44 protein-coding genes and 1 pseudogene are annotated in these 46738 nt (G+C 74.9%); 22 read left to right on the top strand and 23 right to left on the bottom strand.

Annotation, left to right across the window (positions count from 1 at the left end; translation table 11 throughout):
• The coding region (locus FHL80_RS12850) for a diguanylate cyclase domain-containing protein (protein WP_138733806.1) at positions 1–2659 on the top strand (2659 nt) is incomplete at its 5' end.
• Here the strand turns inward: FHL80_RS12850 and FHL80_RS12845 are convergent.
• Positions 2656–3258: a class I SAM-dependent methyltransferase gene (locus tag FHL80_RS12845; protein WP_138733805.1), complete on the bottom strand. Its 603-nt coding sequence runs from the start codon at positions 3256–3258 to the stop codon at positions 2656–2658. The genes FHL80_RS12850 and FHL80_RS12845 overlap by 4 nt on opposite strands.
• A gap of 17 nt (positions 3259–3275) precedes the next feature.
• Here FHL80_RS12845 and larC point away from each other — a divergent pair, with 17 nt between their 5' ends.
• The 4 genes and pseudogenes from larC (at position 3276) to FHL80_RS12825 (ending at position 7462) form a co-directional block, all read left to right on the top strand.
• The gene (larC, locus tag FHL80_RS12840) at positions 3276–4481 is read left to right on the top strand and encodes a nickel pincer cofactor biosynthesis protein LarC (RefSeq protein ID WP_138733804.1); all 1206 of its coding nucleotides are present in this window, start codon (positions 3276–3278) and stop codon (positions 4479–4481) included.
• A 167-nt stretch (positions 4482–4648) separates the two neighbouring features.
• Positions 4649–5248: a TMEM165/GDT1 family protein gene (locus FHL80_RS12835; RefSeq protein ID WP_138733803.1), complete on the top strand. Its 600-nt coding sequence runs from the start codon at positions 4649–4651 to the stop codon at positions 5246–5248.
• A 258-nt stretch (positions 5249–5506) separates the two neighbouring features.
• Positions 5507–6859: pseudogene (locus FHL80_RS12830) on the top strand (diguanylate cyclase domain-containing protein); the annotation flags it as partial.
• A 15-nt stretch (positions 6860–6874) separates the two neighbouring features.
• Positions 6875–7462 (top strand): GGDEF domain-containing protein, encoded by a 588-nt coding sequence (locus FHL80_RS12825; RefSeq protein ID WP_138733801.1) that lies wholly within the window; start codon positions 6875–6877, stop codon positions 7460–7462.
• Positions 7463–7479: 17 nt separating this feature from the next.
• Here FHL80_RS12825 and FHL80_RS12820 read toward each other — a convergent pair whose 3' ends face one another.
• Positions 7480–8373 carry a haloalkane dehalogenase gene (locus FHL80_RS12820; protein ID WP_138733800.1) on the bottom strand — a complete coding sequence of 298 codons (894 nt, stop codon included), beginning with the start codon at positions 8371–8373 and terminating at the stop codon, positions 7480–7482.
• Positions 8374–8471: 98 nt separating this feature from the next.
• On the opposite strand from FHL80_RS12820, the gene FHL80_RS12815 reads away from it, so the two are divergent.
• From FHL80_RS12815 to FHL80_RS12800, 4 genes are read left to right on the top strand one after another with little or no spacing between them, the layout of a single operon-like run.
• Complete coding sequence (locus FHL80_RS12815) at positions 8472–9230, top strand: MerR family transcriptional regulator (RefSeq protein ID WP_138733799.1); 759 nt, start codon at positions 8472–8474, stop codon at positions 9228–9230.
• Positions 9231–9276: 46 nt separating this feature from the next.
• The gene (locus tag FHL80_RS12810) at positions 9277–10362 is read left to right on the top strand and encodes an FUSC family protein (RefSeq protein ID WP_138733798.1); all 1086 of its coding nucleotides are present in this window, start codon (positions 9277–9279) and stop codon (positions 10360–10362) included.
• Between the two features lie 38 nt (positions 10363–10400).
• A complete protein-coding gene (locus FHL80_RS12805) occupies positions 10401–11669 on the top strand; it encodes an MFS transporter (RefSeq protein ID WP_138733797.1) in 1269 nt (422 codons plus the stop codon).
• Entirely contained in the window at positions 11666–11998 is a 333-nt protein-coding gene (locus tag FHL80_RS12800) for a TfoX/Sxy family protein (RefSeq protein ID WP_138733796.1), read from the top strand. Before FHL80_RS12805 ends, FHL80_RS12800 begins: the two co-directional genes overlap by 4 nt.
• A gap of 73 nt (positions 11999–12071) precedes the next feature.
• Here the strand turns inward: FHL80_RS12800 and FHL80_RS26725 are convergent, their stop codons facing one another.
• From FHL80_RS26725 to FHL80_RS12785, 3 genes are all read right to left on the bottom strand, one after another.
• Positions 12072–12869 carry a methyltransferase domain-containing protein gene (locus FHL80_RS26725; RefSeq protein ID WP_216870688.1) on the bottom strand — a complete coding sequence of 266 codons (798 nt, stop codon included), beginning with the start codon at positions 12867–12869 and terminating at the stop codon, positions 12072–12074.
• 37 nt (positions 12870–12906) lie between these two features.
• On the bottom strand, positions 12907–13557 hold the full coding sequence (locus FHL80_RS12790; protein ID WP_138733794.1) for a hypothetical protein: 651 nt from the start codon (positions 13555–13557) through the stop codon (positions 12907–12909).
• 87 nt (positions 13558–13644) lie between these two features.
• Positions 13645–15180 carry a glycerol-3-phosphate dehydrogenase/oxidase gene (locus FHL80_RS12785; protein ID WP_246078648.1) on the bottom strand — a complete coding sequence of 512 codons (1536 nt, stop codon included), beginning with the start codon at positions 15178–15180 and terminating at the stop codon, positions 13645–13647.
• A 15-nt stretch (positions 15181–15195) separates the two neighbouring features.
• On the opposite strand from FHL80_RS12785, the gene FHL80_RS12780 reads away from it, so the two are divergent.
• A complete protein-coding gene (locus FHL80_RS12780) occupies positions 15196–16902 on the top strand; it encodes an FAD-binding oxidoreductase (RefSeq protein WP_138733793.1) in 1707 nt (568 codons plus the stop codon).
• A gap of 34 nt (positions 16903–16936) precedes the next feature.
• On the top strand, positions 16937–17278 hold the full coding sequence (locus tag FHL80_RS12775; protein ID WP_138733792.1) for an STAS domain-containing protein: 342 nt from the start codon (positions 16937–16939) through the stop codon (positions 17276–17278).
• Positions 17279–17299: 21 nt separating this feature from the next.
• Here the strand turns inward: FHL80_RS12775 and FHL80_RS26720 are convergent, their stop codons facing one another.
• Positions 17300–17431: a hypothetical protein gene (locus FHL80_RS26720; RefSeq protein WP_281283476.1), complete on the bottom strand. Its 132-nt coding sequence runs from the start codon at positions 17429–17431 to the stop codon at positions 17300–17302.
• 66 nt (positions 17432–17497) lie between these two features.
• Between FHL80_RS26720 and FHL80_RS12770 the strand changes: the two genes are divergently transcribed.
• Positions 17498–18733: an arginine deiminase gene (locus FHL80_RS12770; protein WP_138733791.1), complete on the top strand. Its 1236-nt coding sequence runs from the start codon at positions 17498–17500 to the stop codon at positions 18731–18733.
• 9 nt (positions 18734–18742) lie between these two features.
• Here the strand turns inward: FHL80_RS12770 and FHL80_RS12765 are convergent, their stop codons facing one another.
• A complete protein-coding gene (locus FHL80_RS12765; RefSeq protein ID WP_138733790.1) occupies positions 18743–19489 on the bottom strand; it encodes a zf-HC2 domain-containing protein in 747 nt (248 codons plus the stop codon).
• Positions 19490–19535: 46 nt separating this feature from the next.
• Here FHL80_RS12765 and FHL80_RS12760 point away from each other — a divergent pair, with 46 nt between their 5' ends.
• The gene (locus FHL80_RS12760; protein ID WP_138733789.1) at positions 19536–20090 is read left to right on the top strand and encodes a sigma-70 family RNA polymerase sigma factor; all 555 of its coding nucleotides are present in this window, start codon (positions 19536–19538) and stop codon (positions 20088–20090) included.
• Between the two features lie 36 nt (positions 20091–20126).
• Here the strand turns inward: FHL80_RS12760 and FHL80_RS12755 are convergent, their stop codons facing one another.
• Positions 20127–21116: a cytochrome c oxidase assembly protein gene (locus FHL80_RS12755; RefSeq protein WP_138733788.1), complete on the bottom strand. Its 990-nt coding sequence runs from the start codon at positions 21114–21116 to the stop codon at positions 20127–20129.
• 49 nt (positions 21117–21165) lie between these two features.
• Positions 21166–22098, bottom strand: a complete 933-nt coding sequence (locus FHL80_RS12750) for a DUF5926 family protein (protein ID WP_138733787.1) — start codon at positions 22096–22098, stop codon at positions 21166–21168.
• Between the two features lie 109 nt (positions 22099–22207).
• On the opposite strand from FHL80_RS12750, the gene FHL80_RS12745 reads away from it, so the two are divergent.
• Positions 22208–23419, top strand: a complete 1212-nt coding sequence (locus FHL80_RS12745) for a cytochrome P450 (RefSeq protein WP_138733786.1) — start codon at positions 22208–22210, stop codon at positions 23417–23419.
• Between the two features lie 70 nt (positions 23420–23489).
• Here FHL80_RS12745 and araA read toward each other — a convergent pair whose 3' ends face one another.
• The 7 genes from araA to chvE form a co-directional block, all read right to left on the bottom strand.
• Positions 23490–24992, bottom strand: a complete 1503-nt coding sequence (gene araA / locus FHL80_RS12740; RefSeq protein WP_138733785.1) for an L-arabinose isomerase — start codon at positions 24990–24992, stop codon at positions 23490–23492.
• Between the two features lie 17 nt (positions 24993–25009).
• Complete coding sequence (locus FHL80_RS12735) at positions 25010–25693, bottom strand: L-ribulose-5-phosphate 4-epimerase (protein WP_138733784.1); 684 nt, start codon at positions 25691–25693, stop codon at positions 25010–25012.
• On the bottom strand, positions 25690–27345 hold the full coding sequence (locus tag FHL80_RS12730; RefSeq protein WP_138733783.1) for a xylulokinase: 1656 nt from the start codon (positions 27343–27345) through the stop codon (positions 25690–25692). Before FHL80_RS12730 ends, FHL80_RS12735 begins: the two co-directional genes overlap by 4 nt.
• A 106-nt stretch (positions 27346–27451) precedes the next feature.
• The gene (locus FHL80_RS12725; RefSeq protein WP_138733782.1) at positions 27452–28486 is read right to left on the bottom strand and encodes a LacI family DNA-binding transcriptional regulator; all 1035 of its coding nucleotides are present in this window, start codon (positions 28484–28486) and stop codon (positions 27452–27454) included.
• Between the two features lie 45 nt (positions 28487–28531).
• Positions 28532–29800, bottom strand: a complete 1269-nt coding sequence (gene mmsB / locus FHL80_RS12720; RefSeq protein WP_138733781.1) for a multiple monosaccharide ABC transporter permease — start codon at positions 29798–29800, stop codon at positions 28532–28534.
• A complete protein-coding gene (mmsA, locus tag FHL80_RS12715; RefSeq protein WP_138733780.1) occupies positions 29797–31335 on the bottom strand; it encodes a multiple monosaccharide ABC transporter ATP-binding protein in 1539 nt (512 codons plus the stop codon). The genes mmsB and mmsA overlap by 4 nt, the downstream gene beginning before the upstream one ends.
• A gap of 178 nt (positions 31336–31513) precedes the next feature.
• Positions 31514–32668, bottom strand: a complete 1155-nt coding sequence (gene chvE / locus FHL80_RS12710) for a multiple monosaccharide ABC transporter substrate-binding protein (RefSeq protein WP_216870687.1) — start codon at positions 32666–32668, stop codon at positions 31514–31516.
• 292 nt (positions 32669–32960) lie between these two features.
• Between chvE and FHL80_RS12705 the strand changes: the two genes are divergently transcribed.
• Positions 32961–34577, top strand: a complete 1617-nt coding sequence (locus FHL80_RS12705) for a long-chain fatty acid--CoA ligase (protein ID WP_138733779.1) — start codon at positions 32961–32963, stop codon at positions 34575–34577.
• Here the strand turns inward: FHL80_RS12705 and FHL80_RS12700 are convergent.
• A complete protein-coding gene (locus tag FHL80_RS12700) occupies positions 34574–34906 on the bottom strand; it encodes a rhodanese-like domain-containing protein (RefSeq protein WP_026847178.1) in 333 nt (110 codons plus the stop codon). The two genes, FHL80_RS12705 and FHL80_RS12700, sit on opposite strands and share 4 nt — an antisense overlap.
• 57 nt (positions 34907–34963) lie before the next feature.
• Here FHL80_RS12700 and FHL80_RS12695 point away from each other — a divergent pair, with 57 nt between their 5' ends.
• Genes FHL80_RS12695 through FHL80_RS12685 form a run of 3 tightly spaced genes read left to right on the top strand, consistent with a single transcriptional unit; the run spans position 34964 to position 37586 of the window.
• The gene (locus FHL80_RS12695) at positions 34964–35473 is read left to right on the top strand and encodes a PH domain-containing protein (RefSeq protein ID WP_138733778.1); all 510 of its coding nucleotides are present in this window, start codon (positions 34964–34966) and stop codon (positions 35471–35473) included.
• Entirely contained in the window at positions 35470–36939 is a 1470-nt protein-coding gene (locus FHL80_RS12690) for a PH domain-containing protein (protein WP_138733777.1), read from the top strand. Before FHL80_RS12695 ends, FHL80_RS12690 begins: the two co-directional genes overlap by 4 nt.
• Positions 36940–36944: 5 nt before the next feature.
• Positions 36945–37586 (top strand): pentapeptide repeat-containing protein, encoded by a 642-nt coding sequence (locus FHL80_RS12685; RefSeq protein WP_216870686.1) that lies wholly within the window; start codon positions 36945–36947, stop codon positions 37584–37586.
• Here the strand turns inward: FHL80_RS12685 and FHL80_RS12680 are convergent.
• The 3 genes from FHL80_RS12680 to FHL80_RS12670 all read right to left on the bottom strand — a co-directional run bounded on the left by FHL80_RS12680 (position 37579) and on the right by FHL80_RS12670 (position 40742).
• Positions 37579–38883, bottom strand: a complete 1305-nt coding sequence (locus tag FHL80_RS12680; protein ID WP_138733775.1) for a glutamate mutase L — start codon at positions 38881–38883, stop codon at positions 37579–37581. The two genes, FHL80_RS12685 and FHL80_RS12680, sit on opposite strands and share 8 nt — an antisense overlap.
• Positions 38880–39986, bottom strand: coding sequence for a saccharopine dehydrogenase family protein (locus FHL80_RS12675; RefSeq protein WP_138733774.1), 1107 nt, complete (start codon positions 39984–39986; stop codon positions 38880–38882). Before FHL80_RS12675 ends, FHL80_RS12680 begins: the two co-directional genes overlap by 4 nt.
• A gap of 111 nt (positions 39987–40097) precedes the next feature.
• Entirely contained in the window at positions 40098–40742 is a 645-nt protein-coding gene (locus FHL80_RS12670) for a response regulator (RefSeq protein ID WP_246078647.1), read from the bottom strand.
• 100 nt (positions 40743–40842) lie between these two features.
• Here FHL80_RS12670 and FHL80_RS12665 point away from each other — a divergent pair, with 100 nt between their 5' ends.
• Positions 40843–41556, top strand: coding sequence for a sensor histidine kinase (locus tag FHL80_RS12665; RefSeq protein WP_138733772.1), 714 nt, complete (start codon positions 40843–40845; stop codon positions 41554–41556).
• 10 nt (positions 41557–41566) lie between these two features.
• Here FHL80_RS12665 and FHL80_RS12660 read toward each other — a convergent pair whose 3' ends face one another.
• The gene (locus tag FHL80_RS12660) at positions 41567–42484 is read right to left on the bottom strand and encodes an EamA family transporter (RefSeq protein ID WP_138733771.1); all 918 of its coding nucleotides are present in this window, start codon (positions 42482–42484) and stop codon (positions 41567–41569) included.
• A gap of 264 nt (positions 42485–42748) precedes the next feature.
• Here FHL80_RS12660 and FHL80_RS12655 point away from each other — a divergent pair, with 264 nt between their 5' ends.
• Both FHL80_RS12655 and FHL80_RS12650 read left to right on the top strand, forming a co-directional pair.
• Positions 42749–43612: a manganese catalase gene (locus tag FHL80_RS12655; protein WP_138733770.1), complete on the top strand. Its 864-nt coding sequence runs from the start codon at positions 42749–42751 to the stop codon at positions 43610–43612.
• Between the two features lie 136 nt (positions 43613–43748).
• Positions 43749–44051 carry a hypothetical protein gene (locus FHL80_RS12650; RefSeq protein WP_246078646.1) on the top strand — a complete coding sequence of 101 codons (303 nt, stop codon included), beginning with the start codon at positions 43749–43751 and terminating at the stop codon, positions 44049–44051.
• A gap of 68 nt (positions 44052–44119) precedes the next feature.
• Here FHL80_RS12650 and FHL80_RS12645 read toward each other — a convergent pair whose 3' ends face one another.
• Positions 44120–45763 (bottom strand): monocarboxylic acid transporter, encoded by a 1644-nt coding sequence (locus FHL80_RS12645; RefSeq protein ID WP_138733769.1) that lies wholly within the window; start codon positions 45761–45763, stop codon positions 44120–44122.
• Positions 45756–46130 carry a DUF485 domain-containing protein gene (locus FHL80_RS12640; RefSeq protein WP_138733768.1) on the bottom strand — a complete coding sequence of 125 codons (375 nt, stop codon included), beginning with the start codon at positions 46128–46130 and terminating at the stop codon, positions 45756–45758. The genes FHL80_RS12645 and FHL80_RS12640 overlap by 8 nt, the downstream gene beginning before the upstream one ends.
• A 168-nt stretch (positions 46131–46298) precedes the next feature.
• Here FHL80_RS12640 and FHL80_RS12635 point away from each other — a divergent pair.
• The coding region (locus tag FHL80_RS12635; protein WP_138733767.1) for a Rieske 2Fe-2S domain-containing protein at positions 46299–46738 on the top strand (440 nt) is incomplete at its 3' end.

Raw genomic sequence — 46738 nt, 5'->3', positions numbered from 1 at the left:
GGCCGACACGCTGCGCGCCGAGCTGCTCGTCCGCCGGCTCCGGCTGGCCGGCTACTCGCTGCTCGGTGAGCCGCTGGTCGAGGGCGGCCCGGAGCAGGACGGTCCGCTGGACCTGCACGTCGGGGGCCGCGACGCCGCGATCCCGCCCGAGCCGCTGGACCGCGACAGCCGCTCGGAGTCCGCGACCCACGCCGCGCTGGCGATCGCCCTGGTCCGTTCCGCCCGGGCCGCCTTCGACGCCCAGGACGACGACCTGCAGCGCGCCGCCGGCCTGGTCCGGCACGCCCGCATCGAACTGCTCTCCCGGCGCGTCGACGCCGCGATGGACGAGGCGGTCGAGTCGGCCAGCCTGCTGGACCCCGCCCTGCCCGTCACCCCGCTGCTGGTGCACACGCTCAGCTCGCTGGCCGCGGTGCTCGCCGACCTCGAGCTCATGCCGCTCGCCCTGGACTACCAGTCCCGCGCCGCCGAGGCCGCCGCGTCGATGGCCGACCGTCCCGGCGACCGGGCCGGCGAGGTCGAGCGGCAGGCCGCGACCGTGCTCGCCGCCGAGGCGGCCACCCGGCTGGCCGCGCTGTGCACCGAGGTGGGCGAGAGCCTGCTGGACGACGGCAGCGTCGACGCCGCCGCGCCGCACTTCGGCCAGGCGCGGGCACTCGCCGAACGGGCGCTGGACCAGCTGCCGGCCGGCGACCCGGCGGTGCTCGACGCGCAGGTGGTCCGCGGCTGGGCGCTGGTGGGCGGCGGTGAGCACGCCGCTGCCACGGCCCTGCTGCGCGGTGTCGTCGGTGCGGCCGCGGCGTCCGCGGACCGGGCGCTGCTGTCCTCCGCCGAGCTCGGGCTGGGCCGGGCGCTGCGCCGCTCCGGCGAACCCCGCGCCGCCGACGACCACCTCGCGTCGGCGCTGGCCCTCGCCACCGAGCACGGCCTGCCCCGGCTGCGCCGGGCCGCGCTGCGCGAGCTGTGCACGCTGCACGCCGAGCTCGACGACGCCGCCCGCGCGCTGCCCTACCTGCAGGCCTACCTGGCCGACGAGCTGGACCGGGTCGACGAGCGGCGGACCCGCTGGGTCGAGCTCTTCGGCCGGCGCAAGAGCCTGCTGGAGACCGAGCGGGCCGCCGGGCAGCTGCGCCGGCAGGCCTACGAGGACGCGCTCACCCACCTGCCCAACCGCCGGTACGCCGAGGCGCGGCTGGACGGGCTGCTCTCCTCCGGGGCGGTGCCCGCCCTGGCCGTCGTCGACATCGACCGGTTCAAGGCGATCAACGACGCCGCCGGGCACCCCGGTGGCGACGCCGTCCTGCGCGCGGTCGGCCAGCTGCTGGTCGACGGCTGCCGGGACACCGACGAGGTCTGCCGCTGGGCCGGCGACGAGTTCGTCATCCTGCTGCCCGAGACGACCGCCGAGCAGGCCGAACGGGCGATGGAGCGGATCCGGCGCTCGATCGCGGCGCACGACTGGTCGGCGCTCGGGGTCGAGGTGCCGGTGCGGATCAGCGTCGGCATCGCCCAGGCCGCCCGCGGCGACGACCGGCGCACCCTGTTCGCCGCCGCCGACGGCGTCCTCTACGACGCCAAGCGGGCCGGCCGGGACCGCGTGGTCCGGCTGTCCGGGGTCACCCAGACCCGGGAGGTGGCGACGCTGGAGGCCGAACCGCTCGACACGGTGGCCCCGCCACCGACGAGGGTCCCGGACGCCCCTCCCCCGGCCGTCATCATGGAGACCATGAGCACCTCCCCGCTGGACGACCTGACCGACGACCGGGCGGCCGACCCGGCCGACGCGGCCGGCGGGTTCGCCCCTCTGCTCGTCGAGCCGGCCGGGGCGCCCATCGCCGTCGCCCCGGGTGCCGCCCCGGACGCCGAGGAGGCCCCGGTCCGGCCGCGGACGCCGCTCGACGAGCTCTTCGGCGGCCCGGCGGCACGCCCGGCCGGCCGGCGGATCGAGCCGGTGGCTCCGGAGCCCGCGCCCCGGGTGGCCGCCGCGGTCTCCCCGCCGGCCGCCCCGGCCCCGGTGACCCGGGAGCCGGTCCTGGCGACCGGCCCGGACGTCATCTGGGGCACCGGCCGGAGCACCGAGCAGGTGCTGGCGCTGGTCCGCGAGGCGCGCCGCGACCACCCCGACCACCCGGCGGTCGTCGTCCGGGCCGGCGCGGACACCCTGGTGGCCCTGGCCAGCGAGCACGACGCCTACACGACCATGGACCACGCCGCGATGTCCGCCGCCGTCGGGCCGGTGCCCGAGCCGGTCGGCCGGGTCGGCGTGCTGTGCGCGAGCAGCGGGGACACCCCGATCGCCGCGGAGGCCGCCTTCGTCGCCCGGGTCACCGGCACCGACGTCGTCCGGGTGGACGACGTCGGCGGCAGCCGGATCCGTCCGCTGCTGACCGACCGCTCGCTGCTCACCGACGTCGACTGCCTGGTCGTCGTCGCCGGCCTCGACGCGGCGCTGGCCAGCGTGGTCAGCGGCCTGACCGAGGTGCCGGTGGTCGCCGTCCCGACGTCGGCCGGCCAGGGCGCCGGCTCCTTCGGCGGGTTCAGCGCGCTGCTCACCATGCTGAACTCGGCCGCGCCCGGCGTGGTCGTCAGCAACATCGACAACGGCTGGTCGGCCGGCGTCTTCGCCGCCCGCATCGCCCGCCGCACCGCCCGGCACTAGTCCGGCCGGCGGCGTCCCACCACCGAGTGGACGTGCCAGTGCACCGGCCGGCCCGACGCCGTCCCGTCGACCTCCTGCTCCTCGCGGTGGACGACGTCCAGCCGGTCGACGAACCGGTCGACGTCGGCGGCGCTGAGCCGGGCCACGTCCGCGGCGTCCGCCGTCGCCCGGGTGCCGAACAGGTGGCAGGCCAGCCAGCCGCCCGGGACGAGGGCGGACAGCAGCAGCTCCCACAGCCGTTCCAGGTGCACCCCGGCGTAGGGCAGCGACCAGGCCGCGTGCACCAGGTCGACCGCCGGCAGCGCGTCGAGGTCGGCGAAGGCGGTGGTCCGGGTCGTCAGCCGCTCCGCCTGCTCCGGCGGCAGCCGCTCCCGGAGCAGGTCCGCGGCCGCCGGGTCGCCGTCTACCGCGAGCACCCGCCAGCCGTGGTCGAGCAGCAGCGCCGACTCCACCCCGGCGCCGGACCCCAGGTCGAGCGCGAGCCGGCCCGCGCCCTCCCCGGCGTGCGCCAGCAGGGTCAGGGCGAGCGGGCGCGGCGGCCGGTCCCGTTGCGTCGCGTTGTACCTGCCCCACGCCCCCGGTTCGTCGAACTCCCGCATGCCCGCATGATGTCCCGGTGACGATCGGGTGGCTGGACCTCTCCGCCGGGGCCAGCGGGGACATGCTGCTCGGCGCGCTGGTCGACGCCGGGGTGCCGCTGGCGGTGCTCACCGCCGCGGTCGCCGCGCTGCCGGTCGAGCCGGTGACCCTGACCCCCGAACCGGTCACCCGGCACGGTCTCGGGGCCACCCGGGTGCACGTGCACGCGCCGCCCAGCGACGTGCACCGCACCTGGGCCGACGTGCGCGGCATCCTCGCCGCCGCGGCCCTCGACCCCGTCGTCCGGGACGGCGCGCTGGCGGTGTTCGAGCGGCTCGCGGTCGCCGAGGGGCGGGTGCACCGGGTGCCGGCCGACGAGGTGCACTTCCACGAGGTCGGCGCGCTGGACGCCCTCGCCGACGTGGTGGGCGTCGTCGCCGGGTTCGCCTCCCTCGCGCTGGACCGGCTGGCCGCCTCCCCGGTCGCGCTGGGCAGCGGGTCGGCGCGCGGCGCGCACGGCGTCGTCCCGGTGCCCGGGCCCGCCGTCCTGGAGCTGCTGGCCGGCCTGCCGGTCGTCGCCGGGCCCGTGCCCGCGGAGACGTGCACGCCCACCGGCGCCGCACTGCTGGCCGCGCACGTCCAGGAGTGGACGACGCTGCCCGCCATGCGGGTCCGGCGGGTCGGCAGCGGTGCGGGCGGCCGGGACCCGGTGGAGCACCCCAACGTCGTCCGGCTGGTGCTCGGCGACCCGGGAGAGGACCCACCCGCGGCCGGGCTGCTGCTGGAGACCAACGTCGACGACCTGGACCCGCGGTTGTGGCCGGGCGTGCTGGCCGACCTGCTGGCCGCCGGGGCGTCGGACGCCTGGCTGACCCCGATCCTGATGAAGAAGGGCCGGCCCGCGCACACCCTGTCGGTGCTGTGCCGGCCCGCCGTCCGCTCCGCCGTCGCCGACGTGGTGGTCGCGGCGACCTCGACCATCGGGATGCGGGTGCAGCCGGTGCAGAAGGTCGCCCTCGACCGCGTGCAGGACACCGTCCCGGTGCTCGGCGGCCGGGTGGGGGTGAAGGTGGCCCGGTCGGCCGGCCGGGTGGTCAACGTCAGCGTCGAGTTCGAGGACGTCGTGGCCCTGGCCGGGGAGCTGCAGCTGCCGGTCAAGGAGGTGCTGCGCGCCGCCACGGCCGCGGCGCACCGGGCCCATCCGGGGGCATCGGCTAGGCTCCTGGACCGAGAAGGGGAGTAGCCCCCCGACCGCTGGTCGACATGCTGGCGCGCACGCGCGCCCGGTCAGCGGGCCCGCGCCGCCGCGGGTGGGCGAGACCTTCCGCCCTGCAGTCCACCCCGTTGGTGCGCTGCCGGTCGGAGGCGCCCCCCGCTCCCGCCCGGTGGCGCGAGTGAGAAAGAGATCTCGTGGTCCTCTCCGTCATCCTGGCCGCCTTCGTGCTGATCCTGCCCGTCGAACTGCCGGACAAGACCCTGTTCGCCACCCTCGTGCTGGCGACCCGCTTCCCGCCGCTGCCGGTGTTCGTCGGCGTCGGCGCCGCCTTCGGGCTGCAGGTGGCCATCGCGGTCACCGCGGGCTCGCTGCTCTCGCTGCTGCCCGAGGCGCTGGTCAGCGCCGTCGTCGCCGTGCTGTTCCTGATCGGTGCCGTGCTGCTGTGGCGGGAGGCCCGCAAGGGCGGCGAGGACGAGGAGGCGGCCGTCGAGGCGCGGGAGAACACCTCGTTCGTCCGGGCCGCCGCCATCTCCTTCGGCGTGCTGTTCGCCGCCGAGTGGGGCGACCTCTCGCAGCTGGCCACCGCCGGTCTGGCGGCCCGCTACGCCGAGCCGCTGTCGGTCTTCGTGGGCTCCTGGGCGGCGCTGCTGGTGATCTCCGGGCTCGCCGCCTTCCTCGGCCGCAAGCTCGCCGACCGGCTGCCGGTCGCCCTGCTGCACCGGATCGCCGCCGGCCTGTTCCTGGTCTTCGCCGTCGTCGCCGTCGTCGAGACCGTCCGCGCGCTGGCCGGCTGAGCCCCTCCGCGGGCTGACTCCTCGGGGTGAGGCGGAACGGGACCGGTCAAGGTCGTTCCCGGCCGGGCCGTTGCGCACCAGGACGGGCCCGGACCACCGGGCCGGCGAGCGGGGGACGGGGACGGGGACGACGAGATGACGGCGCCGACAGACCGGGTACGGACGAGTTCGCCGCGGGCCTCCGTCTGCACTCCGGAACCGGCCCCGCCGGTCCTCCCCGACCTGCGCTCCGCGCCGGCGACCGACGCCGAGCTCGAGGCGGTCGTGCGGGTGGCCGCTGCCGTCACGGGCATGCCGATGGCGACCGTCAACCTGCTCGACGACACCGCGCAGTTCCAGCTGGCGACCCTGGGGTTCCCGCAGCTGGTGACCCCACGGGCCGAGTCGCTGTGCGACCGGGCGCTGCGGGTCGGCGGGGTCTTCGCCTCCTCCGACCTGCGCGCCGACCCCCGCTTCGCGGCCAGCCCCTGGGTCGACGGCCGCCGGGACCGGGTGCGCGGCTACGCGATGGTGCCGCTCCCCCTCGACGGCGTGGTCGTGGGCACCCTGTGCGTCCAGTCCCGGGAGGTGCACGCCCTGGACCAGGACCAGCTGGACCGGCTGGCGGACCTCGGCGCGGTCGTGTGCGCGCTGCTGCAGCGGCACCGGGACAGCCAGGCGACCGCCGAGCTGGCCCGGGCGAGCGAGGCCGCGCGGGCCGAGCTGGCCGCGGCCCACGCCGAGCTCAGCGCCGCGCGCGCCTTCGACACCGCGCTGCTGGACTCGCTGCCCGTGGCGGTCGCCGCGGTGGACGCCGAGGGCCGGATCACCGCCTTCAACCGGGTCAGCCGGCTCTGGCACGGCAGCGACGGCGACCCGACGCTCACGCCGCAGGACCTGCCCCAGCGCTACGACCTGCGGACCGTCGACGGCGACCCGCTGCCGCCCGACCAGGTGCCGCTGATCCGGCTGCTCCGCGAGGGCCGGCTGGAGGACGTGCCGATCACCATCGCTCCGGACGGGCTGCCGTCCCGGCTGGTGTCCTGCAACGGTGACGCGGTGCGCGACCCCGCGGGCCGGCTGCTCGGCGCGGTGGTCACCATGGTCGACGTCACCGCCCAGCGGGAGCTGGAGGCCCAGCTGCGCACCGCCGCGCTGCACGACCCGCTCACCGGCCTGCCGAACCGCAGCCTGCTGGTGGACCGCCTGCAGCTGGGCCTGGCGGGGGCGGCCCGCAGCGGCAGCCCGCTCGCCGTCCTCTACTGCGACCTGGACGGCTTCAAGGCCGTCAACGACGGCTGGGGGCACTCCGCCGGGGACGCCGTCCTGGTCGAGGCCGCCGGGCGGCTCTCCGCGGCCGTGCGTCCCGGCGACACCGTCGCCCGCATCGGTGGCGACGAGTTCGTGCTGGTGTGCCCGGACGTCGACGGGCCGGTCGCGGCCGAGGTGCTGGCCGCCCGGGTCACCGACGCGCTGTCCGAGCCGCTGCGCTCGGGCCCGGCGACGATGCACGCCGTGGGCATCAGCGTCGGCTTCGCGCTGTCCGCGCCCGGCGCCACCCCCGAGACCCTGCTGACCGCCGCCGACGAGGCGATGTACCGGGTCAAGCAGGGGCGGCGCCACCCCCGCTGAGGTCAGGAGACAGACATGGACACCGTCAGGCTCGAGGAGTCCCAGGACGTCCTGGTGCAGACCGCGGCGGTCGTCGCCGCGCAGCGCCAGTTCGCCCAGCGGCTGCGTCAGCGGACGGTGCCGGACCCGCTGACCGGCCTCCCGGTGCGCAGCCTGCTCATCGACCGGCTGGAGCTGGCCCTCACGGCCGCCGGCCCGGAGAGTGGGCGGCTCGCCGTCCTCTGCTGCACCCTCGACGGCATCACCGCGCTGGAGGACCGGCACGGCGCGGCCGTCGCCGACGCGGCGCGCGCCGAGGCCGCCGGCCGGCTGGTCGCCGCGGTGCGCCAGGGCGACGTCGTCGCCCGGATCAGCGCGCAGACCTTCGTCCTGCTGTGCCCTGGCATCGGGGAGGCCACCGACGCCCAGCGCATCGCCGAGCGCGTCTCGCTGGCCTTCGACGAGCCGCTGCAGGCGGTCCCCGGGGTCGGCGCCCTGGTGCAGCTGAGCGCCGGGGTGGCGCTGTCCGGCCGGGCGTCGTCCCCGGAGTCGCTGATCGCGGCGGCCGACGAGGCGATGACCTCCCTCCGGCACGAGCGGCAGGGCACCGGCCGCCACGGCTGACCCGCCGGTCCACTTCCTCAGGCCAGCGTCGGGATCCAGTCGGCCAGGGCGCGCCCGATCTCGTCGGGTGCGTCCTCGGGCACGAAGTGCGCCGCCGGCACCGTGACCTCGGTCAGCGCCGGCCAGCGCCGGACCACCGTCCGCTGCCGGCCGACCAGGATCGACCCCGGGTCGGCGTTGACGAACAGCTTCGGGACGTCGGAGTGCGCGAGCCACTGGCCGTAGCGGTCGACGACGTCGTGCACGTCCGGCGGCTCGTGCTGGATGGGGATCTGCCGCGGCCACTCCAGCGTCGGCCAGCGGTCCTCCCGCGTCCGGAACGGTGCCCGGTACCGGTCGTGCGCCTCGGCGGACAGCCCGCGCAGCACCGACGCCGGCAGCACCTTCTCCACGAACACGTTCTCGTCGAGCACCTTCCGCTCGCCGTCGGGCCCCCGCATCGCCTGGAAGACCCGCTTGGCGTCCCGCGGCCAGTCTGCCCAGATCAGCGGGTTGACGATCGCCTCGGTGAAGGCGATGCCCCGCACCGCGGTCGGGTGGTGGGCCGCCCAGTCGAAGCCCAGGGCCGACCCCCAGTCGTGCAGCACGAACGTCACCCGCTCGGTCGCCTCGACGTGCTCGAGGAACTGCGCGAGGTACCCGGCGTGCCGGGCGAAGGAGTAGGTGCCCGGCGCCGGGTCGGCCAGCTTGCTGGACTCCCCCATCCCGATCAGGTCCGGGGCGAGGCAGCGTCCCAGGTGCTGCACGTGCGGGATGACGTTGCGCCACAGGTAGGACGACGTCGGGTTGCCGTGCAGGAAGACGATCGGGTCGCCGGTCCCCACGTCGACGTAGGCCATCTCCTGCTCCCCGAGCCGGACGCGCGATCGGGGGAAGGGGTCCTCGGCGGGTACGGGCGAGCGGTCGGCCATGCCCGGGCAGTGCCCGGACAGGTCGTCGTCCGAAACCGGGCTTGACCCTGACCCGACGTCAGGCTGTTCCGTGGTCCCCGTGGAGGAGAGGAGGGGCGATGAGCTGGACGGTGGGTGAGCTGGCCCGGCTGGCCGGGATCACGGTGCGCACGCTGCACCACTACGACCGGATCGGGCTGGTCCGGCCCAGCGCGCGCACGTCGGCGGGCTACCGCAGCTACGACGGGCGCGACCTGGACCGGCTGCAGCAGGTGCTGGTCTACCGCGAACTCGGCTTCCCCCTGGAGGAGGTCGGGACCCTGCTGGACGACCCCGACGCCGACCCCGCGGCGCACCTGCGCCGGCAGCACCGGCTGCTGCGGGACCGGCTCGAGCGCACCCAGGCGATGGTCGCCGCCGTGGAGAAGGAGATGGAGGCACGGACGATGGGGATCTCCCTGACCCCGGAGGAACGGTTCGAGCTGTTCGGCAACGGCTTCAGCGACGAGTACCAGGCCGAGGCCGAGGAGCGCTGGGGCGACACGGACGCGTGGGCGCAGTCGCAGCGCCGTACGTCGGCCTACACCAAGGAGGACTGGGTCCGGGTCAAGACGGAGGCCCACGACGTGCAGCACCGGTTCGCCGAGGTGATGCGGTCCGGCGCGACCGCCGACTCGGCTGCGGCGATGGACGTCGCGGAGGAGCACCGGCAGCACATCAGCCGGTGGTTCTACGACTGCCCGCCGGAGATGCACGCCGGGCTCGGCCGGATGTACGTGGAGGACGAGCGGTTCGCGGCCACCTACGAGCAGGTCGCCCCGGGGCTGGCGCAGTACGTGAGCACCGCCGTCCAGGCCAACGCCGGCCGGCAGGGCTGACCGACCCGGGTGCGGGCTCCGGCACCGGAGCCCGCATCCTGGCGGGGTGAGGCCGGCGATCGAACTGCTGCGGCAACCGTGGGTGCAGCGCGCGGTGCGGGCGGCGCTGGCCGCCGGGCTGGCCTGGCAGGTGGCGGTGCTCGTCCCGGCGTTCGCCGGCTACGCCTACTACGCCCCGCTGGGTGCGGTGATCGCCGTCCACCCGACCGTCGTCGACTCGGCCTCCGCCGCCTGGCGCACGGTGCTGGCGATGCTGGCCGGGTTCGGGCTCGCGGTGGTCGTCTCCGAGTTGACCCGGCAGGTGCCCGACGCCCTCACGATCGCGCTGATCGTCGCCCTGGCCATCGCCGTCGAGCAGTGGCAGCTCTGGCGGGAGGCGGCCAGCTGGGTCAGCTTCGCCGCGGTGCTCATGCTGACCGTCGGGGCGAGCGACCCGGCGGCCTACGCGGTCCGGTACGCCGGGCTCACCCTGCTCGGCGCCGCGATCGGCGTGCTGGTGACGACGCTGCTCTTCCCGCCCATGCAGCTCACCGTCGCCGTCCGGCAGGTCGACGCGGTCCGGGGGCTGCTCGCCGAGCACCTGGACCGGATCGCCACGGGGCTGCGCCGGAGCGAGCTGCCGGAGCCCGGCGAGTGGGAGCTGGCAGCCCACGACCTCGGTCTCGCGCTGGAGCGCATGCGGGCCGCGGAGTCCGTGGTCGAGCGGGCCCGCCGGGCCAACCCGCGCGCCCGCCGCTGGCACGGGACGGCGGACAGCATCCGCGAGCAGTCCCGGGCGCTGGACCGGGTCGCGGTGCTGGTCGACGACCTCACCACGCTGGTCGTGCAGTTCCAGCCGCACCGCCACGGGCTCGACCGGGTGGACGGCGCCACCGGCTGGGTGCTCGCCGACGCGCTGGAGGGGCTGGCCGGCGTCGTCCGCGTCCCCTACCACGCCACCGACACCGAGCCGGACGACCGCGACGCCGCCATCGACACCGCGGTCGAGGCGCTGGGCCGGCTGACGACGCTGCTGCGCAGCTCGGACATCGCCGACGACGAGGGCTTCTTCGCCCTCGGCGCGGTGACCGTCGGGATGCAGCGGTCGCTGCAGGCGCTGGAGGCCCGCGTGCGGTTCCCCCAGCCCGCCTGACCGCGGCATCCGCTGAGCCCGGCTAAGGTCTGCTCCTCGTGAGCCGCATCGGTGAGGTCCTCGCGCCGGTCCGGCTCGGCACCGGCTTCCGCTGGCTGCTGGCGTCGTCCTGGACGTCGAACCTGGGCGACGGGATCGCCCTGGCGGCCGGGCCGCTGCTGGTCGCCTCGCTGACCGGGGACGCGTTCCTGGTCGCCCTGGCCGCGACGGTGCAGTGGCTGCCGCCGCTGCTGTTCGGGCTGCTCGCCGGCGCGCTGACCGACCGGCTGGACCGCCGGCTCATCGTGGCGACCGTCGACGTGTGCCGGGCCGTCGTCCTGACCGTCCTGACCCTCGCGGTGGCGACCGACAGCGTCTCCGTCGTCGCGGTGCTCGCGGCGCTGTTCGTGCTGGCCACCGCGGAGGTCTTCGCCGACAACAGCTCGCAGACGCTGCTGCCCATGCTGGTCGCGCGCGAGGACCTCGCGGTGGCGAACTCCCGGCTGCAGACCGGCTTCGTCACGGTCAACCAGCTCGCCGGCCCGCCGCTGGGCGCTGCCCTGTTCACCGTCGGCGCGGCCTGGGCGCTGGGCGTCCAGGCGCTGGTCGTCCTGCTCGGGGCGGTGCTGGTGACCCGGGTCGTGCTCCCGCCGCGCGAACCCGACGACGGGCCGCGGCGGGCGCTGCGGCACGACATCACCGAGGGCCTGCGCTGGGTGCGGCACCACGCCGCGGTCCGGACCCTCGTGCTGACGATCACCATCTTCAACGTCACCTTCGGTGCCGCGTGGTCGGTGCTGGTCCTCTACGCCACCGAGCGGCTCGGCCTCGGCGAGGTCGGCTTCGGGCTGCTGACCACGGTCAGCGCCGCCGGCGGGGTGGCCGGGACGGCGGCGTACGGCTGGATCACCCGGCGGGTCAGCCTCGGCGACCTGATGCGGGTCGGCCTGGTCATCGAGACGCTGACCCACCTGGCGCTGGCGCTGACCTCCAGCCCCTGGGTGGCGCTGCCGGTGTTCTTCGTCTTCGGCGCGCACGCCTTCGTCTGGGGGACGACGTCGATCACCGTCCGGCAGCGCGCCGTGCCCCAGGCGCTGCAGGGCCGGGTGGGCAGCGTGAACCTGGTCGGCGTCTTCGGGGGCCTGGTCGTCGGCTCCGGGATCGGCGGGGTGCTCGCCCAGCACGGCGGGGTCACCGCCCCGTTCTGGTTCGCCTTCGCCGGCTCGGCGGTGTTCGTCGTGCTCATCTGGCGCTCGCTGCGGCACGTCGCGCACGCCGACGAGAGCCCCTTGCCGTCAGGGGCCGGCAGCGGGACCCTCCCGGCATGACCTACGACCGGGAGCTCGCCGACCGGATCCGCGCCGCGCTCTCCACCGAGCCGGGCGTGACGGAGAAGGCGATGTTCGGTGGGCTGGCGTTCCTGGTCGACGGGTCGCTCGCCGTGGCCGCCAGCGGGAAGGGCGGCCTGATGGTGCGCTGCGACCCCGCCCGGGCCGACGAGCTCACCGCCGCCGAGGGTGTGGCGCGCATGGTCATGCAGGGCCGCGAGATGGACGGCTGGCTGCGGGTGGCGGCCGACGTGGTGGACGACGAGGACGCCCTCCGCCGCTGGGTGGCCACCGGCCGGGACGTCGCCCGCCGGGTGTCCGTCGAGTGACAGCTGACGAAGGACCCCCTCGCCCCCCGTCCTTCGCGAGCTCAGGGCGGGACCCTGCGAGGGGGCCGTTCCATCACGTCACCTGGATGAGCAGCTCGCCGTGCAGCATGCCGAGCCAGCCGTCGTCGGCGGCCGCCCACTCGAGCCAGGCGGCGGCGATCGCGTCCAGCTCACCGGCGGACGCCAGGCCGTAGGCCACGGCCTGCTCGGCGAAGGACGACGCGGTCGCCCGTCCGGCCCAGGAGCTCCCCCACCACCTGCGCTCGGCCGGGGTGGCGTAGCACCAGGCCGACGTCGTGGCGGTCACCTCGCGCAGGCCGGCCGCGTGCGCCCAGGCGAGCAGCCGGCGCCCGGTGTCCGGCTCGGCGTCGTTGCGGCGAGCCACCTGCCCGTACAGCGCCAGCCAGCGGTCCAGCCCCGGGTTGGCCGGGAACCAGGTGGTGGCCGCGTAGTCGACGTCCCGGACGGCGACCAGCCCGCCGGGCCGGCAGACCCGGGCCATCTCCCGCAGCGCGGCGACCGGGTCGGTCAGGTGCTGCAGCACCTGGTGGGCGTGCACGACGTCGACGGAGTCGTCGGCCGCCGCGAGGGCGTAGACGTCGCCGACGGCGAACTCGACGGCCACCCCGGCCCGGTCGGCGGCCGCCCGCGCCTCGTCCAGCGGGGCCGCCGAGACGTCGAGCCCGACGACCCGCCCCGGCGCCACCCGCGCGGCCAGGTCGACGGTGATCGTGCCGGGGCCGCAGCCCACGTCGAGGACGTCCAGCCCGGCGCGCAGGTGCGGCGCGAGGTACCCGGCGGAGTTCTCCACCGTGCGCCAGCGGTGGGACTGCAGGACCGGGTCGGCGTGCCCGTGGGTGTAGGTGTCCACCGGGCGATCCTCGCGCATCGGTCCATTCAGTGGGAAGTCATTCCCATTCAGTGAGACCAGGCGGCGAGCCGGCGGCCCGCACGACGTGGCCGGACGCCTCGCCGAACGGCTCCAGCTCGAAGCCGAAGGCGGCCAGCACTCCGGCGATCGCGTGGTTCATGACCTCCTGCGCCGCGAGGTCGGCGGCGTGCCCGCGGACCCGGCCCAGCGCCATCCGGTCGTGCTGGGTCCAGGAGACGAGCACCCCGTGCTGACCCGGCGCGGGCGTCAGGCAGACCCCGCCCAGCTGCCGGCTGTCCGTGCGACCGGCGCAGTCGTGCAGCGGCAGCCCGGCCTCGGCCACCGCGGCGGCCACCTCGCAGACCAGCCCGGTCAGCGGGTCGGCGTCGTCGATGAGGGCGTCCCAGTCGTCGGCGAGCCGGTCGAGCTGGTCGGACAGGTGCGCGAGCCAGGCCCGGTCGTCCGGGGAGAACCGCGAGACCAGCATGCCGTCCTCGCGGCGGATGCCGTGCGCCGGGTACAGCGGCGCCACCTCGACGCCCGGCGAGGAGAGCTCGGCCAGCGCGGCGTCCAGCCGGCTGCTGAACGGCCCGGCGAGGACCCGCTGGTCCGCGTCGACCAACCACCAGGCCGACGGCACCGCAGTACCCGCCACCGGACCCGCACCGTGCCCACTCGACAGGCTCACGTCGCCACCCCCGTCCTGCAGTGACGCCCGTTCGTCCCCCTGCAGGACTGTCATCGGCACCACACCGCCGGGGTTGACCCGGACCGGTCACGCTTCGGAGCGGATCACCGCCGCGGCGACCTCCGCCGCCGCCGCCCGCTCGGCCCCCACCAGGCCGATCCTGGTCCGGCGGTCGAGCAGGTCGGCCACGGAGCGTGCACCTTCGGCGCGTACCGCGAACCTCAGCTCCCCCACCGTCTCCGGACGCCCCTCGACCACCGGTTCTCCCCCGAGCCCCCCGACCAGCGGCGCCTCGGTGCCGTACCGGCGCACCAGCCGCGCGGGAGCGCCCACCCGGGCCAGCGCCGGAGCCGGCGCGGCACCGACCAGCGGCAGCCGGGCGGTCGGTGACCGGCGGGCGCCCCGGCCCAGCCGGGCGACGACGGCGTCCACGGCGTCGGCCGCCATCGCGCGGTAGGTGGTCAGCTTCCCGCCGACCACGGTGAGCACCGGGCCGTCCCAGCTCAGCAGGTGCCGGCGGGACAGGTCGGCCGTCGCGTCACCGCGCCCGGCTCCCGCGGACGCGGGCAGCACGAGCGGGCGCAGTCCCGCGTAGGCGCCGACCACGTCGCGGTGCGTCAGCGGCACGTCCAGCACCTGGTTGACCGTGGCGAGCAGCTGCTGCACCTCCGCCGGCCCGGGCACCGGGTCGTCGTCGGGCACCGGCCCGGTGACCGGCTCGTCGGTGGTGCCGAGGTAGACCAGCCCGCGCTCCTGCGGCAGGGCGAACACGTAGCGGGACCGGGAGCCGGGCAGCGGCACGGTCAGCGCAGCCGTCGGCGAGCCCAGCAGCCCGGCCGGCAGCACCAGGTGCGAGCCCCGCGAGGGAACCAGCCGGACGCCGGGCGCCAGCCGCTGCGCCCACACCCCCGCCGCGTTCACCACCACCCGGGCGCGCACGGTCGTCGCGGCGCCGTCCACGGCGAGCTGCACCCGGTCCCCGTCGACCCCGGTGACCGTCGCCCCGGTGAGGACCCGCGCCCCGTACGCCGCGGCGGTCCGCGCCAGCGCGACCACCAGCCGGGCGTCGTCGGTGAGCTGGCCGTCCCAGAGGACCACGCCGCCGCGGCCCGCCCGCACGCCGGGCACCAGCCGGGCGACGGTCGCGGCGGGGACGCGCGACGTGCCGTGCAACGACCGGCGTCCGCCCGGCACCGACACCCGCACCGCGTCGCCCAGCCGGCCGCCGAGGGCCGCGAGCGCGGTGACGTCCCGCCCGGCGACGTCCGGCACGAGGAACGGCAGCCGCCGCACCAGGTGCGGCGCGGTCACGCCCATCAGGACGGCGCGCTCGCGGGCGCTCTCCCGGGCCAGTCCGAGCTCGCCGTGCGCCAGGTACCGCAGGCCGCCGTGCACCAGCTTGGACGACCAGCGGCTGGTCCCCGCCGCCAGGTCGGTGCGCTCGCACAGCGCCACGGTGAGCCCCCGGGCGGCGGCGTCCAGGGCCACGCCGGCCCCGGTGACACCCCCGCCGACGACCAGCACGTCGACGCCCGAGCAGGACAGGGCGGCCAGGTCCCGCTCGCGCTGCCGGGCGTCGAGCACCCCGGGCAGGTGGAGGTCCGTCGAGCGGCGCCCGGGCACCGGCAGACTGTAGCCGTGGCTGACCTCCCCGAACTCACCGTCCAGGGCTGGGGCCCCTCGGGCCACCGCGTCGCGACGGTGGCCGCCCGGGAGGGCGCCGTCTCCCCCGACGACGGCGTGCTGGAGCTCGCCCCGGACACCGGCGACAAGCTGCCCCGGGCCGCGCGCAAGCTGCTGGCCAAGGAACTGGGCTGGACGCCGCGGCCGACGCCGCCGGTGCCGGTGCGGGAGATCCGGCTGGCCCCCTCGCGGCTGCCCGCGGACGCCCGCGCCCGGTTCGTCGCGCTGCTGGGCGAGGACGCAGTGCTCGACGACCGGCCCTCCCGGCTCGGCCACGCCGGCGGCAAGAGCTACCTGGACCTGCTGCGCCGGCGGGAGGGGGACGCCAGCGACGCCCCGGACGCCGTCCTGCTGCCCGACGGCACGGAGCAGGTCGCCGCGCTGCTGCGGACCTGCGGTGACCTCGGCGTGGTCGTCGTCCCCTTCGGCGGCGGCACCAGCGTGGTCGGCGGCCTGGCCGGCACCGACGCCGACGACCGGCCGGTGGTCGCGGTCGACCTGCGCCGGATGGCCGGCGTGCGGGCGCTGGACGTGCCCTCCGCGCTGGTCACCGTCGGGCCGGGGATGCGCGGGCCGGCGCTGGAGGAGGCGCTGGCGCCGGAGGGCCTGACCCTCGGCCACCTGCCGCAGAGCTGGGAGTTCGCGACCCTCGGCGGGTACGCGGCGACCCGGTCGGCCGGGCAGTCCTCCACCGGGGTGGGCCGCTTCGACGACCTGGTCGCCGGGCTGACCCTGGCCACCCCCTCCGGGGTCCTCGAGCTGGGGACGCCCCCGGCGTCGGCGGCCGGCCCCGACCTGCTCGCCCTCGCGCTGGGGTCGGAGGGGACGCTCGGCGTCATCACCGAGCTGCGGCTCCGGGTGCGGCCGAGGCCACGGAGCTCGCACCACGAGGGCTGGTCGTTCCGCAGCTGGGCCGCGGGGCTGGCGGCGCTGCAGCGGCTTGCCCGGCACGACCTGCTGCCCGACGTCGTCCGGCTGTCCGACCCCGACGAGACCCGGGTCTCGCTCCGCCAGTCCGGCGGCCTGGGCGCCCGCGCGCTCCGCGGCACGCTGCGCGCCCGGCGGCGCGGCGACGGCTGCCTGCTGGTGGTCGGCTGGGAGGGGCTGCCGACGATCGTCCGCGCACGCCGGTCCGCGGCCTCCTCGGTGCTGCGGGACGGCGGTGCGGTGCGGCTGGGGAGCCGGGTCGGGAGGTCGTGGGTGCGGCACCGGTTCGCCGCCCCCTACCTGCGGGACCGGCTGCTGGACAGCGGGCTGCTGGTCGAGACGCTGGAGACGGCGGCCACCTGGAGCGCCCTGCCCGGGGTCTACGACGCCGTCCGCCGGGCGTTGCGGGGTGCGCTGACCGGCTCGGGCCGCCGTCCGCTGGTGATGACGCACGTGTCCCACGGCTACCCGACCGGCGCCTCGCTGTACCTGACGGTGCTCGCCGACCGGGACGACGACCTGCCGATCCAGCAGTGGCTCACCGCCAAGCGCGCGGCCACCGACGCCCTGCTGGCCGCTGGGGGCACCCTCACCCACCACCACGGCGTCGGCGTCGACCACCGGCCGTGGCTCGCGCAGGAGATCGGGCCGCTGGGCGTGGACGTGCTGCGCGCGGTCAAGCGGCGGCTGGACCCGCAGGGCATCTGCAACCCGGGCGTGCTGCTGCCCGACTGACGTTTCGGCACCTCCGGCGGGGTACCGGACCGACATGGCGCCGGACACCGAACCACGTCCGGACGGCGAGGTCGCCTGGGCCGAGGACGCGACCGGGCCGCTGCTGCGGTTCAGCGGCTCCATCGACCGCGAGGCCGTGCGCCGGTTCCGCCTGGCGGTGCCCCCCGCCTCCTGGCCGGCCCGCGCCGACCTGGGCGCGGTGACCACGCTCAGCGCGGCCGGGCTCGAGCTGCTGGTGCACCTGGCCCGCAAGCCGCGCCGGCGCGGTGGGGAGCTCGAGCTGACCGCGGTGCCCGAGCACCTGCGGCCGGTGCTGGCCCAGGCCGGGCTCTCCCGGCTGCTGCCCCGGACGAACGGCACCCCGACCACCGCCTGAGCGCCCGCCGCCCCGGCTGTCTCAGCTCCGCGGCGGACGGCGGACCGGGGGCAGCCGCAGGGCGAGCAGCCGCGACGTGCCGGCCGCGAGCAGCACCAGCAGCCACCGCGGCGGGCCGGCCGGGGTGCCGCGGCGCGGGTCGGGGCGGTCCACCGTCGTAGTGGACCACGGCCCCCGTCCGCGCTGGCCGACGAGCCCATGATCGACCAGGCTCGGGGTATGACCACTCTCGCCGCTCGCTCGGGCGTGACCAGCGAGGTGGGGCGGCTGCGCACCGTGCTGCTGCACCGCCCCGGAGCCGAGCTGCGGCGCCTCACCCCGCGCAACAACGACCAGCTGCTCTTCGACGGCGTGCCCTGGGTCGCCCGCGCGCAGGAGGAGCACGACGCGTTCGCAGCCGCGCTCACCGGCCGGGGCGTGGAGGTGCTGCACCTGGACCGGTTGCTGGCCGAGGTGATGAGCGTGCCCGCGGCCCGGGCGGAGGTGATCGCCGCCGCGGTCGACGACCCGCGGCTGGGCGCCACCCTCCGGCACGCGACCACCGCCCACCTGGCGGGCCTGGCGCCCGAGGACCTCGCCACCGCGCTGATCACCGGGGTCGCCCACGACGAGCTGCGCGGCGGCCGCGGCCTGGCCTACCAGCTGATGAGCCGGGGGGAGTTCGTCGTCCCGCCGCTGCCCAACCTGATGTTCACCCGCGACTCGTCGGTCTGGGTGGGCAGCCAGGTCGCGGTGACCTCGCTGGCCATGCCCGCCCGCGACCGGGAGAGCGCGCTGACCGCCGCGCTCTACGCCCACCACCCCCGCTTCGCCGGGGTCGGCCAGCTCTACGGGCCCCAGCTGGAGCACCTGGAGGGCGGGGACGTGCTGCTGCTGTCCCCCGGCGTGCTGGCCGTCGGCGTGGGCGAGCGGACGACGGCCGGGGGCGCCGAGCGGCTGGCCCGCCGGGTGTTCGCCCGGGGGCTGGCGCACACGGTCCTCGTCGTCCCGATCGCCCAGGAGCGGGCGACGATGCACCTGGACACCATCTGCACGATGGTCGACGTCGACGCGATGGTCATGTACCCGGCCGTCGCCGACTCGCTGCAGGCCTGGACGGTCACCGCCGGGGGCGAGCCGCCCGACGACGCGGACACCTCCGAGCTGTCCGTGGAGGGCCCGCAGCCCTTCCTGGTCGCCGCGGCCACCGCGATGGGCATCGACCGGCTGCGGGTGATCGACACCGGCCTGGACCCGGTGACCGCCGAGCGCGAGCAGTGGGACGACGGCAACAACACCCTCGCCCTCGCCCCCCGGCTGGCCGTCGCCTACGAGCGCAACACCGTCACCAACGCCGCCCTGGAGGCGGCCGGGATCGAGGTCGTCGCCATCTCCGGCTCCGAGCTGGGCAGTGGCCGCGGCGGCCCGCGGTGCATGTCGTGCCCGGTGCTGCGGGAGCCGCTGCCGGCCGGGTGACCCGGCCGGTCAGGCGGCGCGGCGCTCCCCCGCGGTCGCGGTGGCGTCCCGCGGCCAGTCGGCCGTGACGCCGACCGGCCCGGCCGCCGTCCCGGCCGGGTCGGGGCGCCGCCACGCGGTCAGCCGGTCCGGCCACGGCCGGGACGCCCGGGCCGGACCGCCGCGCGGCGCCCGGTGGCGCAGCGCCAGCGCGCTGACCAGGACGGCGCCGCCGAGCAGCAGCAGGTGCGCCACGGCGCGGTCGGAGTGCACGTGCCCGGCGCGCAGGTCGCCGAGGGTGACCCAGCTGAGCACGGCGGTGAAGGGCAGCAGGAACGGCAGCGCGCCCGCGGCCAGCCGGGGCAGGACGGCGACGACGAGGAAGCAGGCGGCCAGCCCGAGGTTCCACGCGCCGGTCTCGTGCGCGAGGTGCACCGGGGCGGCCATGCCGGTCATCCTCCCGGACAGCGCCGGGACGCTGACCGCGAGCTGCCCGGCACCGACGGCGAGCAGGACGAGCCGCAGCCCGGCGTCCCAGCCGTGCCGGCGGCGGCGGGCCGGGGCGACCGGCAGCCGCGCCAGCACGGCGGCGGTCACGTCCGGCACCGGTTCCGCCGGGACCAGCCGGGCCCGCCGGGTCACCGCGGCGGCGGCGTCGGCCCAGCCGCGGCAGGCCGCACACCCGTCGAGGTGCTCGTCGACCCAGCGCTGCGGCACGCCCGGCGACTCGCCGTCCAGCGTCGCCGAGACGGCCTCACGACATGTTGCACAGCCCACGCTGGCACAGTCGCCGCCGACGGACGCGGAGTTCCCGGAGGGTGACGTGGAACAGCTGGAACGTCTCGCGGCTCGGGCGGCCGGCGGGGACACGGCGGCACAGGCCGCGCTGATCAGGGAGACGCAGGCCGACGTGTGGCGGCTGTGCGCCCACCTCGCCGACCGCCAGGTGGCCGAGGACCTCACCCAGGAGACCTACCTGCGCGCGCTGCCGGCGCTCGTCCGGTTCGAGGGCCGGTCCTCGCTGCGCACCTGGCTGCTCTCCATCGCCCGCCGGGTCTGCGCCGACCACCTGCGCGCGAAGAAGCGGCGGGGGCTGGTGCTGGTCGGCGAGGACACCGACCTGGCCGCGCTCGACCGCGACACGCCTCCCGACGAGGTCGCCGGCACGGTCGCCGCCCAGGACGTCCTCGACCGGCTGGAGCCCGAGCGCCGGGAGGCCTTCGTGCTCACCCAGCTGATCGGGCTGCCCTACGCCGAGGCCGCCGAGGTGGTGGGCTGCCCGATCGGGACCATCCGGTCCCGGGTCGCGCGGGCCCGCGCCGACCTGGTGCAGGCGCTGGTCACTGCCGACCACCCCCGCAGCCGCCGCCCGTCCTGACCTGCAGGGCCGTGTTGGCCAACAAGGCCCCTCGGGTCAGGGGTTCGGGGCGGCCAGCCGGCGGAGGCGCTCGTTGTAGGCGGTCAGCGCCGGGTCCTCGCCGCTCTCCCCGCGGGCGACCGCCCGGTCGTGGGCGCGGTCGGCGGCCCGGTTGGCGCGCTCCTCGCTGCGGGTCCAGGAGAAGAAGACCACCGCGAGCACGAGCACCGTCGGGAACTCACCGAAGGACCAGGCGATGCCGCCGGCCGCGCCCTGGTCGTAGAGCGGGTCGATGCCCCAGGACGCCGGCGGGTTCGCGTAGCTGGACAGCAGCAGCGTGTTGCTCATGATCACGATGACGCCGAAGAAGGCGTGGAACGGCGCCGGCAGCAGCAGCTCCAGCATCCGGCCGCCATGGCTGGAACGCCGCGGCCACGGGTCGACCGCCAGGATCGGCCCGAAGAACAGCAGCCCGGTCATCAGGAAGTGCAGCAGCATGAACGTGTGCCCGGGCGTCGACGCCATCAGGTCGTCGAAGACCGGGGTGAAGTAGACGCCGTAGAGGCTGGCGATGAACAGCGGCACGGTGAACAGCGGCGAGGCGACCGCCTGCGCCGGCCGGCTGTGCAGGCAGCTCAGCAGCACCCGGCGCGGCATGCCCGCCGGCCCCGGGACGGCGGGGAGCCCGCGCAGCGCCAGAGTGACGGGCGCGCCCATCAGCAGGAACAGCGGCGCGAGCATGGTCAGCACCATGTGCTGCACCATGTGCAGGCTGAACATGCCCATGCTGTAGGTCTGCAGGCCGCTCGCGGTCACGTAGGACAGCGACGCGCAGCCGACCAGCCAGGCGGCGGTCCGCCCGACCGGCCACGGCACGCCGCGCCGCTGCAGCCGCCACAGGCCCAGGCCGTAGCCGACCGCCAGCAGCACCCCGAGCCACGCGACGGGCGAGGCGGACCCGAGGTCCAGGCCCAGGACCCGCCCCGCGGTCGGCGGCAGCTCCGGCAGGTGCATGCCCCCCATGCCGCCCATGCCGTCGTGGTCCACCCGTCGTCCCTCCCTCAGCCCTGCGGTACGGCCCCCACGGTAGGCCGCTTCAGCGCAGTGTGACCTGCCGGGACAGCAGCCCGGCGCGGGCCCGGCGCTGGTCGGCGGTCAGCGGGTCGGTCACGGCCAGAGCGGCCTCCAGCCGCGACTGCAGCCCGGCCGACGGGCCGGCCCACTCCGCGCCCGGGACGTCGGCGGGCACGTCCCAGACCGGGACGACGAGACCGTGCGCGCGGAACGCCCCGGCGTAGCGGGTGCCCTCCCCCAGGGTCAGCTGCTCGGCGGCGGAGAGCCGGGCGAGCGCGTCCAGCAGCGGCTCCTCCGGCTCCGGGCGGACCCAGCGGACGTGCGCCCGCTCGTCACCGGGGCGGCACCAGTACGCGGCCTCCAGCCCCTCCAGCCGCACGGTCGGCATGACCATCTCGTTGGCGTGCGCCAGCCCGGCCTGGGCGGCGGGGTCGACGGTGGCGCCCTCCAGCCAGAAGCCGAAGTCCTCGTGCACGGTGACGTCGAAGGGAGCGCTGGGGTCCAGCAGCTCCTGCAGCCGGGGCCCGGCGGAGCCGGCGGCGCCGATCGGGCCCGGGTCGACCGGGGCGCCGGCGGGGGCCTCGAGCGCGGCGGCGAGCGACGTCCCCAGGTCGCGGCTGATGTCGTCGGAGGAGGTGGCCAGCTGCAGGCCCAGCAGGATCTGGCCGTTGGCCCGGACCAGCGCCGGCGTGCCGCCGGGGAGCACGCTGGCGAGCAGGACGTCGGTGCCGTCGGTGGTGCGCAGCGTCGCGGTCGCCGCCGGGACCAGCTCGCGCAGCGCCACCCAGTCGGGCTCACCGGTCAGGCCCTCGAACGGCCGGCGCACGGGCGGGGCGTAGCCGGAGCCGTGGCAGTGCTTGTACCGGCGGCCGGAGCCGCACGGGCAGGGGGCCTTCGGGTTGACCTCCCCGGCGGCGGGAGCGGCAGCGGGGCGGCGGGTCGTGGTGCGGGCCATGGGGTCAGGGTAGACAGAGGACCCTCTCGCCCCCCGCCCCTCGCGAGCTCCCGGCGGGCCCCTGCGAGAGGGCCGGGAGCGCGGGGATCCGCCGCATAAGCTCCGCGAGGTGACGCCGGCTGCTGCGCCTCTCGACCTGACCGACCCCGCCGTCATCGCCGACCCGTACCCGGCGTTCGCCGCCGCCCGCGCCCGGGCCGCCGTCCAGTGGCACGAGGGGCTGGGCATGTGGCTGGCCCTCGGCCACCCGGAGGTCAACGCGGTGCTGCGGGACCGCCGGCTCGGCCGCATCTGGTCGGACAAGGCGCCGGCGGAGCGGTTCGAGAGCTTCAACCTCATCCACCGCAACGCGATCCTGGAGATGGAGCCGCCGACGCACACCCGGCTGCGCCGGCTGATCAGCGCGGCGTTCGCCCGCGGTCACGTCGAGCGGTTGCGGCCCTGGGTGCAGGAGCTGGCCGACTCGCTGGTCGACGAGCTGGCCGAGCGCTCGGCCGGGCGGACCCCGGTGGACGTGCTGTCCGGGATGAGCGAGGAGCTGCCGGTCGCCGTCATCGCCGAGCTCCTCGGGGTGCCCGAGGCCGACCGCCCGCTGCTGCGGCCCTGGTCGAACGCGATCGTGAAGATGTACGAGTACGGCCGGACGACGCAGATCGAGGACGACGCCGAGCGGGCCGCTGACGCGTTCGTCCGGTACCTGCGGGCGCTGGCGGCCGAGCGGCGGCAGGCGCCCGGGGAGGACCTGCTGACCCACCTCGTCACCGTCCGCGACGCGCAGGGCGACCGGCTCACCGAGGACGAGCTGGTGACCACCTGCATCCTGCTGCTCAACGCCGGCCACGAGGCGACGGTCAACGTCAGCGGCAACGGCCTGCTCGCCCTGCTGGAGCACCCCGCCGAGCTCGAGCGGCTGCGCGCCGACCCGGGGCTGCTGCCCACGGCGATCGAGGAGCTGATGCGCTTCGACTCGCCGCTGCAGCTCTTCGAGCGGACGGCCACCGAGGACGTCGAGGTCGGCGGCGCCACCGTCGCGCGGGGCCAGAAGATCGCCGCCCTGCTGGGCAGCGCGAACCGGGACCCGGCGGTGTTCGCCGACGCCGACACCCTGGACGTCGGCCGCGCGGACAACCCGCACATCTCCTTCGGCGCCGGCGTGCACTTCTGCATCGGGGCGCCGCTGGCCCGGGTCGAGCTGCAGGCCTCCTTCGGCGCGCTGCTGCGCCGGACGACCCGGCTCGAGCTCGGCGCCCCCGCCCGGCGACGTCCGGAGTTCGTGATCCGCGGCCTGCAGGAACTACCGGTCGTCCTCACCGCCAGCTGAAGCGCCTTTCGGCCCCCTCGCAGGGCCCCGCCGCGAGCTTGCGAGTGGTGGGGAGCGAGGGGGTCCTTCGTCAGAGGCGCTGGGCGAGGCGGTGGTAGGCCGCGCTCCAGCGAAGCTCCTTGGCCAGGCTGCGCCGGGTGGTGTCGTCGTCGATGAGCACCAGCTCGGTGTCGAAGACCTCGGCCAGGTCGGTGAGCTCCTCCGCGCCGAGCTGGGTGGACAGCACCGTGTGGTGCGGGCCGCCGGCGGTGAGCCAGCCCTCGGTCGCCGTCTCGAAGTCCGGCCGGGGCTCCCACACCGCGCGGGCGACCGGCAGGTTCGGCAGCGGCTCGGACGGCTCGACCACGTCGATCACGTTGGAGACCCAGCGGAACCGGTCGCCCAGGTCGCACCAGCCGAGCGTGATGCCCGCATCGGGCGCGGCGTCGAAGACCAGGCGGGCCGGGTCCTCGCGGCCGCCGATGCCCAGCGGGTGCACCTCGAGGCGGGGCTTCTCCCCGGCGATCGACGGGCACACCTCGAGCATGTGCGCCCCGAGGATCTTCGGGGTGTCCGAGGCCAGGTCGTAGGTGTAGTCCTCCATGAAGGAGGTGCCGCCCGGCAGGCCCTGGGCGGCCGTCTTGAGCACGTGCAGCAGCGCCGACGTCTTCCAGTCGCCCTCACCGCCGAAGCCGTACCCGTCGGCCATCAGCCGCTGGACGGCGAGACCGGGCAGCTGGCGCAGCCCGCCGAGGTCCTCGAAGTTCGTGGTGAACGCGCCGAACCCGCCGTCGGTGAGGAACTGCCGCAGCGCCACCTCGATCCGGGCCTGGTAGCGGACGCTCTCGTGCCGCTCGCCGCCCGGCCGGAGGTCGGCCTCGATCTCGTAGAGGTCGCCGTACTCGGCCACCACCACGTCCACCTCGGCGTCGGGCACCTGGTCGACGACGGCGACGAGGTCGTTGACCCCCCAGGTGTTCACCGACATGCCGAAGCGGATCTCGGCCTCGACCTTGTCGCCCTCGGTCACCGCGACGTCCCGCATGTTGTCGCCGAACCGGGCCAGCTTCAGCCCGCGGGCGGCCGCGGCACCGGCGGCGGCGCGTGCCCAGGACCCGACGCGGGCCTGCACCCGCGGGTTGGCGGCGTGCCCGGCGACCGTGGTCCGGGGCGTGCGCAGCCGGGTGAGGATGAACCCGTGCTCCCGGTCGCCGTGCGCAGCCTGGTTGAGGTTCATGAAGTCCATGTCGATCGTCGCCCACGGGAGGGCGGCGTCGGCCTGGGTGTGCAGGTGCAGCAGCGGCTTGCGCAGCGCGTCGATCCCGGAGATCCACATCTTCGCCGGGGAGAAGGTGTGCATCCAGGTGATCACGCCCAGGCAGGCCGGGTCCTCGTTGGCCTCGCCCATGATGCGGCGGATCGCCCCGGCGTCGGTGAGCACCGGCTTCCACACCACCCGCACCGGCACGTCCGCGGCGCCGTCGAGCGTGGCCGCGACCCGCTGGGACTGCTCGGCGACCTGCTGGAGGGTCTCCTCGCCGTACAGCCCCTGGCTGCCGGTGAGGAACCAGATCTCAAGACCATCGAATGCCACGTGCTGCTCCTCAGTGCTCAACGTTGTCCGTAGACGTTCTGGTAACGCGCGTACAGCGAGTCGATGTCGGCCGGCGCGATGGGGACGGGCTCGCCCAGCTGGCGGGACAGGTGCACTGTCCGGGCGACGTCCTCGGTCATGACGGCGGCCTTGACCGCGGCCTTGGCCGAGGGCCCGATGGTGAAGACGCCGTGGTTCTTCATCAGCACGGCCGGGGAGCGGTGCCCCTGGAGCGTCCCGACGATGCCCTGGCCGATGGAGTCGTCACCGATCAGGGCGAACGGCCCCACCGGGATCGGCCCGCCGAACTCGTCGGCCATCGCCGTGAGCACGCAGGGGATCTCCTCGTGCCGGGCCGCCCAGGCCGCGGCGTAGGTGCTGTGCGTGTGCACCTGCCCGTTGACCTCGGGCATGTTGCGGTAGACGTAGGCGTGCGCGGCGGTGTCGCTGGAGGGCGCCCGGACGCCGTCGACCGCGTTGCCGTCCAGGTCGCAGACGGTGATGCCCTCCCAGGTCAGCTGGTCGTACTCGACCCCGCTGCCCTTGATGACGAACAGGTCCTCGCCGGGCACCCGCTCGGACACGTTGCCCGAGGTCCAGGTGACCAGCTCGTAGCGGGTCAGGTGGGCGTGCAGCGCCGCGACGTGCTCGCGCTGCTCGCGGTGGGTGCCCTGCTCGGTGCGGGTCGTGGTGGCGGTCATGCCGGCTGCTCCTCGGTCACGTCGGTTGTGGTCGTGTCGGTTCGCCGGGAACCGATCCCCACGTGCTCCACGGCGGCCCGCTCGACCGGGAGCGCGGCGACCCAGCGCTCCATGAACGCGTCGAAGCCCGCGACGTCGGTGGGGTCGGGCTCGGTGGTCTTCAGGCTCGTGCCGGTGAAGACCGTGCCGTCCAGGTAGTCCGCCAGGCCCTGCTCCGGCGAGCGCCCGGCGGCGAAGGCAGCCAGGACGGCGATCCCCCACGCACCGCCCTCCGCCGCGACGTCGCCGACGGAGACCGGGGTGTCGATCGCGGCGGCCAGGAAGCGCTGCGCCACACCCTCGGTCTTGAACAGGCCCCCGTGCGCGAACATCCGGTCCAGCCGCACGCCCTCGCTCTTCTGCAGGACGTCCATGCCGATCCGGAGCGTGGCCAGGGACGAGAACAGGTGCGTCCGCATGAAGCTGCCGAGGTCGAGCCGGCTGTCCGGGGACCGCAGGAACAGCGGCCGACCCTCCTCGAACTCGGTGATCGGCTCCCCGGAGAGGTAGTTGTAGGCGAGCATCCCGCCGCCGTCGCCGGCACCGCCGAGCGCGGCGGTGAACAGGGTCTGGAAGACCTGCGACGTGCCGACCTCGACCCCCAGCGCCCGGGCGAACTCGGCGAACAGCCCGGCCCAGGCGTCCAGCTCGCTGGCCCCGTTGTTGCAGTGCACCATCGCCACCGGGTCGCCGGCCGGGGTGGTCACCAGGTCCAGCTCCCGGTGCGCCCGGGAGAGCTCCCGCTCGAGCACGACCATGGCGAAGATCGACGTCCCGGCGGAGACGTTGCCGGTGCGCGGGGCGACCGAGTTGGTGGCGACCATGCCGGTGCCCGCGTCGCCCTCGGGGGGGCACAGCGGGACGCCGGGGCGCAGCCGCCCGGCCGGGTCCAGCAGCCGCGCGCCGGCCTCGGTCAGCGTGCCGGCCGGATCACCGGCGACGGCGACGGCCGGCAGCAGCGCGGCAAGGTCGAGCTCGACGCCGGCCTCGGTGGCCAGCTGGTCGAACCGGGCCAGCATCGCGGTGTCGTACCCGCCGGTGCCGGCGGCGATCGGGAACATGCCGCTGGCGTCCCCGATGCCGAGGACCTTCTCGCCGGTGAGCTGCCAGTGCACGTAGCCGGCCAGGGTCGTCAGGTGGTCCAGCCGGCCGACGTGCTCCTCGCGGTCCAGCACCGCCTGGTAGAGGTGCGCGACGCTCCACCGGTGCGGGATGTTGCAGCCGAACTCCGCGCTGAGCCGCTCGGCGGCCCGCCCGGTGTTCGTGTTGCGCCAGGTGCGGAACGGCGTCAGCAGCTCGCCGTCGGCGTCGAACGCGAGGTAGCCGTGCATCATCGCGGACACGCCGAGCGCGCCGACCTCGGCGAGCTCGACACCGTGGCGACGCTGCACGTCCTCGGCCAGGGCCGCGACGCTCTGCTGCACCCCCGACCAGACGGCGTCCAGCGAGTAGGTCCACAGCCGGTCCACGAACTGGTTCTCCCAGTCGTGGCTGCCGACGGCGAGCGGGGCGTGGTCGGGCCCGATCAGCACCGCCTTGATCCGGGTCGATCCGAGCTCGATCCCCAGGGCCGTGCGACCCGAGCTGATCACTGCGCCGGCATCCGTCGTCATGTCAGGAGCTCCTTCCCCGCCCACCACCGAGGGGCTGGCCCCAGCGGTCCGGTCGACCGGAGGACATGGCGGGAGTGATGATTGTTAGCGTTAACAACAGCAGTGGTCAAACCGGGCCGGTGGAGCGTCGGACGATCAGCTGGGGCACCACGGGCTCGGGCTGCAGGTCCTGGCCGTGCAGCCGGCACAGCACGAGCTGGACCCCGCGCCGGCCCAGCTCGGCGAAGTCCTGCCGGACCGTGGTGAGCGGCGGGGAGTAGTACGCGGCCTCCGGGACGTCGTCGAAGCCGACGACGCTGATGTCACCCGGCACCGAGACGCCTTCCTCGGTCAGCGCGTTCAGCAGCCCGAGGGCCATCTGGTCGTTGGCGCAGAAGACCGCGGTGACGTCCTCGCCCTGCCGGCGGAGCTCGGCGAGGCGGCGGCCGGCGGCGTGCCCCGCCGAGGCCATCCAGTCGCCCTCGAGCGGCTCGGGCACCGGCGCCCCGGCCCCGATCAGCTCGCGTCGCCAGCCACGCACCCGGCCGCGCGCCTCGAGCGAGTCCACCGGGCCGGTGACGTGGTGGACGGTGCGGTGCCCGAGGTCGAGCAGGTGCCGGACCGCCAGTGCGGCACCCAGCTCCTGGTCGACCCAGACGGTCGGGTGCTGCTCACCGCGGCCCACCTGGACCGCGATCAGCGGCACCGGGGCGGTGAACCGGCGCAGCGCGTCGACCGCCTGGCCGTAGGTGGACAGCGCCACCACCGCGTCGACCGACTGGGCGACGAACCGGTCGACGGCCTCGCGCATCGCCCGCTCGCTGTCGTCGTCGAGGATCGCGACGCTCAGCGAGTACCCCGCCGCCCGGGCGGCCTGCTCCAGCCCGAGCAGGGTCTGCGCCGGCCCGTACTGGTTGATGTGCGACGTGACCAGACCGATCGTCCGCGACGACCCGGTGACCAGCGCCCGGGCGGCCGCGTTGGGCCGGTAGCCCAGCTCGGCGATGGCCCGGAGGACCCGTTCCCTGGTGGTCGGTGCGACGTTCGGGTGGCCGTTGACCACCCGGGACACCGTCTGGTGCGAGACGCCGGCCCGAGCCGCGACGTCCGACATGCCCAACGCTCGCGGCGCCCCCTCGGGCAGCACGGTCGCCTCCTTCATGGGGGCGGCCTCATTGCCGCCCCCCGTCGGTGGTCCTGCGGACCGTCAGCGGGAGGAGCCGGCCCGCCGCTTGTTGTAGACGTCGAAGGCGACGGCGAGGAGCAGGATGAGTCCCTTGATGACCGACTGGATCGACTGGTCCACGCCCTGGAGCTGCATGCCGTTGCTCAGGACCGCGACGAGCAGACCACCGACCATTGCGCCGGCCACCGTGCCGACACCGCCGGTGACGGCGGCGCCACCGATGAAGGCCGCCGCGATGGCGTCGAGCTCGAAGTTCTGCCCGGCGGCCGGCTGTGCACCGTTGGACCGCGAGGAGTAGATGATCCCCGCGACCGCGGCCAGGAAGCCCATGTTGACGAAGATCCAGAAGTTGACCATCCGGACCTTGACACCGGACAGCGTCGCCGCCGCCAGGTTGCCGCCGATGGCGTACACCTGACGCCCGAAGACCGAGCGCTTGGTGATCATGCCGTAGACGGTGATCAGCACGCCCAGGATGATCAGCACGATCGGCAGGCCGCGGGCGTGGGCCAGCTGCCAGGCGAAGTACATGACCACGGCGGCGACGACGACCACCCGGGCGACGAAGAGCGGGAAGCTCTCGACCGGCTGCTTGTAGCGGATCCGCGCCACCCGGGTGCGGAAGCCGCTGACCGCGTACCCGGCCACCGCGAGCGCGCCGATGAGCAGGGTGAAGGCGTCGTACCCGTTGCCACCGAGCAGGCCGTTGAGGAAGCCGCTGGACACCTTCTGGTACTGCGGGGTGAAGGGCGACAGCGAGATGTTGTCCAGCACCTGCAGGGTCAGCCCACGGAAGATGAGCATGCCGGCCAGGGTCACGATGAACGCCGGGATCCCGACGTAGGCGACCCAGAAGCCCTGCCAGACGCCGACCAGGAGTCCGACGGCGATGGCGGCGAGCATGCCGACCCACCACGGGGCGCCGTGCCGGATGACCAGCACCGCGGACGTGGCACCGGTCAGCGCGACGACCGAGCCGACCGACAGGTCGATGTGGCCGGCGATGATCACGATGACCATGCCGATGGCCAGCACCAGCACGTAGGAGTACTGCAGGACGATGTTGGTGATGTTGCCCGGGCTGAGCGACGTGCCGCCGGTCAGGATGGCGAAGAGCACCACCACGACGAAGAAGGCGACGTAGATGCCGCTCTGCCGCAGGTTGCGGGTGAGCAGCTCGCGGATGTCGCTGGTCCCGACCTTGGTGGCCTTGGCCTGCGCGTCGGCGACCTCCGCCGGGGTCTGGTTGGTCTCGGTCTCCCCGGGCTGGGGCCCCACGGTCCTGGTCATGCTGCGAGCTCCCTCTCCTTGGTCATCAGCTTCATGAGGCTCTCCTGCGTGGCCTCACGAACCGGCTGCTCGCCGGTGATGCGCCCGGCCGAGAGCGTGTAGATGCGGTCACAGATGCCGAGCAGCTCAGGCAGCTCGGACGAGATGACGATGACGGCCTTGCCGGCCGCCACCAGCTTGTTGATGATCGTGTAGATCTCGTACTTGGCCCCGACGTCGATGCCGCGGGTCGGCTCGTCGAGGATCAGCACGTCCGGGTCGGTGAACAGCCACTTGGACAGCACGACCTTCTGCTGGTTGCCGCCCGAGAGCTTGCCGACGATCGAGGAGACGCTCGGCGCCTTGATGTTCATGTCCCGCCGGCTGTCCTCGGCGACCTTGGTCTCCTCGTTGCCGTTGACCCAGCCCCGGGTGGCGAGCTTGCTCAACGCGGCCGCGGAGACGTTGCGCCGGATGTCCTCGATGAGATTCAGGCCGTACTTCTTGCGGTCCTCGGTGGCGTAGGCGATGCCGTGGTCGATGGCCTCGGAGACGCTGCGGGCCTTCACCTCGTTGCCGTGCACGAAGATCCGGCCCTCGACGAACCGGCCGTAGGAACGGCCGAAGATGCTCATCGCCAGCTCGGTGCGCCCAGCGCCCATGAGGCCGGCGATGCCGATGACCTCACCGGCGCGGACGTCGAAGTCGGCGTGGTCGACGACGAGCCGGTCCTGGGTGGGGTGCTTGACCGTCCAGCCCTCCACGCGCAGCACCTCCTCGCCGGGGTGCGACTCGCGGTCGGGGTAGTAGGACTCCAGGTCGCGGCCGACCATCCCGCGGATGATCCGGTCGGTGTCGACGTCCGGGGCGCTCATGTCCAGCGTCTCGACGGTCTTCCCGTCCCGGATGATCGTGGTGTGCTGGGCGATCGCGACGATCTCGTTCAGCTTGTGCGAGATGATGATCGAGGTGATGCCCCGGTCGCGGAGCCGCCGCAGCAGGTCCAGCAGGTGCGCGGAGTCGTTGTCGTTCAGCGCGGCGGTGGGCTCGTCGAGGATCAGCAGCTTCACGTCCTTGGAGATGGCCTTGGCGATCTCGACCAGCTGCTGCTTGCCCACGCCGAGGGTGCCGACCGGGGTGACCGGGTTCTCCACGAGACCGACCTCGTGCAGCAGGGCGGCGGCGTCGGCGTTGGCCTTGTTCCAGTCGATCAGGCCGCTGCGGCCCTTGCGCTCGTTGCCCAGGAACAGGTTCTCCGCGATGGACAGGTAGGGCACCAGCGCGAGCTCCTGGTGGATGATCACGATGCCCTTGTGCTCGCTGTCGCGGATGCCGCCGAACTTCTGCACCTCGCCGTCGTAGACGATCTCGCCGTCGTAGGTGCCGGCCGGGTAGACGCCGGACAGGACCTTCATCAGCGTCGACTTCCCGGCGCCGTTCTCACCGCAGATGGCGTGGACGTCGCCGCGCCGCACCGCGAGTGACACGTCCGACAGCGCCTTCACGCCGGGGAACGTCTTGGTGATGGAGCGCATCTCCAGGATGTAGTCGTCCATGGACGCCGTCGTCCTTGCCTCTCTGGGGGATGTCGGACCGAGTGTGCGCCACCCGGCCCTTTTTCGGGTGCCCGGCTCCCGGGCTGTCCCGACCTGTCCGGAGAACGGGTCGGGAGGTGGTACCGGCCGGGCCCGGCAGTCGTGCTGCCGAGCCCGGCCGGGACTGTGGGGCGGTGGGTCAGCCGGCCTGGCCCTTGGCGACCTCGTCGGCCGTCCAGTAACCCGAGTCGATCAGGACCGACTGGATGTCGTCCTTGTAGACCGTCTCGATGGGCAGCAGGTACGAGGGGACGACCTTGACACCGTTGTCGTAGGTCTTGGTGTCGTTGGCCTCGGGCTCGTTGCCCTCGAGGAACGCCTCGGACGCGGTGACGGCCTGGGCGGCGAGGGTGCGGGTGTCCTTGAAGATCGTGGAGCTCTGGACACCGTCGTTGATCAGCTTGACCGAGGCGATCTCGGCGTCCTGACCGGTGACGACCGGCAGCGGGGTCGGGGTCGAGGTCAGGTTCGGGCCGTAGCCGGCGTTCTGCAGGGCGGTGATGATGCCGCGCGAGATGCCGTCGTAGGGCGAGAGCACGCCGTTGACCTTGGTGCCGTCGTTGTAGCTGCCGGTGAGGAGGTCCTCCATCCGCTTCTGGGCGGTCTCCTGCGCCCAGCGCAGGGTGGCGGCCTGCTCGATGCTCGTCTGGCCGGACTTCACGACCAGCGTGCCGTCGTCGATGAACGGCTTGAGGGTGTCGAACGCGCCGTTGAAGAAGAAGGCGGCGTTGTTGTCGTCCAGCGAGCCGGCGAACAGCTCGATGTTGAACGGACCCTTGGTGCCGGTCGGCTTGCCGTCCTTGTCGGTGACACCCAGACCAGCCAGCAGGGCGGTGCCCTGCGCGACGCCGACCTTGTAGTTGTCGAAGCTGACGTAGAAGTCGACGTTCTCGGTGTCGCGGATCAGGCGGTCGTAGCTGATGACCGGGATGTCCGCGTCGGCGGCGGCCTGCAGCTGGCTGCTCAGCGCGGTGCCGTCGATGGCGGCGACGACCAGGAGGTCGGCGCCCTCGGTGATCATCTGGTCGATCTGCTGACCCTGGGTCGGGATGTCGTCGTTGGCGTACTGGAGGTCGACCTTGTACTTGGCGTCCTCCAGCTGCGACTTGACGGCGTTGCCGTCCGCGATCCAGCGCTCGGAGGTCTGCGTCGGCATCGAGACGCCGATCGTCAGGTCCGAGGGGTCGCTGCTCGCGGTGTCGTTCGAGTTGCCGCCGGCGCCACTGCCACCACAGGCCGTGAGGCCGACTGCCAGCGCGGCGCCCAGGGCGGTGAGCCCCAGCTTCTTGTTCACTGCCACATCTCTCCTTCGAGACATCTGCCGCCAGAGGGCGCAGGCCCGCATCTGTGCGAGCGACACAGTGTGAACGTTAACAACGGGGTGACGTCAACCCCTGGAGCCGAGATTGATCGTCACGGTCGCGTAACGGCCCGTTCATCGGGTGGGGAGGTCGGCCCAGATGGGTCGCGCACCACCCGATGGGGTGAGGTCGTCGACCGGGACCGGTGGCACCACCGGACCGAGCCGGCCGGGGACGACGCGACGACGGGTGGATCGTGAGCTCGGTCACTGGCACCATGCGGCCATGCGCGGGCTCATGCAGGACGTCCCCCTGACCATCGACACGATCTTCCGGCACGCCGAGCAGCACCACGGGGACGTCGCGATCGTCACCGACGGCCCGGGCGGGCGGACCCGGTCCACCTACGCGGAGTGGGCCCGGCGGACCCGCCGGCTCGGTGGCGTCTTCGACACCCTGGGCATCAGCGCCGACGGCCGGATCGGCACCTTCGGCTGGAACAGCCAGCGGCACCTGGAGCTGTACTTCGCCGGTCCGTGCAGCGGCCGGGTGGTGCACACGCTGAACATCCGGCTGTTCCCCGAGCAGCTGACCTACATCGCCAACCACGCCGAGGACGAGGTCGTCTTCGTCGACCGCACCGTCCTGCCGCTGCTGTGGCCGCTGATCGACACCATGAAGACCGTCCAGCACGTGGTGGTGATGGACGACGGCGGGGACAACGAGGTCCCCGACGACCCGCGGGTGCTCGACTACGAGACGCTGCTGGCCGACGCCCAGCCGGTCGACTTCCACGTCACCGACGAGGGCTCCGCCGCCTACATGTGCTACACGAGCGGCACCACGGGCAACCCCAAGGGCGTCGTCTACTCACACCGCTCGACCTACCTGCACACCATGGGCGTCATCTCGCCCAACGCCTTCGGCCTCGGTGTCCGGGACGCGGCGATGCCGGTCGTGCCGATGTTCCACGCCAACGCCTGGGGCATCGCCCACGCCGGTCCGGCCGCCGGGGCGGCGATGGTCCTGCCCGGCTCGATGATGCAGCCCAAGGCGCTCGCCGACCTGATCGTCGAGGAGGGCGTCACCTTCACCGCCGGCGTCCCCACCATCTGGCAGGGCGTGCTGCCGCACCTGGCCGGTCGCCCGCACAAGCTCCGGGAGATCGGCTGCGGCGGCTCGGCGGTGCCCAAGGCGCTGTCGGAGGCCTACCGCGAGCAGGTCGGGCTGCCGATCCTGCAGGCATGGGGCATGACCGAGACCCACCCGGTCGCCTCCTCCGGGGTGCTGTCCCGTGCCTTCGACGACGCCGACGACGCGACCAGGGCCGCCCAGCGCGCCCGCGCCGGCATCCCGTTCCTGGGCGTGGAGGCGCGGATCGTCGACGCCGACACCCTCGAGGAGCAGCCCTGGGACGACAAGGCCACCGGCGAGCTGCAGGTGCGCGGGCCGTGGTGCGCAGCCGCCTACTACAACCCCGACGCCGGGGTGGAGCTGCTGACCGCCGACGGGTGGATGAGGACCGGTGACGTCGCCGCGTTGGCGCCCGACGGCAACATCCGGATCGCCGACCGCACCAAGGACCTGATCAAGTCCGGCGGCGAGTGGATCTCCTCGGTGGACCTGGAGAACGCGATCATGAGCCACCCGGCGGTGAAGGAGGCGGCCGTCGTCGGCATCCCGCACCCGAAGTGGGACGAGCGGCCGCTGGCCTGCGTCGTGCTCAAGGAGGGCCAGACGGCGACCGAGCAGGACATCCTCGACCACCTCGCGCCCCTGGTGGCCAAGTGGTGGATGCCCGACGCCGTCGAGTTCATCGACGAGGTGCCGAAGACCAGCGTGGGCAAGTTCTCCAAGAAGGACCTGCGCACCCGCTTCGCGGAGTACTCCCGGGACGCCTAGACGACGTACGGGGGGCGGCCGGTCTCGCTGACCATCGGCCGCCCTGCGGCGTCCCACTCCCCCATGCCGCCGCCGACGTTGACCGCGTCGTAGCCGTTCTGGTTCAGCCAGGCGGCCACCCGCGCCGAGCGCCCGCCGCTGCGGCAGGTGACGTACAGCGGGTCGCCCTCGGGCAGCTCGTCCAGCCGGGAGGGGACGTCGCCCATCGCGACGTGGGTGGCCCCGTCGATGTGCCCGGCGGCCCACTCGTCGTCCTCGCGGACGTCGAGGACGACGGCGTCGTCGGGGACCTCGGCGGCGGGCACGGTCGGCACCTGCTGGGGCATCATCACGCGCTCCATGGTGGCACGCGTCGCGGCTGCGCTCTCGCTGACAGGATGGTCGCGATGTCCGCCCCCACACCGGTCCGCGAACCGGTCTGGTCCCTCTCCCGCAAGGCGATCGCCCTGTGGGTGGCGCAGGGGGCCGTCGGCACCCTCTGCTACGGCCTGGTGGTCGGCGCCTTCTGGCTGCTGGTGCCCCTGGACGCCGGCGCGGCGGTCGCCCCGGCGCGGTGGGCGGGCGCTGCGTTCGTGCTGGCCTACGCGGTGCTCACCCTCGCCGTCCGCCCGCGGCTGCGGTTCCGGGTGCACCGGTGGGAGGTCACCGGCGAGGCGATCTACACCCTCACCGGGTGGCTGACCCGCACCTGGACGCTGGTCCCGATCTCGCGGGTGCAGACCGTCGACGTGACCCGGGGCCTCCTCCAGCAGCTCTTCGGGCTGGCCACCGTGGCGGTGCTGACCGCTTCCTCGCAGGGCACCGTGCGGGTCCCGCACCTGGACCTCGACGTCGCCCGGCACGTGGCCGACCACGTCGCCCGGCGGGCGGAGAAGACCCGGGACGAGGCGACGTGACCCGGCCGACCGCGCGCCGGACCTCGCCCCGGGTCCTGCTGGTGCACACCCTCACCTTCCGGCAGGCCCGCTCGGTGGTGCCGGTGGCGCTCGCCGTCATCGCCGGCCGCGGGCTGCAGGGCAGCCCCGCCACCGTGGTGGCCCTGGTCGTCGGCGTCACCGTGCTGTCCCTGCTGTGGGCCGCGCTGGCCTGGTGGCGGACCAGCTACCTCGCCGGGGACACCGCCGTCGTCCTCACCCGGGGTCTGGTGTCGCGCTCGGTCCGCACCGTGCCCAACGACCGGATCCGCGGGGTGGAGGTCGAGGCGCCGCCGGTGCACCGCCTGTTCGGCCTGGTGCGGGTCCGGATCGACGCGGCCGCCGGAACGGTCGCGTCCGAGGACGAGGAGCTCGTCATCGACGGCGTCCTGCGCGCCGAGGGCGACCGGTTGCGCGCCCAGCTGCTCTCCCGGCGCGCGGTGGTGGCGACCGAGGCGGCCGGGCGGCACTCCGCGCCGGAGCCGGTCGAGGAGGAGCTGCACCGGTTCCGCAACCGGTGGCTGCTCTACTCACCGCTGGTCGGCAGCTACCTGGTGCTGCCCCTGGCGGGCGTCGGCGCGCTGTTCCGGCTGCTGGACGAGGTCCCGGACCGGTACGTGCCCCGGCCGGGGCAGCTCATCGGGTCACCCGACCTCTCCGACGGCTGGCTGGTCCTCGCCGTCGTCGGTGGGGCGCTCGTGCTGCTCGCCCTCGGGGCCGTGCTGGGCAGCGCCGTGGTGAACTGGCGCTTCCGGCTGGTCCTCCGCGGCGGGTCGCTCATCGCCGAGCGGGGCCTGCTCACCCGCCGGCACACCGACCTGGAGGTCGACCGGATCCGCGGCTGCGCGGTCAGCGAGGGGCTCGGCATGCGGCTCGTCGGCGCTGCCCGCGCGACAGCGCTGGTGACCGGGCTGGGTGACGCCGCCCGCCGGGGTCAGCTGCTCCCGCTGGGTCCGCGGGAGGACGGCTGGCAGCTCACCGACCTGCTCGTGCCGTCGCCGGGGACGCTGCAGCGCCATCCCGCGGCGGCCCGCCGCCGTCGGCTGGGCCGGGCGGTCGCACCCGGCGGCGTCCTCCTCGTCGCCGGGGCCGTGCTCACCGCCACGGCCGGCTGGTGGCCGCTGCTGGTCGCCGGGGCGGTGCTCACCGCGCTCGGCGTCCCCCTCGGCCTGGCCCGGTACGCCGCCCTGGGGCACGCCACCGGCCCGACGTCCTTCGCGGTCCGCTCCGGCTGGCTGGTCCGGGAGCACGTCGTGCTGCAGCGGCGGGCCGTGGTCGGCTGGGAGGTGCGGCAGACCGTCGTCCAGCGGCGGGCGGGGCTGGCCACGGTGCAGGCCTGCGTCGGCGCCGGGCAGGGCGGCTACTCGGCCGTCGACATGGCCGCACCGGAGGTCGCCGGCTTCACCCGCGCCGCGTCCGGCTCCTGGGCCTCCGCGCTGGCCGGCTGACCGCCGTGCCGATCGACGCCGAGGACCTGCGCGCGCTGCTGCCCGAGCCGACCGACGCCCCCGGGCCGGAGCTCACCGGCGCCGGGACCGCCGACGGGCTGCGCTTCGCCGGGCTGCAGCTCACCGGCGACGCGACCGGCGCCCGGTTCCTGGAGTGCGTGCTCACCGACTGCGACGTCACCGGTGTCGTGTTCGACCGCGCGCGGCTGACCAGCTGCCTCCTCACCGACGTGCGCTCCCCCGCGTGGTCGCTGGTCGACGCCACGCTGCTGGACGTGGTGGCCGCCGGCGGCCGGTTCGGTGCGCTGACCGCGCACGGCGCGCAGCTGACCCGGGTCGGGCTGGACGGCGTCAAGGTCGACTTCCTGGACCTGCGCGGCGCGACCCTGGTCGACGTCACGCTCACCGGGTGCACGGTGGGCGAGCTGGACTGCAGCGGCGCCGACCTGCGCGACGTCCGGCTGGTCGACTGCACGGTGGGCTCCCTGGTCCTCGAGGGCGCCCGGAACCGGGCGGTCGACCTGCGCGGCGCCGAGGTGGCCCGGCTGGCCGGCGTGGCCGACCTGCGGGGCTGCACGATCAGCACCGCCCAGCTCGCCGGCTGGTCCGCCGGGATGGCCGCCGAGCTGGGCATCCGGGTCAGCTGACCAGCATGTCCCGCAGCAACCCCGCCGCCGCGGCCGGGGAGTCGGCGGCGAGCAGCCCGGCGGCGGCCAGCACGTAGCGGCGGTCGACGACGACATGCGTGCCGGCGAGCACGCCCCCGGCACCGCCGCGGTCCGCCGCGACCCGGGCCAGCACCCCCTGCACGGCGGTCGGCTCCGCGTGCCGGAACACCCCGCCCGAGAGCACCACCAGGCCGACACCGCGGGCGCTCGCCCCGCCGGGGCCGTACGCGGCCTCGCTCCGCAGGTGCCGGCGCAGCGCCACGACCGCCGCCGCCTCGCCCAGGGCCAGCGCGTCCTCGCCGGGCGACGGCAGCCCCTCTGCGGTGGCCGCCGCCCGCAGCGCCTCCGCGCTGGCCTCCACCCCGAGGTCGCCCTCGACCGTGCGCCGGCGGGCAGGGACGCCGACGGCCGAGCGCTGCAGCGCGGACTGCTCCGCGTCGGCGACCGGCACGCAGTGCACGTCGGTGGTGGCCCCGCCGACGTCCAGCACCAGGACGCCGGGCACGTCCGCGCCGGCCCGCAGGTCGGCCAGCGCCGCGACGCCGTCCAGCACCGAGTCCGGGGTCACCGCCCGCACCCACTGCCGCAGCCGCGGGTCGGCCGACAACCGGCCACCGCCGATCACGTGGCGGAGGAACACCCCCCGGATGGCCGCGCGCGCCGACTCCGGGGCCAGCCGGCCGATGTCGGGCAGCACGTTGTCCGCCGCCGTGACCGGCACCCCGGCCGCGGCCAGCACGGCGTGGACCTCCTCCCGGACGGCGGCGTTGCCGGCGAGCACGACCGGGACGGACCGAGGAAGGCCCCCGCTGCCCCCCGGTACCCGCACGCTCGCACCGGGACCCTGCAGCGGGGCCGATGAGGCCAGCATGTCCGCGTTGTGCCGCAGCACGCCGGCCTCACCGCCGTCCGTGCCGCCGACCAGGAGGACGACGTCGGGCGCGGCGGCGGCGAGCTCCTGCAGCGCCCCGGCGGACAGCCGGCCGGCGGCCACGTGCACCACCCGCGCCCCCGCGGAGAGCGCCGCCCGGGAACCGGCCTCAGCGCTGATCAGCTCCTCGTAGCCGACCACCGCGAGCCGGAGCCCACCACCGGCGGAGGAGCAGGCCCGCACCGGTGCGTCCCAGCCGTCGGTGGCCGCCAGCACCCCGGCGACGACGTCGTCGTGCGTCGTCGGCGCCTGCCGGGTCCCGACCAGCCGGCCGCCGGGCAGCTCGACCAGCGCCGCCTTCGTCCAGGTCGAGCCGATGTCGACGCAGGCGACCCGGTCGGTCATGCCCGGACGAGCCCGGCGGACGCCGCCAGGCCGGTCAGCTCCGCGGCGCCGAACGCCTGCACCGGGCCCAGCGCCCCGGAGCCCTGGAGCTGGCCGGCCGCCGCGCGCACCGCGGCCCCGGCCAGCAGGTCCGCGGTCATCGCGTAGGGGTCGGGGCCGGCGAGGACCACCCGGGAGACCCGGTGCCGGTCGGTGTCCCGCACCTCGGCGACGACGTGCGTGCGGGTGCCGCCGCCGGTGGTCGGCGCCTCGGCGACCCGCCGCCCGACGAGGTCGGCGAGCCGGGTCATCCCCGCCGGGGCGCCCGGCACCCGGGCCAGCCAGGGGGTGACCGGGGCGAGCCGGTGGGCGACGGTGGTCGCCGGCCCGAACCAGTCCAGGTGCACGCCCACCTCCCGCAGCGTCGGCGCGAGGCCGGGCAGGGTCAGGTGCTCCGAGCCGCCCACCGACAGGCCGCGCCGGGTCCGCCCGGCGACGTCGAAGCGCCACTCCCGGGCACCGGCCGGTTCGGCGACCAGCCGGCCGCCGTCCCAGGCGAAGCCGGGTTCGAGCAGGACGCCGAGCAGCGAGACCAGGGTGCCGCGGGAGAAGCCCTGGCCGCGGACGCCGTCCAGGCTGTACCCGACGTCGACCCGGTGGGCCCGCCCGCCGGCCTCGGCCAGTGCCAGGGCCCCGGCCAGCGACCCGGGCACGTAGTCGTGGCCGAACGCCGGGAGCAGCGCGGCGCCGGTGCGCTGCGCGCGCGGGCCGAACTCCTCGAAGACGCGGCGGAGGAACGGCGGCTCACCGGTGGAGTCCAGGTAGACCGCACCGGCGTCGGTGGCCGCCGCGACCGCCGGCTCGCCCAGCCGCTGGAAGGGGCCCACCGTCGTCACGAGCACGTCCCCACGAGCGACCAGGGACCGCACCGACGCGGTGTCGGTGACGTCGGCGGTCACCGTCTCCAGCGGACCGGCGGCCCCGCCGAGCCGGGCGGCCAGCGACCCGAGCCGGCCGGGGTCGCGCCCGGCGAGCACCGGCCGGGCACCCCGGTCGGCCAGCGCCTGGGCCGTCCGGCCACCGGTGTGGCCGGTGGCGCCGAACAGGACGATGCGTGCGGCCATGCGCGGACACTAACCACGAGGACCGCTGCGGAACTCGCCGGTCCGGGAGTGCGCGCCACCGCGACGGGTAGGTCGCGCATGATGCACCGAGGCCGGCCGTCCCCCGCCTGCTCAGTTCACCGTGCCCTCGAGGCCGACCCGGCCGGCGAGCGCGGCGGCCTCCACCCGGGTCGACACCTTGAGCTGGCGCAGCAGGTTGGCCACCAGCCGCTTCACGGTGCGCTCGGAGACGTGCAGCGTCGTGGCGATGTCCACCGTGCTGGTGCCGGCGGCCACCAGCCGCCAGAGCCGGCGGTCGTCGGCGGTCAACCGGGCGGCGATGCCCTGGTCCGCGGTGGGCGCCGCGTCGTGGAGCAGCTCCCGCAGCAGCGTCTCCGGGATCACCGACCAGCCGTCGAGCACGGCGAGCAGCGGGCGGACCAGCGCCTCCGGGGACGTCGTCTTCGGCAGGAAGGCGCTGGCGCCCGCGCGCAGCGCCTCCAGCGCGGCGTCGGACTCGGCCAGGCCGGAGAGCGCCACGATCCGCACCATCGGCTCGGTCCGGCGGATGGCCGCGATCGCGCGGGTCCCGCCGGGCGGCGGCATGTGCAGGTCGACGATCGCGACGTCGGCGTTGTGCCGGCGGACCAGGGCCGCTCCGGCCGAGGCGTCCTCGGTGGTGCCCACGACGCGGACCCGGCCGCCGCTCTCCGGCGGCAGCAGCAGCGCCAGGCCCCGACTGAACAACGGGTGGTCGTCGATGACCACCACGTCCACGGGGGGCCGGTGCCCAGTCCCGGCGTCGTTGCCCTCCACGTCACTCCCCTGGTCCAGCTGCGTCCCGGCGTTGCTGACCGACGCTCAACCGGAGGTGCCCGTGACCCTCGCCGCTGACACACGCCCCACCGCCCTGCCCGCCGTCCTCACCGACCTGCTGCGCGCCGTTCGCGGCCTCCTGCCCCGCCCCGCCACGCCGCCGGTCACCCCGGGGGACGCCCTGGTCCGGGCGATGTGCCACGACATGCGGAGCCCGCTGGCCGCACTGGAGTCGGTGCTCGACCGGCTCGACGACGATGCCGGGCACCCGGAACTGCTCGAGCTGGCCCGCGCCCAGACCCAGCACCTGTCCTCGATGCTGCGCACCGCCGATGCCACCGGCGGGGCACCGGAGCGACGCGGCACCCGGCGGCTGGTCGACGTCCTGCGCGCCTCCGTCGCCGCCTCCGGGCTGCCGCGGCACCAGCTGACGGTCCAGGTGGGGGAGGACGCCGACGAGGTCCAGGTGGCCGATGCCCGGGTGCAGCGGGTGCTCACCAACCTGCTGGAGAACGCCCACCGGCACGGGGAGGGCAGGCCGGTGCGCCTGTGCGCCGACCGCCGGGGCGAGTGGGTGCACCTGGCGGTGACCCAGGCCGGGGTGCCGGCGGGCGCCGTCGTGAGCCGGCTCAGCCAGGAGGCGCCACCGGTCGACCTCGACGGCCTGGGCCTGTGGTCGGTGCAGCGGCAGACCCGCGAGCTGGGCGGACGGCTGTTCTGGTCCCAGGCCGCAGACGGAGCCTTCACGCTCACCGTCCGCCTCCCCGACCGCTGAGCCGGGGCGGTCACGGGGCGGCGGCGACCGCCTGCGGGGCCGGCCGGGCGGTGAGCGTCGAGCCGACGCTGGCCGAGACGACGACGCCCACCGCAAGGAGACCGACGGCCGGGGTCCGCTGGCCGAGCAGCAGCCAGCCCGCCAGGGTGGCGATCGCCGGTTCCAGGCTGAGCAGGACCCCGAACACGCGCTCGGGGAGCCTGCGGAGCGCGGCGAACTCCAGCGTGTAGGGCACCACCGACGCGAGCAGCGCCGTGCCGGCGACGAGCAGCAGCAGGTGCGGGTCCGGGAACGCCGCCGCAGCGCCGTGCGCGCCGACCGGGACCAGCACCAGCGCGCCCAGGACCATCGCGACCGCCAGCCCGCCCTGGCCGGGGACCAGCGCGCCGACCCGGGCGCTGGCCAGGATGTACAGCGCCCAGAACCCGGCGGCGCTCAGCGCGAACAGGACGCCGACGCGGTCCAGGTGCGGGCCGGCACCGTCGGCGAGGCCGAGCAGCGCGACCCCGGTCGCCGCCAGCAGCACCCAGCCGAGGTCCCGCGCACGCCGGGACAGGGCCGCGGCGAGCACGAGCGGGCCGAGGAACTCGATGGTCACGGCGGTGCCCAGCGGGATGCGGTCGATCGAGGCGTAGAACGAGCCGTTCATCCCGGCCAGCGACACCCCGAACACCGCCACCGCCCGCCACTGCGGGCGCGACCACGACCACGACCGGGGCCGGGCGACGGCGAGCAGCACGAGCGCGGCCACCCCGAGGCGGAGCAGGGTCGTGCCGGCCGGACCGGTGTCGCCGAACAGCTGCGCGGCCAGCGCGGCACCGACCTGCAGCGAGACGCACGAGCCCAGCACCATGAGCACGGCCGGCCCGGAGCGCGCCGGCCGGGACGCCCCGGCGCGGGAAGCGGGCAGGACCTCGGGCGCGGGCACGCGATGAGCATCCACGGCGCCCGACTGCGTCGTCGAGACCGGGCACGCGGTGGCGCTGCTCCCCGACCTGCTGTGGACCGTGCGGTCGACCCCGGCCCGGCTGGTCGAGCTGCCGGGGCGGCGCTCGCGGCCGCGCTGCAGGACGTCGCCGGCCAGGTCGGCCCCGAGGGGCCACCGGACGGCACGGGGGTGACAGCGGGCGGGGGCATCTGGGAGGTGTCACCGCGTGTGCGGCGACAGCGACGACGCCAAGGGAGTACGCCCGTGTTCACGCACACCCACGCCCTGCAGTACGAGGCCAAGCCCGACGGTCCCGACCCGGACTTCGCCCGCAAGATGCAGGAGGTCCTCGGCGGTCAGTGGGGCGAGATGACCGTCGCCACCCAGTACCTGCTGCAGGGCTGGAACTGCCGGCTGCCCGGCAAGTACAAGGACCTGCTCCTGGCCATCGGCACCGAGGAGCTCGCCCACGTCGAGATGATCGTGACGATGATCGACCGGCTGCTGGACCACATCCCGCTCAAGCCGGACTCCGCGGACCGCACCAAGGAGGCCGCCGCCGGCTACGGGCAGCACAACCCGCAGCACGCCATCGTCAACGGCGCGGGCGCCAGCTACATGGACGCCATGGGCAACCCCTGGACCGGCGCCTACGTGACCGCCAGCGGCAACCTGATGGCCGACTTCTCCTACAACGCCACCGCCGAGATGCAGGGCCGTCTGCAGGTCGCCCGGCTCTGGAACATGACCGACGACCACGGCGTCAAGGACCTGCTCCGGTTCCTGCTGACCCGCGACCACTACCACCAGCAGCAGTGGCTGGCCGCCATGGAGCAGCTCAAGGAGGACGGGCTCGAGGGCCTGCCGGTGCCGGAGGCCTTCCCGCTGGAGGAGGAGCTGCCGGAGTTCGCGTACACCTTCATCGACGCCTCCGACGGTCCCGAGGCGGCCAACGGCCGCTGGGCCAACGGCCCGGCCCTCGACGGCACGGACAACGTGTTCCGCTCCGCCCCGATCGCCGCGACCGCTGACGCCCCGATCCTCCCGCCGGGCGACCCGCGGCTGTACCCGACGCCGCAGACCAAGGTCACCAATCTGCTGCAGAAGGCCAAGGACGCCCTGAAGTGAGGTGCCGCCTCCGGCGTCCGCGCGCCTGAGGCACCCCGTAACGCCGTCGCCGTGCCGGCGCCCCGGCTCCGCTCCTTCGAGCGGGCCTGGGACGCCGGCCCGGCGGGCGCCCGAACCGCCAGCCGGAGGTCCCGTCGTGTCCCTGACCGCTCCCTCGCACGCCCCGCACCTGCACCTGCCCGCGTTGCGCGTCCCGGCCCTGCCCAGCGGGCTGCCGGTCGCCACCGCGCTGCTGTCCGTGCTCTACGCCGCTGCCCTCGCCGTCGCGCTGACTGCTCCCGGTCAGCACGCCGTGGCCGGCTGCGTCGTGCTGGCCGGCCTGGTCGGCCGCACCGTCGTCCGTCGCCGTCGGGCGCTCCCCGCCGCGGTCGCGGCCACCACGGCCGCCGTCGACTCGATCGCCGTCCTCCCTGCCGACGCCCCCGCCACCGCCACCTGAACCGCCGCGAGGCGCGCCCCCGAAGGGACGCGCCTCGCTGACGCAACGTGCTGGAACGGGGTCCTCCGTCAGTGCTGGACGGCCTTCTCCGCGCCGATCCCGGTGAGCGAGCGGACCTCGAGCTCGGCGTACTTGTCGACGTCCGGGCGCTCCTTGGACAGCTTGGTACCGAGCCAGCCCAGGAAGAACGACAGCGGGATCGACACCAGGCCGGGGTTGTTCAGCGGGAACCAGTGGAAGTCGACGTCCTGGAACAGCGACGTGGACTTGCCAGTCGTCGGGTTCACCGCTGCACCGGAGACCACCGGGGAGAAGATGATCAGCGTGACGCAGGCGATGAGCCCGCCGTAGATCGACCACAACGCGCCCTGGGTGGTGAAGTCCTTCCAGAACAGCGTGTAGAGGATCGTCGGCAGGTTCGCCGACGCCGCGACGGCGAAGGCCAGCGCCACCAGGAAGGCGATGTTCAGCCCGGCCTGCAGCGCCAGGATGCCCAGGCCGATGGCGACCGCGCCGATCACGATCGCGGCGACCCGGGCGACCTTCACCTCCGAGTCCGGCGACGCCTGCCCCCTCTTGATCACCGATGCGTAGATGTCGTGCGCGAAGGACGCCGACGCCGTGATCGTCAGGCCGGCCACGACGGCCAGGATGGTGGCGAAGGCGACGCCGGAGATGATCCCGAGCAGCGCGGTACCACCCAGCTCGAAGGCCAGCAGCGGCGCCGCGGCGTTCACCGCACCGGGCGCAGCCAGGATCTCCTCCTTGCCGACCAGCGCACCGGCGCCGTAACCGATCACGAGGCTGAAGATGTAGAAGATCCCGATCAGCCAGATCGCCACGACCACCGACTTACGGGCATCCTTGGCCGTCGGCACGGTGTAGAAGCGCATCAGCACGTGCGGCAGGCCCGCGGTGCCCAGCACCAGGGCCAGCCCCAGGCTGATGAAGTCCAGCTTGGTCACGTTGGTGAGGCCGTACTGGGCCCCCGGCTCGGCGACCGCCTGGCCGCCGGACTCGATCGCCCCGCCGATCAGCGAGGACAGGTTGAACCCGTACTCGGCGAGCACCCAGACGGTCATCACCAGGGCACCGATGATCAGCAGTGACGCCTTGATGACCTGCACGTAGGTGGTGCCCCGCATGCCACCGACCAGGACGTAGAAGATCATGAGGGCCCCGACGACCACGACGGTGACGGCCTGGGCCGCCTCACCGCTGACGCCGAGCAGCAGGGTGACCAGGCCGCCGGCCCCGGCCATCTGGGCGAGCAGGTAGAACAGGCTGACCACCAGCGTGGAGATCGCCGCGGCGGTGCGCACCGGCCCCTGCCGCATCCGGAAGGCCAGGACGTCGGCCATGGTGAACCGGGCGGTGTTGCGCAGCAGCTCGGCGACGAGCAGCAGCGCCACCAGCCAGGCGACCAGGAAACCGATCGAGTACAGGAAGCCGTCGTAGCCGTAGACGGCGATCGCGCCGGCGATCCCCAGGAACGACGCGGCCGACAGGTAGTCCCCGGCGATGGCCAGCCCGTTCTGGGTGCCGCTGATGTTGCGGCCGGCGGCGTAGAAGTCCGCAGCGCTCTTGTTGTTGCGGCTGGCCCGGAACGTGATCACCAGCGTGATCAGCACGAAGACCCCGAAGATCGAGATGTTGATCGCCGGCTCGCCGATGGTGGCGGCCGGGGCGTCGGCGGCGAGCAGGTCAGCCACGGGGGAACTCCTCGCGGTTCGGGGTTGCGTACTGGTGGGACTCGAGGCGGTTGCGCATCTCGTCGGCGACCGGGTCGGTGGAGCGCCCGGCGTGCCGCACGTAGAGCTGGGTGATCAGGAACGTCGTCACGAACTGCGCGAGACCGAGCAGGATCCCGATGTTGACGTTGCCGAAGACCTTGGTCGCCATGAAGTCGTGCGCGTAGGTCGAGAGCAGCACGTACAGCAGGTACCAGGCCAGGAAGGCCACCGTCATGGGCACGGCGAAGCTGCGGAAGCGGCGGCGCAGCTCGGTGAACTCCGGGGAGTCCTGCGCCTGGCGGTACTCCTCCGGGGTCAGCAGCTTGCGGTCGGTCGGTGGGGTCATGGCGCGCCTCACTGTGCATTGCCTGAGTGGTGATCGCGGTCACCATAAGCGGCACCCGATCAGAACGGGAGAGACCGCAATCCGATGGTTATGCGCGGACTCCCGGGCGACGCCGGAACTGCACGCGGGTGCAACGCCGGAGCAACACCCGGCTGGTGGCATGGGCGCATGGCGACCTCCCGGCCCCGCAGCACCGCCCCCCGCGTCCTGGGCGAGGGTGGGTCGTCGACCGGCTGGTACCCGGTGGCCCGCTCCGCCGAGGTGCGGACGACGCCGGTCCCGGTGGGCGCCGCGGGCCGGGCCTACGTCGTCGTCCGGATGCGGCCCGGCGCGGAGGTGACCGCCCTGTCGGCCCGCTGCCCGCACCGGCTGGTGCCGCTGGCCACCGCGACCGTGGTCGAGGGCCGGTTGCGGTGCCCGAACCACGGCTGGCAGTTCAACGCGGAGGGCCGGTGCGTCGAGATCCCGTCCCTTGGGGCCGACGGCACCCCGCCGCCGCGCGCCGACCTCTCGGCCCCGTGGGCGGTCGAGGAGCGGGACGGCTGGGTCTGGCTGGCCCCGGAGCGGACCCCGCTCGCCCGTCCGCCGCGGCTGGGCGGCCGCACGCC

Origin of the sequence: Modestobacter excelsi, from assembly GCF_005930495.1 — a bacterium.
In the GTDB taxonomy this organism is placed as follows: domain Bacteria; phylum Actinomycetota; class Actinomycetes; order Mycobacteriales; family Geodermatophilaceae; genus Modestobacter; species Modestobacter excelsi.
Note: the sequence above shows the minus strand (reverse complement) of the source record. Positions and strands in the feature narration are given on the sequence as shown.

What these genes read in the sequence shown, in the direction of transcription:
- FHL80_RS12775 (WP_138733792.1), top strand. Translation starts at nt 16,937, where the DNA reads ATGGCGCCGGACACCGAACCACGTCCGGACGGCGAGGTCGCCTGGGCC.
- mmsA (WP_138733780.1), bottom strand. Translation starts at nt 31,335, where the DNA reads ATGGACGACTACATCCTGGAGATGCGCTCCATCACCAAGACGTTCCCC.
- FHL80_RS12730 (WP_138733783.1), bottom strand. Translation starts at nt 27,345, where the DNA reads ATGACGACGGATGCCGGCGCAGTGATCAGCTCGGGTCGCACGGCCCTG.
- FHL80_RS12705 (WP_138733779.1), top strand. Translation starts at nt 32,961, where the DNA reads ATGCGCGGGCTCATGCAGGACGTCCCCCTGACCATCGACACGATCTTC.
- FHL80_RS12640 (WP_138733768.1), bottom strand. Translation starts at nt 46,130, where the DNA reads ATGACCCCACCGACCGACCGCAAGCTGCTGACCCCGGAGGAGTACCGC.
- mmsB (WP_138733781.1), bottom strand. Translation starts at nt 29,800, where the DNA reads ATGACCAGGACCGTGGGGCCCCAGCCCGGGGAGACCGAGACCAACCAG.
- FHL80_RS12695 (WP_138733778.1), top strand. Translation starts at nt 34,964, where the DNA reads ATGTCCGCCCCCACACCGGTCCGCGAACCGGTCTGGTCCCTCTCCCGC.
- FHL80_RS12820 (WP_138733800.1), bottom strand. Translation starts at nt 8,373, where the DNA reads ATGGCCGACCGCTCGCCCGTACCCGCCGAGGACCCCTTCCCCCGATCG.
- FHL80_RS12680 (WP_138733775.1), bottom strand. Translation starts at nt 38,883, where the DNA reads ATGACCGACCGGGTCGCCTGCGTCGACATCGGCTCGACCTGGACGAAG.
- FHL80_RS12800 (WP_138733796.1), top strand. Translation starts at nt 11,666, where the DNA reads ATGACCTACGACCGGGAGCTCGCCGACCGGATCCGCGCCGCGCTCTCC.
- FHL80_RS12750 (WP_138733787.1), bottom strand. Translation starts at nt 22,098, where the DNA reads ATGGCCCGCACCACGACCCGCCGCCCCGCTGCCGCTCCCGCCGCCGGG.
- FHL80_RS12845 (WP_138733805.1), bottom strand. Translation starts at nt 3,258, where the DNA reads ATGCGGGAGTTCGACGAACCGGGGGCGTGGGGCAGGTACAACGCGACG.
- FHL80_RS12825 (WP_138733801.1), top strand. Translation starts at nt 6,875, where the DNA reads ATGGACACCGTCAGGCTCGAGGAGTCCCAGGACGTCCTGGTGCAGACC.
- FHL80_RS12700 (WP_026847178.1), bottom strand. Translation starts at nt 34,906, where the DNA reads ATGATGCCCCAGCAGGTGCCGACCGTGCCCGCCGCCGAGGTCCCCGAC.
- FHL80_RS12815 (WP_138733799.1), top strand. Translation starts at nt 8,472, where the DNA reads ATGAGCTGGACGGTGGGTGAGCTGGCCCGGCTGGCCGGGATCACGGTG.
- FHL80_RS12735 (WP_138733784.1), bottom strand. Translation starts at nt 25,693, where the DNA reads ATGACCGCCACCACGACCCGCACCGAGCAGGGCACCCACCGCGAGCAG.
- FHL80_RS12725 (WP_138733782.1), bottom strand. Translation starts at nt 28,486, where the DNA reads ATGAAGGAGGCGACCGTGCTGCCCGAGGGGGCGCCGCGAGCGTTGGGC.
- FHL80_RS12675 (WP_138733774.1), bottom strand. Translation starts at nt 39,986, where the DNA reads ATGGCCGCACGCATCGTCCTGTTCGGCGCCACCGGCCACACCGGTGGC.
- FHL80_RS12770 (WP_138733791.1), top strand. Translation starts at nt 17,498, where the DNA reads ATGACCACTCTCGCCGCTCGCTCGGGCGTGACCAGCGAGGTGGGGCGG.